Source organism: Thiomicrorhabdus sediminis (genome assembly GCF_005885815.1).
In the GTDB taxonomy this organism is placed as follows: Bacteria; Pseudomonadota; Gammaproteobacteria; order Thiomicrospirales; family Thiomicrospiraceae; genus Thiomicrorhabdus; species Thiomicrorhabdus sediminis.
Map to the genome: position 1 here is coordinate 1,268,774 of NZ_CP040602.1, position 57,671 is coordinate 1,326,444.

Annotated in this window: 51 protein-coding genes (1 of these 51 cut by a window edge); 12 read left to right on the forward strand and 39 right to left on the reverse strand. The window is 45.3% G+C overall.

The window, feature by feature from the left end:
- Positions 1-17 precede the first annotated feature (17 nt).
- From rnhB to rpsB, 14 genes are all read right to left on the reverse strand, one after another.
- On the reverse strand, positions 18-647 hold the full coding sequence (gene rnhB / locus FE785_RS05845) for a ribonuclease HII (protein WP_138564859.1): 630 nt from the start codon (positions 645-647) through the stop codon (positions 18-20).
- A complete protein-coding gene (lpxB, locus tag FE785_RS05850; protein ID WP_238696219.1) occupies positions 644-1,807 on the reverse strand; it encodes a lipid-A-disaccharide synthase in 1,164 nt (387 codons plus the stop codon). Before lpxB ends, rnhB begins: the two co-directional genes overlap by 4 nt.
- Positions 1,791-2,558 carry an acyl-ACP--UDP-N-acetylglucosamine O-acyltransferase gene (gene lpxA / locus FE785_RS05855; protein WP_138564860.1) on the reverse strand — a complete coding sequence of 256 codons (768 nt, stop codon included), beginning with the start codon at positions 2,556-2,558 and terminating at the stop codon, positions 1,791-1,793. Before lpxA ends, lpxB begins: the two co-directional genes overlap by 17 nt.
- 3 nt (positions 2,559-2,561) lie before the next feature.
- Complete coding sequence (gene fabZ, locus FE785_RS05860; protein ID WP_138564861.1) at positions 2,562-2,996, reverse strand: 3-hydroxyacyl-ACP dehydratase FabZ; 435 nt, start codon at positions 2,994-2,996, stop codon at positions 2,562-2,564.
- Between the two features lie 36 nt (positions 2,997-3,032).
- Entirely contained in the window at positions 3,033-4,061 is a 1,029-nt protein-coding gene (gene lpxD / locus FE785_RS05865; RefSeq protein ID WP_138564862.1) for a UDP-3-O-(3-hydroxymyristoyl)glucosamine N-acyltransferase, read from the reverse strand.
- 17 nt (positions 4,062-4,078) lie between these two features.
- A complete protein-coding gene (locus FE785_RS05870; RefSeq protein WP_138564863.1) occupies positions 4,079-4,615 on the reverse strand; it encodes an OmpH/Skp family outer membrane protein in 537 nt (178 codons plus the stop codon).
- Between the two features lie 148 nt (positions 4,616-4,763).
- Positions 4,764-7,046: an outer membrane protein assembly factor BamA gene (bamA, locus tag FE785_RS05875; protein ID WP_238696220.1), complete on the reverse strand. Its 2,283-nt coding sequence runs from the start codon at positions 7,044-7,046 to the stop codon at positions 4,764-4,766.
- A 1-nt stretch (position 7,047) separates the two neighbouring features.
- Positions 7,048-8,460, reverse strand: a complete 1,413-nt coding sequence (gene rseP / locus FE785_RS05880) for an RIP metalloprotease RseP (protein WP_138564865.1) — start codon at positions 8,458-8,460, stop codon at positions 7,048-7,050.
- Between the two features lie 51 nt (positions 8,461-8,511).
- On the reverse strand, positions 8,512-9,318 hold the full coding sequence (locus tag FE785_RS05885; RefSeq protein ID WP_138564866.1) for a phosphatidate cytidylyltransferase: 807 nt from the start codon (positions 9,316-9,318) through the stop codon (positions 8,512-8,514).
- Positions 9,312-10,052 (reverse strand): isoprenyl transferase, encoded by a 741-nt coding sequence (locus FE785_RS05890; protein ID WP_202978284.1) that lies wholly within the window; start codon positions 10,050-10,052, stop codon positions 9,312-9,314. Before FE785_RS05890 ends, FE785_RS05885 begins: the two co-directional genes overlap by 7 nt.
- A gap of 170 nt (positions 10,053-10,222) precedes the next feature.
- Positions 10,223-10,780: a ribosome recycling factor gene (frr, locus tag FE785_RS05895; RefSeq protein ID WP_138564867.1), complete on the reverse strand. Its 558-nt coding sequence runs from the start codon at positions 10,778-10,780 to the stop codon at positions 10,223-10,225.
- A gap of 2 nt (positions 10,781-10,782) precedes the next feature.
- Positions 10,783-11,502 carry a UMP kinase gene (pyrH, locus tag FE785_RS05900; protein WP_138564868.1) on the reverse strand — a complete coding sequence of 240 codons (720 nt, stop codon included), beginning with the start codon at positions 11,500-11,502 and terminating at the stop codon, positions 10,783-10,785.
- 192 nt (positions 11,503-11,694) lie between these two features.
- On the reverse strand, positions 11,695-12,579 hold the full coding sequence (tsf, locus tag FE785_RS05905; protein WP_138564869.1) for a translation elongation factor Ts: 885 nt from the start codon (positions 12,577-12,579) through the stop codon (positions 11,695-11,697).
- A gap of 70 nt (positions 12,580-12,649) precedes the next feature.
- Positions 12,650-13,390, reverse strand: coding sequence for a 30S ribosomal protein S2 (gene rpsB, locus FE785_RS05910; protein ID WP_138564870.1), 741 nt, complete (start codon positions 13,388-13,390; stop codon positions 12,650-12,652).
- 440 nt (positions 13,391-13,830) lie between these two features.
- On the opposite strand from rpsB, the gene map reads away from it, so the two are divergent.
- Positions 13,831-14,619 (forward strand): type I methionyl aminopeptidase, encoded by a 789-nt coding sequence (map, locus tag FE785_RS05915; RefSeq protein WP_138564871.1) that lies wholly within the window; start codon positions 13,831-13,833, stop codon positions 14,617-14,619.
- A 43-nt stretch (positions 14,620-14,662) separates the two neighbouring features.
- Positions 14,663-17,302: a [protein-PII] uridylyltransferase gene (glnD, locus tag FE785_RS05920; RefSeq protein ID WP_138564872.1), complete on the forward strand. Its 2,640-nt coding sequence runs from the start codon at positions 14,663-14,665 to the stop codon at positions 17,300-17,302.
- 46 nt (positions 17,303-17,348) lie between these two features.
- Here the strand turns inward: glnD and FE785_RS05925 are convergent, their stop codons facing one another.
- Both FE785_RS05925 and FE785_RS05930 read right to left on the reverse strand, forming a co-directional pair.
- A complete protein-coding gene (locus FE785_RS05925) occupies positions 17,349-17,726 on the reverse strand; it encodes a VOC family protein (RefSeq protein WP_138564873.1) in 378 nt (125 codons plus the stop codon).
- 120 nt (positions 17,727-17,846) lie between these two features.
- Positions 17,847-18,746, reverse strand: a complete 900-nt coding sequence (locus FE785_RS05930; protein WP_138564874.1) for a DapH/DapD/GlmU-related protein — start codon at positions 18,744-18,746, stop codon at positions 17,847-17,849.
- A gap of 189 nt (positions 18,747-18,935) precedes the next feature.
- Between FE785_RS05930 and FE785_RS05935 the strand changes: the two genes are divergently transcribed.
- The 3 genes from FE785_RS05935 to FE785_RS05945 all read left to right on the forward strand — a co-directional run bounded on the left by FE785_RS05935 (position 18,936) and on the right by FE785_RS05945 (position 20,748).
- Complete coding sequence (locus FE785_RS05935; protein ID WP_138564875.1) at positions 18,936-19,277, forward strand: Spx/MgsR family RNA polymerase-binding regulatory protein; 342 nt, start codon at positions 18,936-18,938, stop codon at positions 19,275-19,277.
- A 69-nt stretch (positions 19,278-19,346) separates the two neighbouring features.
- Positions 19,347-20,477: a succinyl-diaminopimelate desuccinylase gene (gene dapE, locus FE785_RS05940; protein WP_138564876.1), complete on the forward strand. Its 1,131-nt coding sequence runs from the start codon at positions 19,347-19,349 to the stop codon at positions 20,475-20,477.
- 28 nt (positions 20,478-20,505) lie between these two features.
- A complete protein-coding gene (locus FE785_RS05945; protein WP_138564877.1) occupies positions 20,506-20,748 on the forward strand; it encodes a hypothetical protein in 243 nt (80 codons plus the stop codon).
- Positions 20,749-20,960: 212 nt separating this feature from the next.
- Here the strand turns inward: FE785_RS05945 and FE785_RS05950 are convergent, their stop codons facing one another.
- Positions 20,961-22,403 (reverse strand): sodium-dependent transporter, encoded by a 1,443-nt coding sequence (locus tag FE785_RS05950; protein WP_138564878.1) that lies wholly within the window; start codon positions 22,401-22,403, stop codon positions 20,961-20,963.
- A gap of 160 nt (positions 22,404-22,563) precedes the next feature.
- Here FE785_RS05950 and murB point away from each other — a divergent pair, with 160 nt between their 5' ends.
- Positions 22,564-23,586, forward strand: a complete 1,023-nt coding sequence (murB, locus tag FE785_RS05955; RefSeq protein ID WP_138564879.1) for a UDP-N-acetylmuramate dehydrogenase — start codon at positions 22,564-22,566, stop codon at positions 23,584-23,586.
- 34 nt (positions 23,587-23,620) lie between these two features.
- On the forward strand, positions 23,621-24,277 hold the full coding sequence (locus tag FE785_RS05960) for an START domain-containing protein (protein WP_138564880.1): 657 nt from the start codon (positions 23,621-23,623) through the stop codon (positions 24,275-24,277).
- Between the two features lie 2 nt (positions 24,278-24,279).
- On the opposite strand, the gene FE785_RS05965 is transcribed toward FE785_RS05960, so the two are convergent.
- Both FE785_RS05965 and nagZ read right to left on the reverse strand, forming a co-directional pair.
- On the reverse strand, positions 24,280-25,422 hold the full coding sequence (locus tag FE785_RS05965) for a mechanosensitive ion channel family protein (protein WP_138564881.1): 1,143 nt from the start codon (positions 25,420-25,422) through the stop codon (positions 24,280-24,282).
- A gap of 66 nt (positions 25,423-25,488) precedes the next feature.
- A complete protein-coding gene (gene nagZ, locus FE785_RS05970; protein WP_202978285.1) occupies positions 25,489-26,559 on the reverse strand; it encodes a beta-N-acetylhexosaminidase in 1,071 nt (356 codons plus the stop codon).
- A 328-nt stretch (positions 26,560-26,887) separates the two neighbouring features.
- On the opposite strand from nagZ, the gene FE785_RS05975 reads away from it, so the two are divergent.
- A complete protein-coding gene (locus FE785_RS05975; RefSeq protein WP_138564882.1) occupies positions 26,888-27,337 on the forward strand; it encodes an MOSC domain-containing protein in 450 nt (149 codons plus the stop codon).
- 181 nt (positions 27,338-27,518) lie between these two features.
- On the opposite strand, the gene FE785_RS05980 is transcribed toward FE785_RS05975, so the two are convergent.
- From FE785_RS05980 to FE785_RS06015, 8 genes are all read right to left on the reverse strand, one after another.
- Positions 27,519-28,325: an ABC transporter permease gene (locus FE785_RS05980; protein WP_138564883.1), complete on the reverse strand. Its 807-nt coding sequence runs from the start codon at positions 28,323-28,325 to the stop codon at positions 27,519-27,521.
- Positions 28,322-29,245, reverse strand: coding sequence for a nickel ABC transporter permease (nikB, locus tag FE785_RS05985; RefSeq protein ID WP_138564884.1), 924 nt, complete (start codon positions 29,243-29,245; stop codon positions 28,322-28,324). Before nikB ends, FE785_RS05980 begins: the two co-directional genes overlap by 4 nt.
- A 98-nt stretch (positions 29,246-29,343) precedes the next feature.
- Positions 29,344-29,886: a L,D-transpeptidase gene (locus FE785_RS05990; protein WP_275115338.1), complete on the reverse strand. Its 543-nt coding sequence runs from the start codon at positions 29,884-29,886 to the stop codon at positions 29,344-29,346.
- 11 nt (positions 29,887-29,897) lie between these two features.
- Positions 29,898-31,469 (reverse strand): ABC transporter substrate-binding protein, encoded by a 1,572-nt coding sequence (locus FE785_RS05995; protein WP_238696222.1) that lies wholly within the window; start codon positions 31,467-31,469, stop codon positions 29,898-29,900.
- 27 nt (positions 31,470-31,496) lie between these two features.
- On the reverse strand, positions 31,497-32,819 hold the full coding sequence (locus FE785_RS06000) for a TolC family outer membrane protein (protein WP_138564886.1): 1,323 nt from the start codon (positions 32,817-32,819) through the stop codon (positions 31,497-31,499).
- Complete coding sequence (locus tag FE785_RS06005) at positions 32,806-33,330, reverse strand: CYTH domain-containing protein (protein ID WP_138564887.1); 525 nt, start codon at positions 33,328-33,330, stop codon at positions 32,806-32,808. The genes FE785_RS06000 and FE785_RS06005 overlap by 14 nt, the downstream gene beginning before the upstream one ends.
- Before the next feature lie 68 nt (positions 33,331-33,398).
- Positions 33,399-34,298 carry a cysteine synthase CysM gene (cysM, locus tag FE785_RS06010; protein WP_138564888.1) on the reverse strand — a complete coding sequence of 300 codons (900 nt, stop codon included), beginning with the start codon at positions 34,296-34,298 and terminating at the stop codon, positions 33,399-33,401.
- Between the two features lie 93 nt (positions 34,299-34,391).
- A complete protein-coding gene (locus tag FE785_RS06015) occupies positions 34,392-35,288 on the reverse strand; it encodes a prenyltransferase (protein WP_138564889.1) in 897 nt (298 codons plus the stop codon).
- Between the two features lie 341 nt (positions 35,289-35,629).
- Here FE785_RS06015 and FE785_RS06020 point away from each other — a divergent pair, with 341 nt between their 5' ends.
- The gene (locus FE785_RS06020) at positions 35,630-38,326 is read left to right on the forward strand and encodes a methyl-accepting chemotaxis protein (RefSeq protein WP_138564890.1); all 2,697 of its coding nucleotides are present in this window, start codon (positions 35,630-35,632) and stop codon (positions 38,324-38,326) included.
- Between the two features lie 106 nt (positions 38,327-38,432).
- Here FE785_RS06020 and FE785_RS06025 read toward each other — a convergent pair whose 3' ends face one another.
- The 5 genes from FE785_RS06025 to FE785_RS06045 form a co-directional block, all read right to left on the reverse strand.
- Positions 38,433-40,361, reverse strand: coding sequence for an ATP-binding cassette domain-containing protein (locus FE785_RS06025; protein ID WP_138564891.1), 1,929 nt, complete (start codon positions 40,359-40,361; stop codon positions 38,433-38,435).
- A gap of 103 nt (positions 40,362-40,464) precedes the next feature.
- Positions 40,465-41,178 (reverse strand): lipoprotein-releasing ABC transporter ATP-binding protein LolD, encoded by a 714-nt coding sequence (lolD, locus tag FE785_RS06030; RefSeq protein ID WP_238696223.1) that lies wholly within the window; start codon positions 41,176-41,178, stop codon positions 40,465-40,467.
- On the reverse strand, positions 41,171-42,421 hold the full coding sequence (locus FE785_RS06035) for a lipoprotein-releasing ABC transporter permease subunit (protein ID WP_138564892.1): 1,251 nt from the start codon (positions 42,419-42,421) through the stop codon (positions 41,171-41,173). The genes lolD and FE785_RS06035 overlap by 8 nt, the downstream gene beginning before the upstream one ends.
- 39 nt (positions 42,422-42,460) lie before the next feature.
- Positions 42,461-43,165 (reverse strand): trimeric intracellular cation channel family protein, encoded by a 705-nt coding sequence (locus tag FE785_RS06040; protein WP_138564893.1) that lies wholly within the window; start codon positions 43,163-43,165, stop codon positions 42,461-42,463.
- 100 nt (positions 43,166-43,265) lie between these two features.
- Positions 43,266-44,582 carry an NAD(P)/FAD-dependent oxidoreductase gene (locus FE785_RS06045; RefSeq protein WP_138564894.1) on the reverse strand — a complete coding sequence of 439 codons (1,317 nt, stop codon included), beginning with the start codon at positions 44,580-44,582 and terminating at the stop codon, positions 43,266-43,268.
- A 365-nt stretch (positions 44,583-44,947) separates the two neighbouring features.
- Between FE785_RS06045 and mfd the strand changes: the two genes are divergently transcribed.
- Both mfd and FE785_RS06055 read left to right on the forward strand, forming a co-directional pair.
- Positions 44,948-48,436: a transcription-repair coupling factor gene (gene mfd / locus FE785_RS06050; RefSeq protein ID WP_138564895.1), complete on the forward strand. Its 3,489-nt coding sequence runs from the start codon at positions 44,948-44,950 to the stop codon at positions 48,434-48,436.
- Positions 48,437-48,471: 35 nt separating this feature from the next.
- Complete coding sequence (locus tag FE785_RS06055) at positions 48,472-49,170, forward strand: CsiV family protein (protein ID WP_138564896.1); 699 nt, start codon at positions 48,472-48,474, stop codon at positions 49,168-49,170.
- A 20-nt stretch (positions 49,171-49,190) separates the two neighbouring features.
- On the opposite strand, the gene FE785_RS06060 is transcribed toward FE785_RS06055, so the two are convergent.
- Complete coding sequence (locus FE785_RS06060) at positions 49,191-50,102, reverse strand: septum site-determining protein MinC (protein ID WP_138564897.1); 912 nt, start codon at positions 50,100-50,102, stop codon at positions 49,191-49,193.
- A gap of 245 nt (positions 50,103-50,347) precedes the next feature.
- On the opposite strand from FE785_RS06060, the gene FE785_RS06065 reads away from it, so the two are divergent.
- Positions 50,348-50,869, forward strand: coding sequence for a DUF3087 family protein (locus tag FE785_RS06065; RefSeq protein WP_138564898.1), 522 nt, complete (start codon positions 50,348-50,350; stop codon positions 50,867-50,869).
- Here the strand turns inward: FE785_RS06065 and FE785_RS06070 are convergent.
- The 6 genes from FE785_RS06070 to FE785_RS06095 form a co-directional block, all read right to left on the reverse strand.
- The gene (locus tag FE785_RS06070; protein WP_138564899.1) at positions 50,866-52,071 is read right to left on the reverse strand and encodes a sensor domain-containing phosphodiesterase; all 1,206 of its coding nucleotides are present in this window, start codon (positions 52,069-52,071) and stop codon (positions 50,866-50,868) included. The genes FE785_RS06065 and FE785_RS06070 overlap by 4 nt on opposite strands.
- A 318-nt stretch (positions 52,072-52,389) precedes the next feature.
- Positions 52,390-52,989, reverse strand: a complete 600-nt coding sequence (locus FE785_RS06075; protein ID WP_138564900.1) for an ANTAR domain-containing response regulator — start codon at positions 52,987-52,989, stop codon at positions 52,390-52,392.
- A 175-nt stretch (positions 52,990-53,164) separates the two neighbouring features.
- Positions 53,165-54,382 (reverse strand): EAL domain-containing response regulator, encoded by a 1,218-nt coding sequence (locus FE785_RS06080; RefSeq protein WP_138564901.1) that lies wholly within the window; start codon positions 54,380-54,382, stop codon positions 53,165-53,167.
- A gap of 39 nt (positions 54,383-54,421) precedes the next feature.
- The gene (locus tag FE785_RS06085) at positions 54,422-55,672 is read right to left on the reverse strand and encodes an EAL domain-containing response regulator (RefSeq protein WP_138564902.1); all 1,251 of its coding nucleotides are present in this window, start codon (positions 55,670-55,672) and stop codon (positions 54,422-54,424) included.
- A 557-nt stretch (positions 55,673-56,229) separates the two neighbouring features.
- Positions 56,230-56,967 (reverse strand): NTP transferase domain-containing protein, encoded by a 738-nt coding sequence (locus FE785_RS06090; RefSeq protein WP_138564903.1) that lies wholly within the window; start codon positions 56,965-56,967, stop codon positions 56,230-56,232.
- A gap of 3 nt (positions 56,968-56,970) precedes the next feature.
- On the reverse strand, positions 56,971-57,671 hold the 3' portion of the coding sequence (locus FE785_RS06095) for a molybdopterin molybdotransferase MoeA (RefSeq protein WP_138564904.1). Its footprint extends 529 nt past the window's final position; the window shows 701 of its 1,230 coding nt (coding positions 530-1,230); the start codon falls outside the window, past its right edge — the gene reads right to left on this strand; it ends in the stop codon at positions 56,971-56,973.

Here is a 57,671-nt window from a genome sequence, read left to right on the forward strand (position 1 = left end):
AGCGGCTGCATTGACAATTATTGATCATTCAATAACAGCTTGACCGGCTTAAAGGAAGTGCGATAACCCGGAATCAAGCCCAATTCTTGGATTTTCGCCAAATGTTGGGCGGTTGGATAACCTTTATGCTGATCAAAACCGTAGTCTGGATACTGCTGATGCAGATCCTTCATCTGCTGATCTCGATATACCTTGGCTAAAATGGAGGCCGCACTGATTTCAGCCACCTTATCATCGCCCTTGACCACCGATTGGCAGGGTTTCACGGCATCCGGACAGCGGTTACCGTCAACATAGATATGAGTTATCTCACAGCCTTGTTGTTGAAGCGCTTGCACCGCTCTTTGCATGGCAAGCATGCTCGCCTTAAGGATATTAAGAGCATCGATCTCCTCGGGGGTGGCAATCGAAACCGCATAAGCTACCGCCTGCTGTTTGATCAATTGTGCCAATTCATCTCGTTTTGTTTCAGAAAGTTTTTTCGAATCGCGTAAAGGCAAGACACAATTTTTAGGCAAAATCACTGCACTGGCGACCACATCTCCAATCAAAGGACCCCGCCCAACCTCATCGACACCGACCGTAGTCCCGGTAAGGCTATAAAATTCCGGAGCTGCGATATCATCGAACAAACTCTGCTGACTCATGATGACGTCCACTCTTGAATGGCATCGGCAGCAAGCTCGGAGGCATTTTGTTTGAGTTGCTGGTACTGCTCGGTAAAAGCGGTAATTTGCCGCTCGCGCAATTTAGTATCCGAAACCAGCTTAGCTAAATTGAGCGCAATCTTCTGAGCGGTGGCGTTCTCTTGTACCAACTCTTTGACCAACTCCTGTCCTGCGAGGATATTGGGTAAACCAATCCATTGTGTGGTGGCCAAGCGCTTCATAATCCAATATGAGATTGGATGCACCGCTATTGCCAGGACCAGAGGTTTTTTCATTAAAGCGCATTCCAACGTAGCCGTACCCGAGGTCACAATCGCTTGATCACAGGCCTCCAAAGCCAGCCTTGACTGACCGTCCAACAAAATCACTTTCAAGCCTTTAGCATACTCGGCAATCGCTTGCTCAACTCGCTCTTTAGCCTTTTGATGAACACAGGGAATAACAAACTGCATTTGCGGATAAATCGTCGATAATTGCTGGGCTGCCTGAATATAGACGTCCGCCATACGATTAATCTCGCTCATACGAGAGCCGGGTAGAATCGCCGTGAGCTGCGTATCGGCAGCTATGCCTAGCTGTTGCTTAGCCTGGTCAGTATTAGGTTTTTCTGGAAATTGATTGGCAATCGTATGACCGACAAATTTAACCGGAATCTGATAACGATGATAATACTCAGGCTCGAACGGAAACAATACCAATACACCGTCTACCGATTCTCGAACCTTATTCAAGCGCTTCTCGCGCCACGCCCAAACCGATGGGCCGACATAATGGATCGCTTTGATACCCTGATGCTTGAGGCTGCGTTCAACTTTAAAATTAAAATCCGGCGCATCGATACCAATAAAGACATCTGGCTTGAGTGCAAGCAGACGTGCAATTAATTGTCTACGAATCTTCAGCAGCTCAGGCAGATGCTTGAGCACTTCAAAAAACCCCATCACCGAAAGTGATTCCATTGGATACCAGGTTTGAAAACCTTGCGCGATCATTTTAGGACCGCCTATGCCGACAAACTCGGCATCGGGATAACGTTTTTTTAGACTAATGATTAAGTCCGCGCCCAAGGTGTCGCCAGAGGCTTCTCCGGCAACCATAGCAAAGACTTTTTTTGAGGTTGGATTATCTGACAATGCCACGTTCTGAGTTTTTCAAGAAGTGTAATAAAGAATCCAAGGTACCTTGCTCGTCATTCAGCAGATCGATCTCATGGATCGCCTGATCTAAGCGGTTGCCGGTGCGGTACAAGGCACGGTAAGACTTCTTAATGGAGTTTATCTGATTTTTATCATAACCACGGCGCTTCAAGCCTTCCAAGTTGATACCTCTCGGCCCCGCCAGATTACCCGATACGACAACGAAATTCGGCACATCTTGATTGATGACACTGCCCATGCCACAAAAACTATGTTCACCGATACGGCAGAACTGATGCACAAGCGTATAGCCACCCAAAATGGCCCAATCCTCAACAATCACATGACCGGCCAAAGCCGCGGCATTGGCAAAAATACAGTTATTACCGACAATGCAATCATGTGCGATATGTGCACCGGCCATTACCCAATTATTATTGCCTATCACGGTTTTACCGATATCCTGCACAGTACCGCGGTTAATGGTGACGTTTTCACGGAAAGTATTATTATCACCAATAAACACCTTGGTCGGCTCACAGGCATACTTTTTATCTTGCGGCGCGGCAATCGAAACAAACGGGAAGAAATGGTTGTTTTTACCGATGACGACATCACCATCAATAAAGACATGGGCATCTAACTGACAGCCGGAATCAATTTTTACCGCACCCTGAATGACACAAAACGGACCAATTTGCACATCATCCGCAATCTGCGCTAAGGGATCTATAATGGCACTGGAGTGAATCAAAACTTAAACCTTTCTTTCCGCACACATCAAGTCGGCTGAGGCGATGACTTTACCATCCACTTTAGTGGTACATTCAAACTTCCAAATACCGCGTTTATTGCCCAATGCCTTGACCTCAAAATCAAGACGATCACCAGGAATAGCTGGCTGACGAAAGCGAGCGTTATCGACAGCGGCAAGATAATACATTGTTGAGCCATCCGGCTTAACGCCCTGAGAACGAAACGCCAGAATACCAGTACATTGAGCCATGGCTTCAATAATCATTACACCCGGCATAATAGGATTATTAGGGAAGTGCCCGGTAAATTGCGGTTCATTAAAAGTGACATTTTTAAATGCCTTTAAACTCTCACCGGCAACAAAATCGGTAACACGATCTACCAACAAAAACGGATAACGGTGCGGTAGATAATCAAATATTTCTTTTACTTCCATGTTCTATTCCAATAACCCTGATTTTTTATTTCATTATTAATCTGACAGGCTCTCAAGCTGTTTTTGCAGCACTTTGATCTGTTTACTTATTTTATCGATTTGACGCAAACGCACCGTATTTTTTTGCCACTCTTTAGCATCCATCGCCGGGAAGCCAGCATAGGCACCTGCTGACTTAATGTCATTGGTCACACCGGATTTGGCTAAAAAATGGCAATTATCGGCAATATGAATGTGTCCGGCAAACCCAACCTGACCGGCAACAGTACAATTTTTTCCCAGTGACGAGCTGCCGGCAAACCCTGTCAACGCGGCAATCGCCGAACCGCTGCCAATAACGACATTATGCGCTATATGCACCATGTTATCGATAATACAGTTATCCTCGATAACGGTGTCATCAATCGCTCCTCGATCTACCGTTGTGTTATTACCGATGGACACATTACTGCCAATCACAACACGACCAATCTGTGGAATTTTTACCCATTCCCCCTGATTATTTGCCCAACCGAAGCCGTCGCCACCAATCACACAGCCAGCCTCAAGAATCACCGAATCGCCTAACTGACAGTCATTATTAATGGTGACATTGGCTCTCAGAATACAATTATTGCCAATAGAGACATTGTCTTCGAGCACACAATTTGGACCGATAAAACAGCCCTCTCCGATGGTGACATTTTCGCCGATTACGGCATTAGCCGAAATCTCACAGGTTTCGGCCAGCTTGGCGCTATGGGCGATAACCGCAGATTGGTGTATACCGGCTTTGGCTTTTTTCAAGGGATTGAGAATTTGAGCGACCAAGGCATACACATAATAAGGGTTAGCGACCACAATCTGGGTACCAACAAACTCATCATTAGCTTGATTGACTATAACCGCCGAAGCTTTCGAGTCTTTTAAAAAGGTTTGGTATTTTTTATCGCTAAGAAAGGTGATTTGACCCGATACCGCTTTATCAAGCGGGGCAACCTGCTCAACCTCTACCTCAGATGAGCCGACCAGCTCATAAGAAATGGCGTTTTGAGCAAGCTGTTCTAGGATAGAGGCTAGTTGCACAAACACTCTCCGGAAATCTATTTATTGAATTCAGAGCGTTGCTGCTTATTCATCTTAACCAAATGATCCAAGACATCTTTGGTTACATCGATACGATCGTTGGTGTAAGCAATCCCTTCATATAAAATCAGATCGAAATCCTGTTTTTTACCGATGGTTTTAATCGCTTCATTGACAATATTCTGTAACTTTGCCAACTCCTCGTTGCGACGCAGGTTTAGCAATTCCTGAACATCATTGCGGCGACGCTGGATTTCTCGGGTCAGCATTGAGATTTCGCGTTCTTTGGTGATTTTCTGCGCGTCACTCATTACAGTCTTGTTTTTCTGATAGTCCGCCTGCTGTTTTTCAAGCTTAGCAGCTAAACTTTTCAACTCAGCTTGCTGGGGAGAAAACTCCTTTTCCAACGATGAGGTTGCTGACTTTGCCTGTGGCGCCTGTTCTAATAATAAGGCAACATTAACCACCCCAAGCTTAGCGCCTTGTGCCGCAGAGGCAAAGGTAACAAAACTTAAGAATAATGCAGCAAAGCTGAATTTAAAAAATCTCAACATCTAATCCATCCGTATTTAATTTTATGGCTATTTTTTTATTTTAGCAGACCGATTTTACCTTAAAAAAAGCCCGATTGGCTAGCTTTCGCCCGACAAATCTACTGTTTTGAACAATTCCTTTTATCGGACAAAAACCACTAGCCTAAAATTAGAATCCCGCACCTAAAGTAAACTGGAAGTTTTGCAACTGGTCATCTTCCTTGGTGGCAACCGCCCTAGCCAAACTGAATGTCAAAGGACCCACCGGTGTAATCCAAGAAACCCCTAATCCAACCGCTGCACGTAATTCAGCCAAGTCAACCGCATCGAAATCGGTATAAACATTACCAAAATCAAAGAACATGGTAATACGCGCATTGCTTGAATCTTCAATCAAAGGTACTGGTGAAACGATACCGACCGTACCGTTAAACTTAACGGCACCACCGGCAGGACTTGAACTGCCGTCTGTCGCATAATCAAACTGCGGCCCTAATGAGTTCGGTTCAAAGCCGCGCACCGAGCCGATACCACCGGCATAAAAGCGCTCGAAGAACGGTAATTCGGTCAACTCACCGTAACCATCACCGAACGCCAATCCTGTTTTCAACTGTAAGGTAAAGTTTTCACTGATCGGTGTAAACCAGCTTTCACTGGCATAAACCTTATAAAAAGGCGCATCCGTGGTTGCAGGAATCGCCGCCTCTAAAGACAGGCTGGTCTTATGACCTTCTGTCGGGAAGTAAAACGCATTGGTCGAGTTGTGATTCCAACCCATTGTAAACAAGACTGCGCTATTACTCTTGCCGTTTTGGGCGACATAATCATTACAATAGGTAAATGTATTTGCGCAGACCAAATCCTGATTATCGAATTTCAAACCATAGTTCAGAGAATCGGTTTCACTGATCGGATAACCCAATGAGGTGCGTACACCAAGGTTATTGGTGGTGTAGTCGGCCACATCCAATTCTGTCGCATCGATTTCACTGTAATAGAAACCGACCCCTAGACTCACACCATCTTCGGTAAAGTAAGGATTGGTTACGCCGATATCGGCGGTTTTTCTTGCCGCACTACTGGCAACTTTAAAATCAAGCTGGTGACCGCTACCGATAAAGTTACGTTCCGATACACCGACGTTGAAACTGGCTCCATCAACCTGAGAATAACCGATACCGGCGGTAAATGAACCGGTCGGCTGCTCTTCGACCTTAACGATCAAGTCAACTTGATCTTCCGAGACACGCTCGGTCTGAACATCCGATGTCAGGAAGAACCCTAAACGTTGAATTCGCTCTTTAGACTGACGAACCGATTTCAAAGAATATGGCGCGCTTTCCATTTGACGCATTTCACGACGAATAACATGATCACGCGTTCGTGTATTGCCTTCTATTTCGATACGACGAATATAAACACGCTTTTTCGGCTCGACTTTAAAATTCAGGCTAATGGTATTGTTTTCACGGTCAATCAAAGTTTCAGGAGCGACTTCCGCAAAAGCATAGCCCTCTTCACTTAAACGATCACGTATTTTATTCACGGCATCAATAATTTTGCTACGAGAGAAGATATCACCTGCTTTGACATCGACCAATTGCTCGACTTCATCACGACCGATGATTAATTCACCAATATAATCAACCTGATCAATTTTAAACTGAGCACCCTCGGTCATATTGATAGTGGTGAACACCTTGGTCTGGTCGGCGGAAATACTCACTTGAGATGAGCGTACTTTAAAATCGGCATAACCGTTATCCATATAGAAGGATTTAATGGTTTCAATATCGGCTTCCATTTTCGGTTTGGAATATTTATCGTCGCCACCTTCTTCCATCTGCATCTTGGCTTTAAGGCGATCATCGCTGTAAATATTGTTACCTACCAGGTTGATACGACCAATGGTTGCTGGCTCACCTTCATTAATCACTACCTTGATAGCGACACGGTCACGATCCATTTCCGAGGTTTGAATATCGATACTGGCCGCATAGTACCCCTGGTTCTGATAACGTCGTTTCAGATCGACAATAACCTGATCCAGTTGCGCATTGTTATAGACTCGACCTTTTTTCAACCCGATGGTATCCAAGGCGGTTGTTAAGGCTTCGGTTTCTATAAGCTCATTGCCCTCAAAAGTGATCTCGGCAATAGACGGCCGCTCGACAACCTTAACAATCAAGGTGCCATTAGCACCTTCAAAAAGCGCGACGTCCTGGAAAAAACCGGTTTTATACAAACGCTGAATACTATCTTGAATCGCTTGCGCATCAAGATCGGAGCCTTTATTGACATTAAGATAACTGGTGACGGTTTCTTGACCGATTTTTTTAGCACCCTCAACCTTTATCTGATTGACGGTAAAAGCATTTGCGATGGCTGGGGTAAATAAAATTGAAGTGATAGCTGCTGATAAGACTTTATTCTTAAATGTTTGCTGCGACATATTAACCATGAGATATTCTTATAAAATCGTTAAACAAAGCAAGCAATGTGAGTCCAGCAATTAATGCCATCCCAATCATTTGCCCCACAATCATAAAACGTTCACTCACCGGTGAACCTTTTATTATTTCGATGAAGTAATACACTAGGTGCCCTCCATCCAGCATTGGAATCGGCAATAAATTCAAGATCCCAATACTTAAACTCAATAACCCAAGAAGACTTAAAAAAGAGATCAACCCGGACTGTAGAGCTTGTCCTGAAAACTGCGCGATACTGATCGGACCCGATAAGTTATCGGTACTTACCTCACCGATCAACATGCGTTGAATCATGACCAGACTCATTTGCACCAGTTCTACAGAACGCTGATAACCTTTATCCAAGGCATCAAGAAAACCGAAACGTATCACTGTCGAATATTCTTGCAACACCAAGGGGTCAACATAAACCCCTAGGCCAATGACACCAATCCGTTTACCGTCAGGCAGGCTTTTACTGCCAACTATAAGTTTTTTTTCCAGCTCTACCCCGTCACGCAAAACCGAAAGCGTTATCAGTGAATTTGCGGACGACTGCACTACTTTAACAAAATCCTGCCAAGAAGAAACAGGCTTTTCATCAATTGCGAGGATTTTATCGCCGCTTTGAACCCCGGCTTTTGCTGCCGGGCCATCGGATACAACCTGATCTACAACGGCAGGCATATCAGGACGTGCCGGTTTGAAGCCCAATATCGATAGCCAATTTTGCTTAGGTTGATTGATATCCAGCTTTGCTAGAGGTAATTGAAGCGTGATCAACGAATCCGGCAGGTCATTTTGCAAAGTAACCGTAACCGTTTTTTGATTCAAAGCCAAAGCTTGTAATAGCTGCTGCTGAACTTGCTGCCAAGATTGCGTGTCTTGCTGGTTAACGGTCACCAACTGCCAAGGTTGGTTGGCTTGCGCCAATAAGTTGAAACGCTCGATTGAGTAACCTGCATCTGCCACAGAAAGCGCTAAGGGCGTCTGTTCATCCACAGACGCAATTAAAGGTTTAAAGCCACTAACGCCGATCATAAACATGGCGGCAAACACCCACCAAGCAAGCAATAAATTAATGAGAGGACCCGCGGCAACTATGGCAATACGTTTATAGACATTTTGACGATTGAAAGCGCGTGCCAAATCTTCTGCGGCGACAGGCGCTTCTCTTTCATCGGCAAATTTGACGTAACCGCCAAGAGGAATTTGCGCTATAACAAACTCGGTTTCACCTCGCTGCCATGAATAGATAGGTTTACCGAAACCGACCGAAAAGCGTAACACCTTAACATTGAACCAACGTCCAACCTGATAATGCCCCCACTCATGGATGGTAACAATAATCGCCATTACCACCACAAATCCCAATACAGACCAAAATATATCCAATTGAACCTCTTTTAGGACTTAATCAGCAAAATAGACTAGCTGCCGCAGCTATTACAAAAAAGCGAGCCAGGCGAGATAAAATAACGGCACCGCCACCAATAGGCTGTCAATACGATCCAACACACCGCCATGTCCGGGCAAAATTTTGCCACTGTCTTTTAAACCGACCTGACGCTTCAACACACTCTCAAACAGGTCACCGAAAACAGAGTACACCGCAATTAAAGTTAACAACAAGGCAAAAATCAGCAGAGACACAAATCCGTTTGAGACAAACATCAATGCGACCAATAAAGCACCGCCAAAACTCACCAGAGCACCACCATAGACGCCCTGCCAGGTCTTACCAGGACTCACATGGACAGCCAACTTATCCTTACCGAATTTTCGGCCACTGAAATAAGCGCCGCTATCCATCAACCAAATAAGAGCCAACGTTGATAACAATGCCAAACCACCGAATTCAGCGCGGAATTTAGTCATCGTCACAACAAACGGTACTATCAATAATACGCCGACAAACAACAACAAGAGCATCGACTGAATACCCGCTGCACCGTGACTACGTTGGTAACGAGTCACCACTGCGACCACAAAAACAAGCTGTAAGGCCAATGCAAAAAGCAGTATGTCGTCCGCTAATTGCAGGGTCGCAAAATTCGCGATTAAGGTCACAATCATGGCATAGGTAGCACGTAAAGCCTGAGCATCGATGCGAGCAAATCCAGCCCATTCCCAAGCGGCAATAAAACCGACTGCTAATAATAAGCCATGCCACACCGACTGACTGGTAAAAAATAGACCCCAAACCGACAACGCCACCAAAACGATGGCGGTCAATACTCTCTGCTTTAACACTTAGATACCTGCTCGCTGGTCTTACCAAAACGGCGTTCGCGCTTGGCAAATGAGGCGATCGCCTCATCCAGCTGTTTTTCTGAAAAATCCGGCCATAATACGTCGCTGAAATAGAGCTCTGCATAAGCACTCTGCCAGATTAAAAAATTACTGATTCGTTGCTCACCACCGGTACGGATAAGCAAATCGGGAGATGCGATGTCGCTTAAAGCAACATACTGATTGAGCTCCTCTTCACTTAAAGACTCAACACTCTTATTCGGATTGGCTTTCTGCCAGGCCTGTACCGCACGGACAATATCGGCACGACCACCATAATTAGCGGCAATGGTTAATACCAGACCGGTATTATTCTCGGTCAGTTTTTCAGCTTTCGCTATATGTTCTTGAATCGACTCATTAAAAGCGGTTTTGTCACCAATAACACGCAACTGGACATTATTGTCATGCAGCTTGCCTACCTCTTTTTGCAAGGCATTTAAAAACAACTCCATTAGTTTATTGACCTCTTCCGGAGGACGTTTCCAGTTTTCCGTGCTAAAGGCGAATAGCGTCAAAGCTTCAATACCACGTTTGGCGCACCCCATCACAACCTTTCGAACCGCACTAGCCCCTTTTTGATGACCGACAAAACGCGGCATAAAACGGTTTTTCGCCCAACGACCATTGCCATCCATAATAATGGCGATGTGCTTAGGCTGAGATAAAACAGATTGCTGAGATGAACTGGTCAAAACCACTCCGAGGATATACCAATAAAAAAGGCCTTAGAGCAAATTACTCTGAAGGCCCATTATGCATTTAACGATGCTAACAAACCGACTAAATCCGGTTAATTATGCCGCAAATGCGCACAAATATCGACCCAAAATTCGCCTTATCAAGGCTGAGTCGCCAATCAGGCTTAAACTTCCATCAAAGCCTTTTCTTTGGTAGCAAGCATATCATCTACCTGCCCAGTCGCTTCATCTGTGATCTTTTGAATCTGATCTTCCGCACGACGCGCTTCATCTTCAGTGATCTCTTTATCTTTCAGTAGATCCTTAACATCGCCATTAGCATCACGACGCACATTACGAATGGCCACACGCGCCGTTTCCGCTTCGGCACGAGCAACCTTGGTCAAATCGCGGCGACGCTCTTCAGTTAACGGTGGCATAGGAATGCGCATCAAATTACCGACTGTCACCGGGTTAATACCCAAATCCGACATCATAATCGCCTTTTCAACCTTGGCAACCATTGGCTGCTCCCATGGTTGAACCGTCAAAGTACGTGCATCTTCAACGTTGATATTGGCCACCTGACTGATCGGCACTTCAGAACCGTAATACTCAACATAAACCGCATCTAAGATACTTGGGTGAGCTCGGCCGGTACGAATCTTGGCAAAGTTAGACTCTAAATTTTCCACCGATTTCTGCATACGGCTTTTTGCATCTGCTTGAATTTCGTTCAACATTTTTATTCTCCCTCACCCACCAAGGTGCCTTCATCTTCACCTTTAACAATACGGATAACCGCATTATCTTTAAACATATCAAATACACGAATTGGCATCTTATGATCACGACACAAGACAAAAGCCGTCATATCCATAACCTGCAAATTCTTTTGAATTACTTCATCATAAGAAAGCGACTGGTAACGCGTTGCACTGGAATCCTTTACCGGATCCGCGGTATAGATGCCGTCAACCTTAGTCGCCTTCAGAACGATATCTGCACCGATCTCGATACCGCGCAATGCCGCAGCAGTATCCGTAGTGAAAAACGGGCTACCGGTTCCCGCAGCAAATACCAAAACTTCGCCACTGGCCAGCTGTTTTTTCACCACATTGGCATTGAATCCGGTAGACACACCTTCAATCGACATGGCTGATAATACCTGAGACTTCATTCCGTGCGATTCAATCACATCGCGCAATGCCAAGGCATTGATAACGGTTGCCATCATCCCCATATGATCGCCGGTCGTGCGCTGAATACCGGAGTTTTGGATTTGTGCGCCACGGAAAATATTACCACCGCCAACGACGATACCGACTTCAACTCCTAAGTCACGCAATGCCTTAACCTGTGAAACCACACTATTTAACGTGTCTGCATCAAGGCCAAAATCGTTCGGCCCCATCAGAGCCTCACCACTAAACTTTAACAATATACGCTTATACTTAAGAGCCATTCCTATTCCTTAGGTTTTCTTTAACGGGTTTTAGGCCGTATTATAGGCCTTAAAAAAAGTGTTTTGCTAGTTGATTAGCATTTTTCACAAGTTCAACTGGCAAAAAACTCTTATTGAAGAATTTTACATACAAAAAAGCCACGGCTCCCCGCTTTACAACGGAGACACCATGGCTTTCAATCAAACAACAAATTAACCTGTTACAGCTTTAGCCGCTAGCGCAACTTCGTCTGCGAAGTTAGTCTGTTCGATTTCGATACCTTCGCCTACTTCTAGACGAACAAACGATGCAACCGATGCACTGTTTGACTTAAGCAGTTTTTCAACAGTCTGATCAGGATCCTTAACGAAAGACTGACCTAGTAGCGTAATTTCACCAACAAACTTACGCATACGACCCTCAATCATCTTCTCGATGATTTCCATTGGCTTACCAGAAGACTGAGCCTGTTCGATTTGGAACGCACGCTCTTTCTCAACAACCGCAGGATCCAAGTCGTCAGCAGAAACCGCTGTAGGCTTAACCGCTGCAACATGCATAGCAACGTCACGGGCAAGTGCTTCGTCACCACCTGTCATATCGACAACAACACCGATTTTCTCACCGTGCTGGTACTGACCGATTTGACCACTTGTTTCAACAAGCTCAAGACGACGCAACGCCATATTCTCACCGATTTTAGCAATCAATTCACGACGCGTTTCATCAACTGTTTTGCCCGAAGCCATGGTAGCGCCCATGATAGCGTCGATATCTGTAGTGTTGTTTGCCAAAGCGATCGCGGCGATTTCATCTGCAAAGCTCTTGAACTCATCACCTTTGGCAACGAAGTCAGTTTCACAGTTTACTTCAGCGATAACCGCTTTTTTCTTGTCATCAGACACAGCGATAGCGATAACACCTTCTGCCGCAACACGACCAGCTTTCTTATCCGCACCAGCCATACCTTTTTTGCGTAGAAATTCAATCGCCGCATCCATATCACCGTCAGTTTCAGCCAACGCTTTTTTACAATCCATCATACCTGCGCTGGTAATCTCACGCAGTTCTTTAACCATTGCTGCTGTAATAGCCATGTTAATACCCTCTATAGATTCTGTTAGGTTGAAAAAAAAACCGGCCTGTATTCAGGCCGATGTTTTTTAATTACTCAGCGGCTTTGTCTTCCGCTTCAACGAAGTCATCACCTTCTACCGCAGTAGTGATAGTCGCCTTACCTTCGTTAATCGCATCAGCAGCAGCTGATAGGTATAGAGAGATCGCACGGATCGCATCATCGTTACCAGGGATAACATAATCAACATCACGTGGATCGTTGTTTGTATCAACAACACCGATAACTGGAATACCTAGATTCTTCGCTTCTTTGATAGCGATAGACTCGTTACCTGTATCGATTACAAAGATCGCATCCGGCATAGCGCGCATATCTTTGATACCACCAAGAGAAAGTTCTAGCTTATCTTTCTGGCGTGTGTGAGTTAGCGCTTCACGCTTGGTGATCTTTTCAAAAGTACCATCCTGCTCCATCGCTTCAAGCTCTTTAAGACGCTTGATAGACTGCTTGATAGTTTTGAAGTTTGTCAACATACCACCCAACCAACGGTGGTTGATGTAAGGCATACCACAACGCTGCGCTTCTTGAGCAACTAGTTCACGAGCGGCCTTCTTAGTACCAACGAATAGCACCTTACCTTTGTTTGCAGCGATTGAACCCATAAAGTTCAATGCATCGTTAAAAAGAGGCTGAGTCTTTTCTAGGTTAACGATATGAATGTTGTTGCGAGCTCCGAAGATGTACTGAGACATCTTAGGGTTCCAATAACGAGTCTGGTGACCGAAGTGAACACCAGCTTCCAGCATTTGACGCATGGTTACTTTTGCCATGATTTTCTCCAATATTTGGGTTAAGCCTCCGTTCACCCATAATACGAACCTGACAACTCGATAAACTCTCGTTTACAGTGTTTTCAGGCACCCCGTTTTATGTGTCGGTAAACGTGCGGATTTTCTGTTAAAATTCCTCTCATTCGAAAGGCGCGGCATTTATACCACACTTCGGCAAAAGACACAAATTATTCTGTATCTTTTTATGGCCTAACTACGGCTTAACGAAACGTAAATTGCTCAGACAAAGCGCTTTCGTTTTTGCACAAAACGGCATTAACCTGAGCAAAACAGTACAATACCCATTATATAAGTTTTTATTTTAGCGTTATTTAGCATTTAATAAGCCGACAATGGATGTTAGTATGCGGTTAAATTAACGCCCTGAATGCCAAAACACTCAGCCAATTAATATAAAAAACGGATGCAAAAAAGATTTTATGGAAATCAAAATCAAAACTGCCGAAGAAATTGAAAAAATGCGCATTGCAGGCAAGCTTGCCGCAGATGTACTTGAGATGATTGAACCATATGTCAAACCCGGCATCAGCACCGGTGAACTCAACCAGATCATGCATAAATACATCACCGAAGAACAGCAGGCTATTCCAGCCACCCTTAACTACCATGGTTTCCCGGCTTCTAGCTGCATTTCCATTAACCAAGTAGTTTGCCACGGTATCCCGGATGACAATAAAACCTTAAAAAAAGGTGATATTGTCAATATCGATGTAACCGTGATCAAAGACGGTTATCACGGTGACACCAGCCGCATGTTTGAGCTTGAACCGGTTAAACCTTTTGCCAGCCGTTTATGCAATGTTGCTCGTGAATGTCTATGGTTAGGTATTGAACAGGTCAAGCCCAATGCGACACTTTACGATGTCGCAGCGGTGATCCAGCAACATGCCGAAAACAACAACTTTTCCGTTGTACGCGAATACTGTGGTCACGGTATTGGCGCGGAATTCCACGAACCGCCACAAGTATTGCATTACGCTGCCGAAGAATTAAAAGAGATTATTTTAAAACCGGGCATGGTTTTTACCATTGAACCGATGATCAACCAAGGCAAGGCTCCGGTAAAACTGCTTGGCGACAATTGGACGGTGGTCACTAAAGACCGCAAACTGTCTGCACAGTGGGAGCACACCCTAATGGTCACCGAAACCGGTTATGAAATCTTCACCCTAAGAACCGGTGAACAGCCTTTTCTGCCTAAACAATAAGCTACCATAATTTAAACGCACAGATACAGGGCTAGGCAAAAGCATGTCAGAAGCGATCAACATCCCCAGCTTTATTGTCACACTCGATAATAAAGAATCCACTCACGCCGAAAAACTGAGCGCCGGTCGCAATGTGCTAAAGACCTTTACCGACTATCAGTTTCAACGCTACGAGCAAGGGGCTGCGGTTGCCGAACTGCTAAAAGAGCGCTCGACATTTATTGACCAGATCTTAAAGAAGATGTGGCAGTTAATGATTAACAATGAAAACAGCGCCCTGCTTGCCGTTGGTGGTTATGGCCGCGGCGAACTGCACCCCTACTCGGATATTGACCTGCTGATTATCTGCGACAACTGCGAAGAATCTTGTGACGAATTCTCCCAATTCATCACTTTTTTATGGGACCTAGGCTTTGATGTCGGTCATGCCATCCGCAGCTTTGATGAATGCTATGAAACCGGTTTGGAAGACGTCACCATCGCCACCAACCTGCTTGAGGCTCGCTGGATTACCGGCAACTACGAACAGTTTGAGCGCCTTCAGCAACTGTGGAACAAAAGTTCAAACTATTGGCCTAGCCGCGCATTTTTTGAAGCCAAGTTTGACGAGCAGACACGCCGCCACAAGCGCTTTAACGACACCATCTATCAATTAGAGCCAAACATCAAAGAAAGTCCTGGTGGGCTGCGTGACATTCAAAACATCTTCTGGGTAGCAAAACGTCATTTCAACGCCCACTCTATCAATGAGCTGGTACAACGCAACTTCCTCAGTCCGGAGGAGTTTGTCGAGATCGAAGCGGCGAGCAAATACCTCAACCGTATACGATTCGCCCTGCAACACCAGAAAAAACGTCGTGAAGACCGTTTGCAGTTCGATTTACAGCAAAATATCGCGGAAAGCTTCGGCTATGAGGACAATAGCGAAAAGATGGCGGTCGAACAATTTATGAGCGGCTATTATCGCAATGTGCAGACCGTGGTGAAAATGAATGAAATCCTCATGCAGCATTTTCGTGAAATACTGTTTGACGATGAAAGCGGTTTTGAAAAACCGATTAACAGCCACTTTAAAAACGTCAACAACTATCTGGATATCTCGCACCCTCGCGTTTTCGAGAAAAACCCGACCGCCCTGCTGGAAGCCTTTATTATTTTAGAAAGCCTGCCTGAACTGCAGGGCCTGCGCTCCAATGCCATTCGCTCGATTCGCGACCATCTGCATTTGATCAACGACAGCTTCCGCAATGACCCGATCAACAAGGCGTTGTTTTTGGAGATTTTCCGCCAGCCTAGCGGGGTTAATGCCGCAGTCAAACGCATGCATGGCTATGGCGTGCTTGGCGCTTATCTGCCGGTATTTAAGAAAATCACCGGATTGATGCAGTTTAATATCTTCCACGCCTATACCGTTGATGACCATACCATTTTGGTAATACGCAACCTGAGACGTTTTTTTGTCGACGAATTTGCCTATGAATTCCCTACAGCGCACCAGGTTGCCAAAAAACTCTGCAAACCCGAAGTGCTGTTTTTGGCAGGCCTGTTCCACGATATTGCCAAAGGACGCAATGGCGACCATGAAATACTTGGTGCCGTCGATGCATTAGAATTTGCAGAACACCACAATCTATCGAAAAAAGATGCCGATATGATTAGCTGGCTGGTACGTCGCCACTTGGATTTTTCCGGTATCGCACAGAAAAAAGATTTAAGCGACCCAAAAGTCATTCAATACTTTGCCAAACTGGTCGGCGACCAACAGCATCTCGACTATCTGTACCTGCTAACAGTCGCCGATGTTTGTGCAACATCGCCCGATGTTTGGAATGATTGGAAAAACTCGCTATTTCTTGAGCTTTACAATGAAACCACCAAGGTACTGGCACTTAACATCAACTCACCGAAAGACCGAGAAAACAAAGCGCTGCAGACCCAAGAGAAGGCTCGTGAAATACTCGCCAAGCGCGACATCAGCACGGCGCAATTTAATGCGTTATGGTCAAGTTTTAGCGACACCGACTTCTTCAGCCGTCAAACGCCGCCTGAAGTGGCTCGTATGACTAAGCTGCTTTATCAGCTACCACACGACGATAACCATGTCTTTTTACGCGAACAGACCAATCGCGGTGCCTCCGAGTTGATTATCTACATGCCGGATAGAGACTTCCTGTTTGCGCACATCGCCTATGTGCTCGATCGTTTGAATACCGATGTTGTCGAAGCACGTGTTTTCGGAAGTAACGATAAAATGACACTGGTGGTGCTCTACTTCCTTGACCGCGATACCCAGAACTACATTGAAGCACAGCGCCATGAAGAAATTCTACAAAGTGTTAAATACCAGATAGAACAAGATGAAATCGGCGATCTGGAACAGCGCCAGCAAATTGCCAGTCGTCGTATCCGCCACTTTGAAACGCCGACAGAGATTGAATTTGACCAGATCAATGATGGCATTACCGAGCTAAGCATTAGCACCAAAGACATCTCCGGTTTATTGGCCCGTATCGGGTGCGCATTAAAATCGGAAAATATCCGCTTGCACGATGCCAAAATCCACACTGTGGGTGAAAAGGCCGAAGACGTTTTTCTGATTAGCGACACGGACAACCACGCCATAAAAAGCAAGGAGCGCCAGCAGCGCTTAACCGAAAAGCTGTTGGAAATGATCAATAAATAATATTGCAACTTATTGTTTTAAAAACATTTCAATAGATAGCACCGACTCAGACGCTATATTCTAATAACTCTAAGGCGTTATTATCCAAATCTCTGGTAAAAAGCGCCCGCCTACCCGATTTGCTCAAAGTATAGCTATGCTGCATCGCATCAAGCTTGTCTTGAAAAGAGCTCAAGTCATCCACCCTGATGGCAAAATGATAATCACGCCCTCCATGCTCCGGCCTTTTCGTGCCTTCGTTAGGATCGGCTATTTGCATAATATGCAGACTCTGCCCGGCAAAAAAATCAACCCAATAACCGGGAAAACCCAAGTTCGGTCGCGACATCAACTCAACCCCCAACAACGCTTGATAGAATTTGAGTGAAGCCTCGGCGTCCTTAACAATAATACTGATATGATCCAACCCTAAAAGCTTTGCCATAAAACCCTCTAGATAAAACATTTATTGGTTATAAAAAAACCCAAGTGGAAAGCCATCGCTTCACCAACCTGGGTTTTCAATTGATTTTTTGCAGACTATAAAACAGTCCGACCAGATCAATTAGTCGTTATTATGCAGCGTCGAGTTCAAACCACCCCACAAGGTACCATCGGTGACAATCGCTTGCACTTCACCCGTTTGACTGTGACGACGGAACAACAGCTTGGACTGACCGGATAAATCACGCGCCGAGACAATCGAACCATCCGGCATCTTAACCTTGGTTCCTGCCGTTAGATAAAGACCCGACTCGACAATACAGTCATCACCCAACGAGATACCCAGACCGGCATTGGCACCCAATAGGTTGCGCTGTCCCATTTTGATAACCTGCTTACCACCACCAGACAGGGTACCCATGATTGAGGCACCACCGCCGATATCAGAGTTTTCCGCTACCACAACACCCGCACTGATTCGTCCTTCAACCATGGAGTTACCCAAAGTACCGGCGTTAAAGTTAACAAAACCTTCGTGCATAATCGTTGTACCAGGTGCCAAGTGGGCACCTAGACGGACACGGTCAGCATCACCGATACGTACACCTTCAGGAATCACATAATCCGTCATACGAGGGAACTTGTCGATTGAAGTGACATTGAACTGAACCGCTTCACCGGCAATCGCCTCACGTAGATTTTCAACTTCTGATGGCAAGACTGGCCCGGCACTGGTCCAAGCCACATTGTTCAATAGACCGAAAACACCATCAAGATTGATCTCATGCGGCTTATAAGCGCACTCAGAAAGCAGGTGCAGACGTAAATAAGCGTCTTCTGCCGATTGAGGAGCATCATCTACCGAAGCGATCTCTACGGTTACAAAATCACTTTTGATGATACCGGCCTTTAATGCCGGACAGTTACGGGCGATTTCTTTATTTGAACGTGGAAACCATACATCTAGGGTTGCACCGGTTTTAGCATCGCTGTAACGGTGACCGACTCGCTTGATTGTCATAATGCTCTTCTCTTTATATTTTTACTGTAATATCGAAACTCAATAAGCTGTAAATTATACCTTTTCTGGCGCTGGACAACAAAACTTCACAACATATTTTTCTTTACAAAACATGGAAATCGCCCCTAATAAACGGCTTTATCACTTATAATGAGTGTCATTTGAAGCCATTGAAATACAGGTGCCTAAATGATTGTTTATGGGATTGCCAACTGCGACACGGTTCGTAAGGCGCGCAAGTTTTTCGAACAGAACCAATTGGATTACCAATTTGTTGATTTTAAACAGCAGCCACCGAGCCTTGAAATGATCAATAACTGGCTCACACAACTGCCTATCGACCAATTGATCAATAAACGCAGCACCAGCTGGAAGCAGCTTAACGATGAACAAAAACAAAGCTTGCTTGATCAAACCGATTTGAGCATTATTGAACAGATGCCAACCTTGATTAAGCGCCCGTTAATCGAGCTTAATAATGAAGTGCTGGTCGGCTTTAATGAAAAAAACTACCAGCAGAAGATGCTTTAATACCGTTGCATTAAACAACCATTAAAGCCTTGAGCGACTTCACCAATACGACACAAAAGATATAGAGTTATGAGCGAAACCATTACCCTTGCCCAACAATTGATCCAAATTGATTCGATCACCCCTGAAGACAAAGGCTGTCAACATATGATTGCTGACTACCTGAGTGCTTTAGGCTTTAATACCGAGCACATGCGTTTTGCCGATGTTGATAATATCTGGTCGCGCAAGGGACTGGACTCACCATGCTTGGTTTTCGCCGGCCATACCGATGTTGTACCTACCGGCCCGGCTGATGCCTGGACTCACCCGCCGTTTTCAGCCCACATTGATGGCGATATCATGTATGGTCGCGGCACCGCTGATATGAAAAGCTCTATTGCCTGCTTTATGGTGGCGACTAAGCGTTTTGTCAAAGACCATCCTGATCATAAAGGCTCAATCGCCTACCTGATCACCAGTGATGAAGAAGGCCCGGCAATCAACGGAACCGTCAAGGTAGTTGAAGCCTTGGAAAGACGTAACGAAAAATTTGAATACTGCTTAGTAGGCGAACCTTCCAGCTCTCATAAGCTGGCAGATTCGATTAAAAACGGACGTCGCGGCTCCTTAAGCGGGAAACTGACCGTTAAGGGTATTCAAGGGCATATCGCCTACCCGGAATTAGCCGACAATCCGATTCACAACCTAGCACCAGCACTTGAACAACTGGTACAGGTGCAATGGGATCATGGTAACGAATACTTTCCCCCGACTTCATTCCAAGTGTCTAATATCAATGGTGGCACCGGCGCAACCAATGTGATTCCAGGCGATGTTGAAGTACTTTTCAATTTCCGTTTCTCGACGGAACACAGTCCAGAATCCTTACAGGAAAGTGTCCATGCCATCTTGGATCACCATAAATTGGAATATGATTTGCAGTGGAACCTATCCGGCTTGCCGTTTATTACTCCTGCCGATGGCGAATTGATTCAAGCTGTGCAACAGGCATCAGAAAATGTACTCGGTTACAAACCACAACTTTCAACCGGTGGTGGCACATCTGATGGCCGTTTTATCGCACCAACCGGTGCACAGGTCATTGAGTTGGGACCGATTAACGCGACCATCCATAAGATCGATGAACAAGTCAGCGTTGCCGATTTGGAAAAATTAACCGACATCTATTATCAAACACTGGTTAACCTGCTAACCTAACCCCCTATCACCACAAAGGAGATAAGCAGTGCCGACAGAAACCGAATTACCTTGGTACATTGAGTTACTGTTAATAAGCTTACAGCTTATCGCCTTGGCGGTATTTATCTATTTGGTTTGGCCACACTTCAAAAAGGAACATTGGAAAGCCAAGTTTATAGACAACCCTATCGCACGTTCCATTATTATCGTTTTTATTCTGATTCTTTTGCTTGTGTTCGGTTTAGGTGAAATTCTTGACCTCGCCTTTGAAGACCAAGTTCTACACTAAATACTTCACTAAACAGTCTTTCTAACTCGCTATCGAATGGATTATTCACCTGATTGCAGATTGGCTACCCTCAGACTACATTGTGAGAATTGCGCTCGCAGCTTCAATCTCACTAGCCATAAAGCCCTTGTATGGCAAAACCAATGACAAGAATTTGAGTTACAAAAAAAGCCGCTTAAAGCAGCTTTTTTGTTCAAACATCTAAATAGCGATTAATCCGCTAGGCTTTTCTTACGCACCTGAAGGATATAGATCGCGTAGGCCACCAAACAAACGCCAACTAACACCCACATATTAGAAGAATCAACCAGATTAGAAGCGAATACGATAATAACCGCTACCGGTGTAATCCACTTCAATGCAATCATTAAAGCCGCATCAAGCACTGGTGAGAAACCAAGCTGATTTTCACGAACTTCTTTAGATAGCACCCATCCCATAAAGATAGCCATAAATAGACCACCCAATGGCAACATGATACTTGAAGTCAAGAAATCCAGAGAGTCAAAGAATGTCTTACCAGCAAAGAAGTGAACGTCTGACCACTCATTGAATGACAAGATTGTTCCAATACCTAAGAACCATAAGAACCCACCAAGACTCCAGGCGCACTTACCACGTGTCCAGCCCCAGTTTTGCTCTGTATAGGCAACCGCAGGCTCAATCATAGAAATCGCCGAGCTCAATGCCGCCATAACAACCAATGCGAAGAACAAGGTACCGAAGAACCAGCCACCGGTCATATCACCGAAAGCAAGCGGCAATGTCTGGAACAATAAACCTGGACCCGCACCTGGCTCCATGCCGTTAGCGAATACGATAGCGAAGATGATAATACCTGCAAGCAATGCAATGACGGTATCGGCAATCGCAATCCAGATAGCCGCTTTACCGATAGAAACATTGTCCTTCATATAAGAACCGTAAACCATCATTACCCCCATACCGATACTCAAGGTAAAGAAGGCATGACCTAAAGCAACCAGAACCGCGCCCCAGCTAAGCTTAGAGAAGTCCGGCGTAAATAGGAACTCAAGACTCTGTGAAAAACCACCCGTAGTTGTTGCATACCCCAATAACACCAAAAGAATCAATAGCAGACCAGGCACCATAAAGTTGATCGCTTTTTCGATACCGCTCTTGATTCCGTTGGAAACCACATACACCGTGAACAAAACCACAACCGTATGCCAGAACAACAACTGCATCGGACTGGCTAACAAACCGCTAAAATGTTCAGCAACGCCATCAGCATCAATACCGATGAACTTACCTTGCAGACTGTCGGCAAAATAAGCAACCGCCCAACCAGCGATAACGGTATAAAAACAGAAAATCAATGCTGAACCCAAGGCACCGTTAATACCGATAAAAGTCCAGAACTTACTGGCCTTATTGTTTTTGGCGTGATACTGCATAGCCTGAACCGGATTAGCTTTCCCGGCACGACCTAATACCAATTCAGAAAGCAGAACCGGAAGACCAACCAACAAAATACAACCCAAGTACACAAGTACAAAGGCACCACCACCGTTTTCACCGGTGATATAAGGGAATTTCCAAAGATTCCCCAGGCCAACCGCAGAACCTACAGCCGCCATAATAAAAACAAATTGTGATGTCCACAAATGTTTTGAAAGATTATTTTGACTCATCTATATTCCTTTATAATAATAGGATGAAGTTTAAAATTTAACCGCGCGTATTATACCTACAGCCTATTTTGACTTCGACTCAAAAACACTTATAAACACATACAAAAACCTGTAAAAACCGGTGTAAAAAGGTAATTTTAGGTAAACATAGAATAGAGCTATGCACATCCAGGCAAACTACTCACTCAAACCATATAACACCTTCAAGCTTGAAGTCAAAACACAGTATTACATCGAAATCACCAAGCAAAGTGATGTGTTAACCCTTCGCAGCGACTTAAAACTCGCCTCACTACCATGGCGAGTAATCGGTGATGGCAGCAATATTCTATTTACCCACGATATTGAAGGCGTTACCGTACGTTGCACTTACGACAAACTCAAAATCGTCAAGGAAGACGACGAAAACGTCTGGATATCGGTAGGTGCCGGCATGAAATGGCATGACCTGGTTGAGTACACCGTAAAACATGATTGGTGGGGGCTGGAAAACCTTGCCCTGATCCCGGGTACTGTCGGAGCCGCCCCCGTACAGAATATCGGTGCCTACGGTTCTGAAGCGCAAGACACCATCACCCGCGTACAAACCCTTAATTTGTATGACGGGCAGCGCAATGAATATCGCAATGCCGATTGCCAATTCGGTTACAGAACCAGTATTTTCAAACAAGAATTTGTCAATAAACTGCTGATCCACCGTGTGACCTTCCGCTTACGCAAACTGAGAAACGGTCAGGCAAACCTGGTATATGAACCACTTAAAAATGCTTTAAGCGATATCAAAAAAGAAGACATTACCCCGCAAATGGTCTTTGATGCGGTAGTGGCTATTCGTAAACACCGCTTACCGGATCCAAATCATCAAGGTAATGCAGGCAGTTTTTTCAAAAACCCGGTGATTGACCAGAGTTATTTTGAGAAGCTTCTCGAACAATACCCGGAAATGCCCAATCATCGCATGCTTGATGGTAGCTATAAAATCCCGGCGGCTTGGCTGATTGAACAAACCGGCTGGAAAGGACGCTCGCACGGACGCTCAGGCGTATCAAGTAAACATGCTTTGGTATTGGTCAATCTGGGAGGTGCGCAAGGAACGGATATCGAAGAACTCTACCATCTGGTACAGGATGATGTAATCCATAAATTCGGCATTCACCTTGAACCCGAGGTCATTATTCTTTAGACAGCACCACTCAAAAGGAGTCAAAACAGTGATAATGTTATCTAGCCTGGCTCCGCAAGCTACCGCCAAAACCTCAAAATCTCCAGCAAGACTTACTGTTTATCTGCTCCTTGTTTATGCGATTTTTTGCTGCACTCAGGCTCGTGCCTGGCAACTGGAGATAGCAGAACCGAACCTCAAGGTTTGGACCCAAGCCGTAAGCCATTCCGAATTCAAATCCTTTAAGGGGACTGTATTGATCAAAGCCCCTATTACCGAGGTTATGGCTTTTATTAAAGACACGCCTAATATGGTTAACTGGTATCACAATACGATTGAAGCCAGACGCCTGCAAAAAATCGGCGAGAAAACCTGGCTTAGCTATAGCGTAACCCAAGCGCCTTGGCCGGTAACCGACCGGGACTCGGTCACTATTGTCGAGCAACAAGATTTAGCACAAGGTTACCGTTTAACAATGCAAGCCGCACCTGAGCGCTACCCCTTGCAAGCCAATCGCATTCGCATCCCGAAGCTGGATGGCTTTTGGTTGATCGAAAAACTGGATGCCAACCTCACCCAGGTGACCCTGCAAATCAGTGCCGAACCCGGGGGCGAGATACCGAGCTGGTTGGCCAACGCCTTAGTGATTGATATGCCCTATTACAGCCTGAGTGCGCTGAAAACCCAAATTGAGAAGAATAATGATGAATAAGCCTATTTAGCTTGATTCATCTCAGCAAGTTGCTGTTCAATCTTAGCGTCCACTTCCCCCTCGTCTTTTGCCCAATGCAGGGTACGAGTCGGGAACGCAATCTGCGCCCCATGAGATTCGATAATCTCATTGATCGACAACAACACATCCTGCTTGACGTTATGATAACGAATCCAGTTGGTTGTTCTGGTATAAGCGTAAACAAAGAAGTCCAGTGATGAAGACGAAAACTGATTGAAATTGACAATAATGGTCTGTTCTATATCAATCTCTTCATGGTTTTCCAGCAAATGACGCACATCATTCACAATTGCAGACATCCTGCTTGCATCCTCATACCGAATCCCTACCGTTTCATAGATACGGCGATGACTCATACGCGACGGGTTTTCGATGGCAATATTGGAAAAAATGCCATTGGGGATATACAGCGGTCGTTTATCAAATCTGCGCACAGTTGTCATGCGCCAACCGATTTTCTCGACAATCCCCTCAATATCCTTATCTGGTGAACGAATCCATTCGCCCACGGTAAATGGCTTATCCATATAAAGCATCATGCCACCAAAAACATTACCAAGCAGGTCTTTTGCCGCGAAACCGATGGCAATACCACCCACACCACCAAAGGCCAGTAATCCGGTCAGACTGACACCAAAAGCACTTAAGAAGAATAGACCGGTTAAAACAAATGCCAACAACTTGATAATTTTGGCGAAGGCCTCAACCGTGACTTCATCGAGACGCTCATCTTCACGTGCCAGATCTTTAAGATGGAACTCCAAGCGCTGGACAAGACGGATAACAAACCAACCGACCGATAGCGTCAGGATCGTCTGTTTGAATGCCAAGATATAAGGAATCAATTCAACATAGATCTGAAACTGGCCGATGGTCGTGGTCAGGGCCAGAATCAAACCGGTCACCCAGATAAAAAACGAGATCGGTGCCCGCGCCGCATCAACAAAACTGTCTACCCACACATGCTCGGTAATCAATAAGCGATAGTGCACGATACGCAGCACATAGCGCTGAACGACATCAATAATGGTTGTCGCGGTCAAAATGGTTAATAACAGCAGTAACCAGACTTGTCCGCCGAACATAAATACCAATTCAGTCCAAAGTTGAGTGATCCACTCCATTATCCAATCCTATCGCTTTTTGGTTTCTGTCTATCTTTAGCTAAACTCATCGATATAAAAAATGATCTATAGCAACGCTTGTTGATCCTGCTGTTGCGTCAGTTTATTAATTACCGTCACTGCTGCTTGCCATTGAGGATCGTAATGCAATTTATCATAGTGATAACGACCATGCGCATGCAAACGAATCAATCGAGCATGAGAAAGCGCATTCGGTTGCCACCTGACATGCGCAAGCACCTCATCGGCAGCGACCGAATCATTACACACCAGCACCAGATCACAACCTGCCTGCAACGCCTTTTGGACACGCTCGCTAGGTGAACCATAAGCCGTTGCCGCCTGCATGCTCATATCATCACTGATCACCGCGCCTTCAAAGTGACACTGCTGACGCAATACTTTTTGCAACCAGAATTCGGAAAAACCGGCCGGGGCTTTATCAACCTGCGAATAGATAACATGTGCCGGCATGACCGCATCCAAACCGTTTTCCATTAAACGCAGAAACGGCTGCATATCGTGTTGCTGAATATCGTTGAAACTGCGTTTATCTTCAGCTACTTCATAATGGGTATCGGCTTCGATAAAACCATGACCCGGAAAATGTTTGGCCACCGAGGCCATCCCCGCCGAATGCATCCCTTTCATAACATGGCTTGCCAATAACCCTACCGCAACCGGATCACTATGAAAAGCCCTGTCACCAATCACTTTCGAACCACCATAGTCCAAATCGACTACCGGCGCAAAACTGAAATCAACCCCTACCGCCAAAAGCTCGGCGGCTAATAGCCAACCGAGTTTTTCGGCCACTTGGAAACTGTGATTCACGTCCTGCTTATACAGCTCGCCTAAACTGCGCATATCCGGCAATTTGGTAAAACCTTGTCGGAAACGCTGCACTCGCCCACCTTCATGATCAACCGCTATCAGCAGCTTAGGGTGACGTAAATTGTGTATGGATTGCGTCAATTTCTGTAACTGTTCAACCGATTCAAAGTTGCGGCTAAATAAAATCACCCCGGCAACCAATGGATCCATTAAACGTTCTATGTCGACATCGGTTAATTCAGTACCGGCAATATCAATCATTACCGATCCTAAAGACATTGCTTGTCCTGCAATATGCTTCATCTTATCTATAATCCAATTTCATTAATAAAAGGCTGATTCAATTATGCGAATATATCAACGCAAAGCGTTCAATTTCATACTTGGCGTAACATAGCATAAACACCCCCTCTTGCCTAATCTATCAGCCAATACCGGTCCATATCGCCCAATGATCACGCTTAAGGTTCACTATCGACAAGTACGCAGAGCTCTATCAATTTTCCAAGCCAACATGACTTTCATCTGTCTGTCATCTAAGCGACACAAAAACTTCAACAGAATCCGCTAACGCTTAAATCTTGACTGGATTACAATTAATGCTCAACTTTTATCTCAAAATGAGGCGACTATGGCAAAACTAATGGGCATTGCCACCCATACCCAAGCAAAAGGTGAAATCACCACTCATGACCATATCGAAGTCAGCACCGAACACGGGCTGAATAATGATTATCAAGGCTCCAGAAATAAACAGACACAAGTCACCTTACTGTCTTTAAAGAGCTGGCAGCAAGCATGCGCTGAATGTGGCGCCGAGCTCGACTGGACTGAAAGACGAGCAAACCTGCTGGTTGACGACTTTGAATTTAACCCATCAATGATTGGTGAGCAAATACAAGTCGGTGATGTATTACTGCAAATCAGTTGCGAAACCGATCCCTGTTCATTAATGGATAAACTGCACTCCGGTCTAAAACACGCTTTAACACCAAATTGGCGTGGCGGCGCTCGCTGTAAAGTACTGCGAGGCGGAACCATCAAACATGGTGACAAAATCAGTCATTTAAAGCGTTTCTAAGCACAATATTTCAAACTTCTCTTGCCACCAGTTTTGCGACAATACCGACTTGTTTGCACTTCGGTTAAACTTAAACTTAGCACCACGCTAACCTATAAACTAATCGATAAGCCAATCAACAAACCAATTTACAACCCTATCTCAACGCATTCATCTCAATCGGCGTGAATCGAATAACCGTCTAATTACGCTGATTTCTCGCTCTGACATCGAGATGGTCACGCCACTGATCGCCAATCAGGTTGACCGCTAACACCACCAGCATCAAAGCGATTCCTGGCGCTAAAACCAGATGCGGTGCCACCAATAGATAACGGGTTCCCTCTTTGATCATCGAGCCCCAAGAAGCTTCCGGAGGTTGAACCCCCAAGCCCAAAAACGATAACCCGGCTTCGGAAATCACCGCTCCGGCGATACCAAAGGTTGCTTCAACTCCTAAAGGCGCCAAAATCAACGGCAATACATGGCGATAAAGCATAACCGGCGTAGCAACGCCTAAAACACGCGCCGCCTGAATATGCTCACGATGACGCAGACTCAAGGTTTGCGCTCTTGCCAAGCGCGCATAACCTACCCAGCCAACCACCACCAGGGCAAATACCACATTCTCGATACCCGGCCCCAGAATCGCCGCCAAGGCAATCGCCAATAACAAGCCCGGAAAGGCAAGAAACACATCGATAATCTTAGTCACGACTCGATCCAGCCAACCACCGGTATATCCACTGATAATGCCAATACTGGTACCGATAATCGCCGAAAAAAACACCACGCCGAGGGCAACCAGAAGCGATGTCTGAGCGCCTTCAACCAAGCGTTGCAAAATAGGACGGCCTAACTCATCCGCTCCTAATAACTGCTGTGTATCTGGCGGCATTAAAAAACGTTGCAGATTGACAATATCGGCGCTTTCATCGATAAAGAAAGCGGCAATCGCCATAAACAACCAAACCAAAACTATGGCATAACTGACAAACCGTAATATCATTGCGCCATCCTGATTCTTGGGTCAAGCCAAGCATAAGCCAACTCGGTAAGGCCGTTAATGGAAATATAGGCGACGCTGATAATCAGAATACAGGCTTGCACCACCGGATAATCACGGCGCTGAATCGACTCCACCAACAACTGGCCCAATCCCGGCCAGTCAAACACCACTTCGGTAATCACCGCTCCACCGAGCAGAGTACCTAGCTGCAAACCTAATATGGTCACCACCGGCAATAAGGCATTAAGCAAAGCGTGCTTGCCATAAACCATCATTGACGACAATCCTTTGGCTTGTGCAGTACGAATATAATCTTCATGCATCACCTCAAGCAAAGATGCTCTCAGCATTCTTGCCAGAATCGCCGCCAAGGCCGTACCCAGTGTGACTGCCGGCAACACCCAGGCAAACGGTTGTTCGGCACCACTTACCGGCAGCCACGCCAAGGCGATGGAAAACAGCAGGATTAACATAGGCCCTAACCAGAAATTGGGAATGGAAACGCCAATTAATGAGATTGTCATCGATAGATTATCCGGCCACTTGCCGGCACGTAATGCCGCCCACAACCCCAAGGGAAAAGCGATCAACACGGCCACCAGCATCGCCATAATAGCCAACTGCAAGGTCATCGGAAAACGCTCGGCCACCAGCTCGGCCACCGGTTGTTGGAAAAACAAAGATTGCCCCAAATCAAATTGCAGCAGCGCCAATAGATAAGAAATATACTGCTCGAATATCGGCTTATCCAAGCCAAGTTGAGCGCGCAATGCACTTTCATCGGCAGGACTGGCCCAATCGCCAAGCATTACTGCGACCGGATCACCTGGAACGAGATGGATGAGAAAAAACACCATGGTGCCTACAATCCAAGACACGAAAATGACCGATGCTAATAACCGAACAATAAAACCGCTCATAATCGACCACTACCCGGTTGTGCGCTATGGGCTCCAACCCGCCCTATCGAGCAACGACAAGTCACACCTGAAACTGTTTCGCAAATATACAACACTAACTACCCTTCTTTGTTGCCGCTGACAATATTGACTTCGGTGGCGATTTCCACCCAGTCAAATAACTCGACAATGTCGCTATTGCGCATACGAATACAGCCATGCGATAACGGTTTGCCCACCGGCTCGCTATCTGGCGTACCGTGTATATAAATATAGCGCTGCATGGTATCGACATCACCTAAACGATTGATCCCCGCTTCACAGCCGGACAACCAGAGAATTCTGCTTAGGATCCAATCGCGATCGGGATGCTGTTGCTTTAAGGCTTCAGAAAAAACCTCTCCGGTCGGGCGCCTGCCGATAAATACCGTATTTAGGGGACAATCTGCGCCGATTTTGGCACGAATTACATGTTTTCCCAAAGGCGTTTTTCCGGAATTTTTTTGCCCGCCGATACCGTTTAAGGCACTGCTAATCAAATAGCGTTTAATCTCGTTGCTACCTTGGTAAACCACCAGACACTGCTTGGCAATATCGATAAGAATGCGCTTTTCATTCTGCTTGTCATCATATCCTCGATGATTTAAAACGTTTTCGTTCACAGCAACTCCCATCAGTTTTTCTGCACCCTTAAAAGGCCATCCAAGCGTCCATCGGCATAAAGTTGATAACCACTGATATTGTTTCGACTCACCGCATATTGGTCTTCATACCAGAGTGGCATCGCCGCCAGCGTTGCTTGCAGTCTTTTTTGTAACCGTTTATAAAGCTTAGCCTGCTCTGCCAAATCTTCGGTTTGAGAGGCTTGTGCGATTAAATCATCGGCCAATTGATCACGGTAACGCCCTCTATTGGCACCTTGTGGTGGAATCGCGTTTGAGGCAAACACATACTGGAAGATATCCGGGCTCTTGACCCCTACCCAAGCCAGACTATAGAGCTGAAAACGCCCTTGCTTGATGTCGTTATAAAAGGTACCCCAATCATAACTTTGGATCTTTAAATGAATACCCAAGGGCTTTAGCTGAGACTGATAAATCGTTGCCAAACGAATGCGCGTCGGATCGTTAGACGTTTTATAACTTAGCTCGATAACCTCTTGCCCCGACTGGCTTTTCTTGATTAGCCCAGCCAGCTCAGGCCGTATTTCGCTGCGCTTTTTGATTTGCTCTATAACTTGCTTGATCAATTGTCGAGCCAGGCTTGGGTTATAGTCATATTGCGGCATATCCTCAACGCCACACCAATGCTTGGGCACTAACAGACCGCCGGCTAATCGTGCTCTACCGGAAAACACCGCATCAATCACCGCTTGACGATCAATACCGTGGGCAATCGCCTGACGCAATGCCAGCTGTGATAGCAAAGGATCCTCAAAGTTAAAACCGATATAACCAAACCCGGTGCCGTAATGATAGTCAACTTGCAGTTGCGGCTGCTTGGCAGCATATTGCACCAGTTCCGGTGACAGGTCGTTCTGGATAATATCCAGCTCTCCTTTTTTCAGCTTAAGCACCCGAACCGTCGCATCCTTGACCGGAATAAAAGCCAGTTCGACACCATCAGACCGTCGTTTCAACTGTAACTTCTGTTCTGACATAGCAATAAACTCACAAGCACCGGAACCGATCGGCAATGCTTGAAATTGATGGTTTTGTGCAATCATTTTCGCCGGTAAGATGCCGATTACCAGGCGTCCGACAAATAAAGCGTCTTCATGACTGAGATAAAAATCCAGCTGCTTATCATTAATCACTTCGATGGCACGGATATGTTTGAGAGAACCTCTATGTGCCGAGCCTAAACCCTTATCCAGCACACTGCGATAGGTGGCGGCAACATCCTCGGCATTAAGCTGCTCGCCATCAGGAAAAAAACTCTCGTCAATCAAGCTAAAACGGTAATGCTTGGCCGATAATTGCTGCCACTCGGCCAAATCGGGAATCGGTTGGAAACGGCTATCAAAATCAATCAACTGACGATAGAGCAACCGATTGATACGGCTGGATAAGGCGTCCGTCGCCTTACGTGGATCCAACATGCGGGCACGGCCATTGATACCAACCAGTATCTGTCGTGAGTTGGATGGCTTTTGACAACCACTGATAAGCGCTGTTGAAGCCAGCGCGGAGGTTAGCGAAAACGCTGAAACCTGCTTGATTAATGTTCGGCGATTAAATGCCACCCAATATCCTTAAGAATTAAATGAAGGTTACTCTTGCAATAAGGCTTCGTATTGCTGCAGATCCTGTAGATCCAAATCACCAATAGCCGCTTCTAATTGCAGGTGTGCCAAACTCTGGTTATGGATCGCCTCAATCAAATTCTTTCTCGCACTGGTTTGATTGGCCGTCGCAGTCAAGACTTCAAGCATACTTTTCAAGCCGACCTTATAGCCTTCTTTTGCCGATTCGACAAAAGCATCATTCGATTTTACCGCCTCACGTAATGCGGCGATCAACTTCAAGCCTTGCTGCCAATTACGCCATTGTGTTTTGGCTTGCAAAACAGCCTGTTGTCGCGCATTTCGCAAACCTTGCTGTGCGGCAATCGCCTTTTGCGAGGCGGAACGCACTTGCGAACTGGTACCGCCGCCTGAATATAGTGGCACATTCAAATTCAAAGCGATGCTATTGGATCGCGAATCCATAAAACTGCTGCCAGCCTGATAATCACTGTATTGGTTGTCGCTAAAAGTCGCTTTCAAATCGACCGTCGGATAATGCCCGGCTTTTTTAACATCGATTTCTTTTTGTGCGATCTGATACTGGATTTGTGCGCTATTGACCGATAAGTTCGCCGATCCGGCAAGGGCTTCAAGCTGTTTATCGGCATAGTTCAAATCGATCCCCTTGCCAATCTGAGTCAGTTCTTTCAAACCTTGTGCTTGCAGCTGAGATAAATCAATACCGCTGATTTGCGACAACGCTTCCTGAGTGTTTTCCAAGGCGTTTTGCGCCTGGATAATCGCCGATTTCGCCAAATCGAGGCTGGAGCGCGCTTCAAGTACATCTACTCGACTCATCAAACCCAATTCGGCTGATGCCTGCGCGGTTTCAAACTGCAGGGTTTTAGCTTCTAGATCGGAAGCACTCAAGGCCAAATTTTGCTCGGCGAGCAATACATCGAAATAGGCTTTGGCAACATTTAAAATCAAATCCTGATGCGCCTGCTGCAAAGCGATCGATGCCGCTTTTTCAATCAACTGTGCTTGATCGTAAAGCGCCCAACTGCTTTGACCGTAAAGCGCCTGATCAATTGTCAGACTCAAACTCTGACTGGTGACATCCTGACTATCAATCGAACTGTCATTCACCGCATAACTGCCGCTGGCTTTAACCTGGGGCAACAATACCGATTCGGCCAAATTAACATTTTCGGCATCGGCTTGATATTGCGCTTGCGCTTGCGCCAGAGATGGCGCATGCTGCAAGGCTTGCTGATAGACATCGGTCAATCCAAGCGGTAATGCTTGCGCCGAAGCACTGGCGAATAAACCTATAAAAGCGACGGGGAAAGCCTTAAGCTTTTTCATCTTCACTCCAAACCTTAAAAGGACGTTGACTCAGGCTGATATTATAATATCGCACCTCTTCTGTCACCTCTCTTGCAAGCCAGTTTGGCAGTTCAATGCTTTCATCCTCGGACTGCATTTCCACCTCGGCAACCACCAACCCCTGATTATCACCCAAAAATTCATCGATTTCCCAAGTGTGCTCAGCGAACTTTACCAGATAACGGTATTTCTCAATTACCGGGCCCACCGCCAGTGTTTTTAGCATTTTTTCCGCATCGGCCAAAGGTATCGGGTATTCATATTCGTCTCGACTCAACCCGATTTCCAGGCTTTTGATATTCATATTGGCCTGTTCACCCTCGATACGAACTCTTACCGAACTTTTCGCACAGATTCTATTGTCATCATTATTACCGATCGCATCGCTGATATCGTTAAGGTAACCCTGAGCAAAATGGGTTTTCTGGTGGGCTAAGGCCTTCCAATCATCATTTTTTAATAAAAACTTGCGCTCAATCTCTCTGGCCATGAATATCTCAGTATCTTTATATTTTGCTTTATCGGACGTTATGAGTAACTTATTTCGCGATTCACCGTTTAACCGGCCGGGTTATAGACGCCGGTCGACAGATAGCGGTCCCCTCTATCGCAAACAATGGTGACAATCACCGCATTTTCAACTTCGTTGGCAATTTGTAATGCCGCTGCCAAAGCGCCACCTGATGATACCCCGCCAAAAATCCCTTCTGCTGTCGCCAGCTCCCGCATGGTCTGCTCGGCAAGGTTTTGTGACATATCGATAATGCGATCGACACGGGTGGCTTCATAAATTTTAGGCATGTATTCTTTTGGCCAGCGGCGAATTCCTGGAATGGAGGCGGTATCATCAGGCTGAACACCGACAATCTGAACAGCGGGATTCTGTTCTTTTAAAAACATTGAGGTGCCCATAATCGTACCGGTTGTCCCCATGGCACTGACGAAATGGGTGACTTTACCATCGGTATCTCGCCATATTTCCGGTCCGGTACTGTGATAATGAGCCAGTGGATTATCCGGATTGGAAAACTGATCAAGCACTATGCCTTGGCCCTGCTGTTGCATTTGCAGAGCCAGATCACGGGCGCCTTCCATTCCCTCTTCTTGTGAAACCTCGATTAATTCGGCTCCATAAGCGGCCATAGAAGCTTTACGCTCCATACTCATATGATTGGGCATAATCAGCTTCATTTTGTAACCCATTAGCGCCGAGGCCATGGCTAGAGCAATGCCGGTATTGCCACTGGTCGCTTCAATCAAGGTGTCACCCGGTTTAATCTCACCACGCAGTTCGGCTTGCTTGATCATATTGATTGCCGGTCTATCCTTAACCGACCCGGCCGGGTTATTGCCTTCAAGTTTTGCTAACACGACGCTATTGGTATGCGGATTGACCATGCGCTGAAGTTTCACAAGCGGCGTATTGCCGACAAAATCCATTAAAGTACTAAAGCTCATATTTTCTTTAAAACCGTCTTGATATAACCCGCTTTTCCCGCTCTCTTTATAACCTGAAAAGCCGATTTTTATTGATATTGCGCCTATTCTAACCTAAGCCGCGAGCCAGAACCCAGCAATCAATAAAATCGGCAATAAATGATTTAACACCACATTGGCTGCCAAGGCAGGCATCAACTGGGAAATCTGCATCTCCGCCTTATAGGCTCGCATTACAGAAAAAAGTGCCAGCGGTAATGCCAGCAAGGTCAACCAAAGCATAGCAGGCAATTGATAATACTCAATCGCAAATACCAAAACGATAAAACCCATTAGAGAAAATAGCGTAAATATCCGCAAGGCCCCCTTTTGCCCCAAACGCATCCAAATATTAAAACGCCCCACGGTTCTATCCGCTTTGATATCCGGAGCCTGATTCAATAACAAAAGGTTATTAACGAGAAAAAACACCGCCATAGACAGAACCAAGACAACGCCTGAGAACCTTCCCGTCAACACATAATCCGCTCCCATCATGATCAAAGGCCCAAACGCCAACCCCGGGGCGATCAAGCAGAGCCAAGGCATATGCGTGATATAACGGGTATAGGCGATAATCAAGAGCATGCCGATAACACCGATTAACAAAATCGGCCAACCTCTGTACCAGACCATAAGCATGCCAATCAAACAAAGCAATGCCATCACCACTAAAAACCCTTTATAGACCGCCTGAGTCATCTGTGGCGCATCAACCAAGGCACCACTGCCTCCACTGAAAGGGGTTTTCGGAGTAATTTTATCCAGACCTGATTGGAAGTCCTGAATTTCATTTAGCATATTCACCGAGATATGCGCAAACAGCGCACCGACAACGATTAATGCCAACCATCCATAATCTACAGCATGCCCCTGGTACCATTCAATCGAGACAACTAAAGCGATAACAACAGGAGCCAAGGTTAAAAAATTAGGCCGCATTGTTTGTAAAACCACTGTGAACTTGTCCAACACTTACTCCTTTAGCCTATGCGTCACAAAAAATATAACCATTTATTTATCTATTCAATAAATTTTATATCTCAACATTATAATCAGCTTATAAGTACTTGGAAATACGTATTTTACTTGCCCATTTTTTCCTTTTTTTTCTGGCTAAAAAATATTTTTTCCTTTTTTGTCATTTTTATCAGGAATAGACTTGAACCTTGGTATCCGTCGTCATAATATGGCTGTTAGCGCTTAAATTAGAGATAAAAACAAACAAAGTTTCGATTTTCGATGACAACTAAACATAACGAAAATTTGAAAATAAAAACAACGGCGTTAAATAAACTTTAGAGGAAGTTTCCATGTTTCGAAATGCTTCATTACGAGCCAAAGTAATTTTTTCAACAGCTCTCACCGGGCTGATTACTGCTACCATTCTCGGGATTGTTATATACAACACATCCATTGTGCCTATCAAGCAAATTGAACGTGATCGTGTCATCGATCAAATGAGCGACTACATTAACGCGCAAATCAATTTAAAAGTACAAGGCGGCATTCTTGGTTCAACCGCCTTGAGCACCGAGCCAGTAGTCGTTTCTTCACTTGAAGTGGAAGAACGTGAAGTCGTCATCCCAACTTTAGCAAAGCTGAAAGAGCAATTCGCCAATCAAACAGGTTACAAAAGCATTCGTTCTCACCTAATCACAATGGATGGGCGATCGCTGGTACGTTCATGGGATATTAACAACTACGGTCAAGATGTCACCAATAACCCTATCGTCAAAAAAGTCATGAAAGAAAAACAAGCCTATGGTGCCTTAGCTGTCGGCGGTGTGGGTGTCGCCGTGATGGCAATATCACCAGTTATGGCAGACGGTGAATTCATGGGTATGGTGAGCTTCCTTCAGGGCTTGGCCTCCGTTCGTAAAGCCTTCACCGCTGATATGGAAGGCCAATGGATTATGCTCGTCGATAAAGAACAGCTAACCAAGCAGTATGGCGACCTTGAAGTCGTCAGCAAAAACATGCCTATTAATAATAAATACATTCTCTCCAACAACCGATGGTTTGATAAAGATGCCGTTGAGTTTCTGAAGCGAGCCTTCCAGCCTATCGATGGAGAAGAAAGACAGGTTTATAGCTTTGAGGATAAAACCCTGATCGACATTCCTGCTTATGATGCAGACAACCAGATCTTCGGGCGTCATATCTTTATTATCGATAAAAACAAATATGAAGCGCCAATCAATGCCGCCATGGAATCCGCGCAGATTTCTTTGGCCGGTATTATCTTGGTTATTATTCTCTTGACCGCGATTATTGTTGTCTTGGTTAACCGCATGATTATCTGCCCGCTACAGAAAGTGCAGGCGAATACGGCTAAAATTCTAGAAACCGGTGACTTTTCTTTACGTAATGAAGTCATGTCCAAAGATGAAGTCGGACAAACCTCTGAAGCGATCAACAATCTGCTAGAGCAAATCTCCTCCGCACTGGATGAGGCTAACAGTACGGTCTATGCAATTTCTCAAGGTAATTTCGACTCTCGCATTCAGGGCGATTACCATGGTGACCTGCAGAAACTGAAAGACGGTATTAATGACAGTACAGAAACCATTGAAGAAGTTATGAACAGTCTTTCTTCTGCAATGCAGGCAATGCGTGAAGGTAATTACAGCACAACCATCAGCTCGGCAAATACCGCCGGTCGTTATAAAGACATGCTGGAAAATGCCAAACAGGCTTTCTCGGAAACCAACCAGGTTATCCAGGAAATCAATAATGTAATGCAGTCCATGCAACAAGGTAATTACAGCAAACGTGTCGAGATTATTGCCCAGGGTGACTTGAAAACATTGAAATACAGCATCAATGATTCGATGGAAAGCTTGAACTCGGCAATTAACGATATTGTCAGTGCCGTGACCTCGCTAAGCGAAGGTGATTTAACTAAAACCATTACCAACGAATACCATGGCGACCTACTCACCTTGAAAGAGGCGATTAATCAATCCATTACCAACTTGGCTGATATCGTATCTAAAGTGGTTGAAGCCGGAGTTATCGTAAACAACGAATCGTCGAACGTTTCCGGCGGTGCGAATGATGTTCGTCAAAAAATCCAGCAGCAGGCTGCCGCGATTGAGCAAACCTCTGCAACCATGGAAGAGATGAATGCTGCGGTACAGAACAATACCGAAAATGCGATGCAGGCATCTGAAGTGGTTGAACAGGTACAAGGTGAATCTGGCAAGGCTCAGGATGTTATGACTCGCACGATTGAGGCAATGGACAGCATCCAGGCTTCAAGTAGTGAGATCGCCGAGATTGTCACTCTTATCGACAGTATCGCATTCCAAACCAACCTGTTGGCATTGAACGCGGCGGTTGAAGCGGCACGTGCCGGCGAACACGGTCGCGGTTTCGCGGTCGTTGCCGGAGAAGTACGCTCATTGGCGCAAAAATCTGCGGATGCCGCGAAAGACATCAAGAATCTTATCGATTCAAGTGTCCAACGCATCTCACAAGGTACCGAGCTGGCGCGTGCTTCCGGTGAAGTGCAAAAAGAGATCATGGTATCGATTAACAATGTCGCCGAAATGATTCACCAAATCAATGCGGCATCACAAGAACAGGCCGAAGGGGTTTCTCAGGTGCATCAAGCCATCAGTGAAATCGATTCAGCGACTCAGGCGAATGCCGCTTTGGTAGAGAGCACCTCAAGCTCTGCGGACAATATGTCTAGTCAGGCTGCCAGCTTGAATGAATATATGTCGTTCTTTAAAACCGGCAAGTCAGTTACTCAAGCCAAACCTTTGGCGGCACCTCAAAAACCTGTCGCGCCGGCAGCTGAAAAGCCCAAAGCCGCTGATAAGGTTGAAACGCCTAAATTGACAACCAAACCGGTGGTCAACGCAGCAACAGACAAGGCGACCGCAGCCAAACCTGCTGAAAGCAAAACGCAGGCGAAGCCGTCAACAGCCAAACCTGATGGCCTGCAAACACCGGCACCGACCCAACCGACCGGTAATGATGATGAGTGGGCAGAATTCTAACCGCCCTCTTTTCAGGAAAATAAAAAGCCCCGCTTAGCAAATGTTAAGCGGGGCTTTTTTATAATTTCTGCAAACTCGATTAACGAGTCAAATCGATAAGCTTTAGTCAACCCTGATTGGCGCGACTAAACTCATCTTTAATCGCCTCGATCTGCTCACTTAATTCCAACCACTCCATTTCCAGCTCATCCAAAGACTGAGTGACTTGCGCTTCCTGCTTTAAGCAGTTTGCCAAACGCTCTTTATTATCGGCTTCATAAAGCGTTTCATCTTCCATCAACTGGTGTAATTGGCTTTGCTCAGACTGATATTTATCAATCTGCTTTTCCACCTGCTGTAAACGCTTTTGCTGTGGTCTGATTTGTACCTCAAGCTGCTTACGAAGCTGCGCACTTTGTTGACGCAGCTCTTTTTTGGATGCGCTTTTATTTGCCGCTCCATCACCTTCTGATTGCTGCATCGCTTTGACGGCTTTTAACTGCGCCTGCAGATAATCGTCCAAATCACCGTGATAGAGCGTGACTTGGCCTTGGTGTACCCACCAGAATTGATCAGCAATGCTTGCTAAAAGGTGTTTATCATGGCTGACCAGAATAATCGCACCGCTAAACTCTTGAATCGCCATATCCAATGCATCACGAGTTTCCATGTCCAGGTGATTGGTCGGCTCATCAAGAATAATCAGGTTTGGCTTTTGATAAACAATCAATGCCAGAGCCAGCCTCGCCTTTTCACCACCGGAAAACGCTTTGATCGACTCCAAACACTGGTTATTGGAAAAACCAAAGGCGCCAAGAAAATTGCGCCCCTCCTGATCGGTCGGTGGGTTTTCCAATGCCAATAAATGACCAAGTGGGCTCTGCTCGAAATTCAAAGATTCGATTTGATGCTGGGCGAAATAACCGATTTTCACCCCTTTACTGATCATTACCTTACCGCTATCGGGTTTAAGCTCTCCAACCAGCTGTTTTAACAAGGTAGTTTTACCCGAACCGTTAATCCCTACCAGTCCGATACGGTCACCGGCTCTTAAGGTCAAATCGACACTCTGTAAAATGACATGCTCGCCAAAGGCAAAATTGAGTTTCTCAATCTGCATCATCGGATCAGGCTGATGATCGGGCGATAAAAACTTGAATTCGAAAGGGTTGCTTGCCTGGACCGCCGCGACCTGTTCCATGCGCTGCAAAGCCTTGACGCGGCTCTGCGCCTGCTTGGCCTTGCTGGCCTTGGCCTTGAAACGTTCGATAAAGGTTTTAAGCTGCTGCATCTGCTGTTTCTGTTTGTCGTGCAAGGCCTGTTGCTGCATTAACTGCTCATTGCGCTGACGCTCGAAAGCGGCAAAATTCCCGGCATAGAAATGAATTTTCTGCTCATCGATATGGGCAATACCTTGCACGACCTGATCGAGGAAATCACGATCATGAGAGATAATCAGCACAGCACCGGGATAACTCTGCAGCCACTGCTCCAGCCAGGACACCGCCTCGATATCCAAGTGATTGGTCGGCTCATCCAGCAATAACAAGTCAGCGCGCTGCATTAAAGCACGTGCCAATTTCAGACGTACCTGCCAACCACCGGAAAACTCACCGATATTTTTCTCGAAATCGCTGTCCTTGAAACCTAAACCGTACAGCAGTTGCTTGGCCTTGATCGGCACCTGATAACCGGCGATTTTATCCATCTGATCATAGGCTTTGACCATGGCATTATCGTCATTGGTTTGACAGGCTTGCTCGATCTGCTGCTGATACTCTGCATAGAGGCTGTCGCCAAAAGTGACATATTGCAATGCGTTGACAGAGGCATCGGCGATATCCTGTTCAACACAACCAATCAACCAATTGGCGGGGATAGCCACCTGACCACTGTCAATCGACACCTCGTTTAAGATCGTACGGAACAATGTGGTTTTACCAACCCCGTTTTGACCAATTAAACCGATTTTTTGACCGTCATGCACCGTTAAATTGGCATTTTCCAATAAGGGTTTGGTTCCGGCACGAATTGAGAGACTTTGTAAATTTAACACTTTGGTATATTTCTAGAGAAGGACAATTTTGTGCGGTTATTTATCTATTTCTATAACCGCATATTGTCGCTGAAAATTGGTGGGATTGCAGACAACTGTTCGTTTAAGCCAAACGGCCATCAAGCATGGTGACCTGACGATCCATACGATTAGCCAACTCACGGTCATGAGTGACAATCAATAAGGCCGTACCCAAGTCCTGGTTAAGCTTTAACAGCAGCTCAAACACCTGCTCGGCAGAAGCGTGATCGAGATTCCCGGTCGGCTCATCAGCAAGCAAGCAAGCCGGCTCGGTAATCAAGGCTCGGGCAATAGCAACGCGCTGGCGCTCACCACCGGAAAGCTCGCTCGGTTTATGTGACGCACGATGCTCAAGCCCCACTTTATGCAATAGTTGCAAGGCTTTTTGCTTGGCAACTTGCGGCGATTCACGACGGATTTGCAAGGGCATCATGACATTTTCCAACGCATTCAATTCGGCAAACAAGTGGTGGAACTGATAGACAAAGCCCATATATCGGTTACGCAACTTGCCTCTTTTGACATCACTTTGAGTGGAAAACGCCTGTTCGTGTAAACTTACCTCACCTTGGCTAGGCGTATCCAAACCGGCCAACAGATGCAACAAAGTACTTTTACCGGAACCGGAGGCACCGACAATAGCGACCTTCTCGCCTTGAGCCAACTCAAAGTTGATATCACTAAACACTTCAGTGGTGATTTCACCCTCCTGATAGGTTTTGGCTAAACCGCACGCGCGTAACACCAATGCATTGGATTCTTGCTCAACACTTGCAGCATTCATTGAACTACTCATAACGTAATGCCTCCGCCGGATTTACTTTTGCCGCTTTTCGTGCCGGGTAAATGGTCGCCAATAGCGTCAAGATAAATGACACTCCGGCAATATAGAACACATCCGACCAGATAAGTTTAGACGGCACAGTACTGATGTAATAGACATCGGGTGGGAAGAACTGGATCCCTAATAGGTTCTCGATAAACGGCACGATGACATCGATATTCAAAGCCAGACTGAGCCCGCCTATCAAGCCTAGAATAACGCCCAATAAACCGATAACCAGCCCTTGAATAATAAATATCATCTGTATGCTCAGCGGAGTCGCGCCAATGGTGCGTAATACGGCGATATCACTTTGTTTGTCGGTTACCACCATCACCATTGTGGAGACGATATTAAACGCCGCCACCATAATAATCAGTGTTAGAACGATAAACATCATGCGTTTTTCCATTTCAATGGCACGGAAAAAATTGCTGTGCTGCTGACGCCAATCCCGTATATAAACGGTGTTTTCAATAACCGATGCCAAATCGTGCTTGACCTTGCCGACCAAAAACATGTCATCCAGTTTAAGCTGCAAAGCACTGACCGAATCCTGATACTTAAAGACTTTCTGCGCATCCTGAATATGGATTAAGGCCAAACCGCTATCGTATTCATGCATACCGGCTTCAAAAATACCGGCTACGGTAAAACGCTTGATTCGCGGTACTATACCGACAGGCGAAATGGTGCCTTGCGGAGCAATCAGGGTGATTTTATCGCCGATAGAAACCCCTAAAGACAATGCCAACTCACTGCCCAAGATAATACGATAGGATCTCGGCTCCAAGCTCGACAAAGTTCCGAACTGAATTTGACTGGCAATATCCGCAACCTGGTTTTCATACTCAGGCAAGATACCGCGAATAGCGACTCCTTTGACACGCTTGCCATTGGTCAGCATACCCTGCTCCATGATATTGGGAGCCGCGCCGATAATATGAGGTTGCCCCTGGACACGCTGATAAAGCGATTGCCAGTCCGCTAGGCGATCATTCTGCTCATTGACCGTCATATGAGCCGTCATCCCCAGAATACGGTCACGCAATTCTTCCTGAAAACCGTTCATAATCGATAACACGGTAATCAGCGCGGTAATCCCCAGCGCGATACCGATCATTGATGACAGGGAAATAAAAGAGATAAACCCGTTGCGACGTTTGGCACGGGTATAACGTAACCCCAGTAAGAGTTCAAAAGGCGCTTTTATCATAAATTGGGTAGCCTTGGTTTTTTCTCGTTGCTATAAACTTTAATGGTTGGATATATCATCTGTTTGTTCTGTATCGTTTTGAACCGTGGTATCTTGCTTTTTTGACTTGATTGTCTTAATCAATTCCGGCTTATAGGAGATAAACACCGGCAATTCGATATGAAACACAATCGCCCAGACCCGTGCGCTCAACACCAGCAACATTGCCATCCAGGTGGCGACATAAAGCTCGACCCCGGCATGTTCCAGCAATAAAAACACACTTGCCCCGATAAATGAAGCGGTGGCGTAGATCTCCTTACGAAATACCAATGGAATCTCACCCACCAAGACATCACGGATAATACCGCCGACAACTCCGGTCATGATCCCGGTCATAATCGCAATCGGGTCTGAAAAACCGAGCAGCATCGCTTTTTGCGTGCCGATAATGGTAAAAACCGCCAATCCCAACGCATCCAAAAACAGCAGTAACTTAACAGGTAAACGTTTGTAACGCGCCAGAAAAAACAACAATAACGCGGCTACAACCACGACATAGATATAGATATCCTGTTGCGTCCAGAAGACCGGCACACCGATAATCAAATCTCGCAAGGTGCCTCCGCCAATCGCGGTGACCATGGCTATGACTATGGCGCCAAACAGGTCGAGCTGTTTGCGACGTGCAGCCAAAAGCCCGGTAATGGCAAATACCGCAGTACCTAACAAGTCGAGAAAATAGATAGAGGTCTCAAAAATCATGAGCCCTATTATAGGGGAGATTATTCGTCAATTTACGAAAAAAACCCTCATAACGAGGGCTTAATTGAATTTATAAAGGTTTACTTAGTCGATTAAGAGTTCAATCCTCGGACTTAAGGCGATTGATGCCTAGCATCTTCATAATATATTTTTGGTAAACCGGCTCAGAATTACCAGACTTCATATTACGAATAAAATACTTCTCGAAGGCGATCTTGGCTAAATGCACCCACTTGCCTTTTTTTGCCCATGTCAGATTACGTGGCGGAATTTGCGGCAAGGCAACGAACGCCGCGCCATTATCACCCATGTCCGCCAGACACACCGTATTCCATGTAGGTTCCTCATGCGGTTCTTTTCCAGCGATATTAGCTTCGATATTATGACAAATCGCGGTTACCATCGATTCAATCATCAAACCGGTTTTCGGCGTACCGCAGGGCACCGGACATGTGCTATCGACCGGTGGAATCGCAATCCCCACACCCAATGCATAAATATTATGGTAGGTCGGGTTACGGCTGAACTGGTCAACCTTAACGAAGCCTCGCGGATTGACCAAGGGGCCGCCCATTTTTTCAGGGTCGGCATCAACCATTTCCTGCAGGAACTTGGTACCTTTGAATGCCGGCAACATCATCGAATAACTAAAGGGCAATTCATGCTGTTTGATAACCTCACCTTGAGCATTATACTCATCGACAAACATCATGCCCTGTTCAATCTTGCTCACTTTGGCATTACAGATCCAATTAATATGACGCTGACGCATCTCCGATTCCATCAAACCTTTGGAATCACCGACACCGCCCAACCCCAAATGACCGATATAAGGCTCGGCGGTCACAAAGGTCATCGGTACCTTGTTACGGATTTTGCGCTTACGCAGCTCGGTTTCCATAATCATGGCAAACTCATAGGCTGGCCCGAAACAGGATGCTCCTTGTACCGCACCGACCACAATCGGCCCCGGGTTAGCACAAAACTCTTCCCATTGTTCAAAAGCCTCCACGGCATGAGGCGTGGTACAGACCGAAACCGTATGGCCACCGGAATGCTTTGGTCCAAGCCCCGGCACTTCATCAAACGCCAATGCAGGCCCGGTTGCCAATACCAGATAGTCGTAATCCATAACACTGCCGTCGTTAAGCGTGATCTGATTATTATCCGGATCCATTGCCGTGACTGTATTGTGATAAAACTCGATACCTTTTCTGGTCAATCTAGGTTCAAGCTTAAAGCTGATGTCTTCAGGCTTACGCCAACCAACCGCAACCCAAGGATTTGACGGTACAAAGGTAAAATCCTCTACCGCACTAACCACTTTCACTGTATGCCCTTTATCCAAGTGTTTACGAATATCGTAAGACATAGGTAAACCACCGGTACTCGCTCCAACCACAACCACTGTTGCCATCTGAACTCCCCTTTGAAAACAATAGAAAACGCTAAATAAACAAAAAATACCATAACTAAAAGTTATGCAAAAAGGCGCAATAAAACCTTAAACAGCAATAACTTATCGATAATACACAAACTAACATTTTTACCGCTTCAAGGAATAATAAAAATTACTTATAACATTAAAATATCGTCACAAAACAGAACAAAACTTAATCCAAATCAATATTGCCTTGTCAACATACATATGAGAGCCAAAAAACCTTATCTCGATAAACTTTTTCGAGTTCTCAGCCATTTACTGATTTTTGATCACGGTCTGGTTTAAAATACAGGCTATTTGCAAAATTCAATTAATAGATTCACAACCACAACAATCTCATGAAAGCTCTAAGCAACCTATTCCAAACCGCCTCCATCACTCTTAAAGGTCATCGATCCTACTGGGCACCATTAAATGCTGCCGAAAGCGCTCTGGCCATTGCCAACAAGGTCAAATCCAGTGACTCTCTTAACGTGGTATTGACCGCCAACTCTCAACAAGCCAGCCAACTACAGGAGAATCTGGGCTTTTTTCTTGGCAGTGAGATTGAAATTCTCAATTTTCCGGAATGGGAAACCTTGCCTTATGATCGCTTCTCACCGCATCAGGACATTATCTCCGAGCGTTTAAAAACCTTGTATCGCCTGCCACAGCTACATAAAGGCGTATTGATTGTGCCGCTAGCGAACATGATGCAGAAAGTGGTGCCGCACGATTTCTTGCAAAAATTCAGTTTCTTGCTCAACAGTGGTGACACTTTAGATACCGAGGTTTTCTGCCAACAGTTAGAATCCGGCGGCTATCAGCGTGTCGGCCAAGTCTATGAACATGGCGAGTTTGCTTTGCGTGGTGCGATTATCGATCTATTCCCGATGGGCAGCAAAACCCCTTACCGGATTGATCTGTTTGATGATGAAGTCGAATCGATCCGCAGTTTTGACCCGCAAAGCCAGCGCTCCATCGAACAGATTGCCAATATTGAGTTATTACCGGCCAAAGAGTACAACTTGAATAAAGACGGCATTGACCTGTTCAAACAGCAGTTCAAAACCTACTTTGGCGAAGACGCAAGTCGTGCGCAACTCTATGAGAGCGTCAGCCAAGCTCAGAACATCGGCGGTCTGGAGTACTATCTACCGTTGTTTCATGACCAGCTCAACACTCTATTCGATTATTTGCCCAAAGACAGTCTGTTTTTCGACTTTACCTTGCAGCAGCAAACTCAAAGCAATGAAGACAATCAATTGAACGATCTATTGCAATCGGTGTTTAAAGACTACGATGAGCGTTATCAGATCGGTCAGCACAACCCGGATTTTCCACTGATCAAACCTCAGGATCTATTACTTTGTGCAGACGATTTTTTAATCCAGCTCAAAGCCTATCACCGCATTGTATTGCAGCCGGTCTGCTCGGCCAAAACCAGCAGCACTTTTGACTGCAAGCCTTTACCGGACCTGACGGTACAATCGCAAAGCGAATATCCGCTGGCCAAACTAAATGCGTTTATCGACCGTTATCAAAAACCGATTGTTTTCTGCGCTGAGACCACCGGGCGTCGAGAAAGCCTGTTAAGCCTGCTGAGCAAGCATAAAATCCGTCCGGCAGTGCTCGATAACTGGAATCAGGCCAGTGAGCAATTAAACGATACGAAAAAACAGATCAGCATTATTGTCGGCCCCTTAGAGCAGTCGATTCACTGCGACCGCTTCAGTGTGATTTCCGAAACCCAGATCCTTGGGCAGACCGTTGTTCAAAAACGCCGTCGCAAACGCACTAAGCACAACGACTTTGACACCGCCGTCAGCAATTTGGTGGAGCTTGAAGAAGGTCACCCTATTGTTCATATCGACCACGGTGTAGGACGTTATCAAGGTTTGCAAACCATCGAAATACAAGGTGAGGCCAAAGAGTTCCTAATGATTGAATATGCCGGTGAGGCCAAACTCTATGTACCGGTCAGCTCATTGCATTTGGTCAGCCGCTACACCGGCACCACACCGGAAACCGCACCACTGCACAAGTTGGGTAGCGATAAATGGGAAAAAGCGAAGAAAAAAGCCGCCGAAAAGGTACGCGATGTTGCCGCAGAATTGTTAGATGTCTATGCACAGCGCGCCGCACGTCCGGGTTACGAGTTCCAAACGCCTGAGGAGGCTTATCAACGTTTTGCCGCCAGCTTTCCATTTGAAGAAACCCCAGACCAGCAACAAGCGATTGAGGCCGTGCTGAATGATATGCATTCACCTCGACCGATGGATCGTCTTGTATGCGGCGATGTCGGCTTCGGTAAAACGGAAGTCGCCATGCGCGCTGCATTTGTCGCGGCCTATGATGGTAAACAGGTGGCGATGCTGGTACCGACCACCCTGCTTGCTCATCAACACTGGGAGAACTTCTCCAGCCGTTTTGCCGATTGGCCGATTCGCGTTGAGGTGTTGTCGCGTTTTCAAACCGCAAAACAACAAAAGCAGACTCTGGAAGCCCTCAAGGAAGGCAAGATCGATATCATTATCGGCACCCATAAACTCATACAGAAAAGCGTCGATTATCAGCACCTCGGTTTGATTATCATCGATGAAGAACACCGCTTTGGCGTGCGCCAGAAAGAACAGCTGAAAAAGATGCGTACCGAAGTCGATGTCTTGACCATGACGGCGACCCCGATTCCTAGAACGCTGAATATGGCAATGAACGATTTGCGCGATCTATCGGTAATCGCCACACCACCGGCGAAACGTCTAGCGGTACAAACCTTCGTCCAGCAATGGAATGATGACGTAGTGCGCGAAGCCAGCTTACGTGAGATCCGTCGTGGTGGTCAGGTCTATATCCTGTTTAATCAGGTCGATCGCATTGAACAGATGGTCGAGCATATTGAACAACTCCTGCCCGAAGCCAAAGTCACCTACGCTCATGGCCAGATGCATGAACGTGAATTGGAATCGGTCATGGAGAACTTCTACCACCGTCGTTTCAACATTCTGGTTTGCACCACCATTATTGAAACCGGTATCGATATCCCTACCGCCAACACCATTCTGATTCATCGCGCGGATAAGTTCGGACTGGCGCAACTGCATCAATTGCGTGGTCGTGTCGGCCGCTCACACCACAAGGCTTATGCCTATATGTTCACCGGAGACAAGGCCAGCGTCACCAAGGATGCCGAAAAAAGACTTACAGCGATCGCCAAGCATGACACGCTGGGTGCCGGATTTATGCTTGCCAGCCACGACTTGGAAATCCGCGGTGCCGGTGAACTGTTAGGCGACGGTCAGTCGGGACAGATCCAGGAAATCGGTTTTGGTCTATACAGCGAACTGCTGGAACGAGCGGTCAAGGCATTGAAATCGGGTAAACAACCGGAATTGAACGCCAGTTTACATAGCACTACCGAAGTCGACTTGGGCGCCCCTGCTTTGATTCCTGAAGACTACCTTCCCGATGTACACAGTCGTCTGGTTTTCTACAAGCGTATTGCCAGTGCTGAAACAAAATCCGACCTGCGTGAATTAGAAGTTGAGATGATTGATCGTTTCGGCCTGCTTCCGGATCAAGTGAAAACCTTATTCGCCGCCACTCAAGTCAAGCTTGTGGTCGAACCGGTAGGAATTATCAAACTTGATGCCAACGACAGTTCGATTCGTATTCAGTTTAATCAACAGCCTGACATTGACCCAATGAAACTGATTCAACTGATACAATCTCAACCTAAGCACTATCAATTAAAAGGCCAAACGGAGCTGGTATTTTTCGATACAATGCCAACAATTGAACAACGTATTGCAGCGCTTGAATTGATTTTACGTTCAATTAAAAATTAGGCTTGCCAATTCAATATCCAACGGAATTAAATTTAATGCTTTACCAACAATTTCAAAACATTAAGATCAATACTAAAAGCAAAATCAAACTTTTAGCTCACGCAGTTAGCTATGCTTTTTTAATGCTGTTTGCAAGCCATGCAGCACAAGCAAATTCCGAACAAGCCAGTTATAAAATTGAAGTGATTGTTTTTGAAAGCCTGGCTTTAAAAGGTTGGACCGAAGAATACTGGCCTGAAGAAATAGAGCACCCAATTATTGAAAACAGCACACCATTATCCAGCAAAGACAAGCCGCCTTTATGGTTAAGCCTGCAAGATCGGGACATGAATGACAATGCGGCAAAACTAAGCAAACGCGGCTACCGCGTACTGTTTCACCAGGCCTGGTCACAACTGGCGCCAAGCAACTCCAACGCCCCTACCGTGATGATCGAAAACGAATCGCAATATGGCACAACCATGCTCGGTACGGTCCGCCTGTATAAAACACGCTTTGCTCATGTCGATTTCGATTTGGAATTTGACCGTCGCATTCCGGACAAGATCCTCAACCAGTTTCTCGAAAAGCAAAACCTCGCTAACACGATAGTGAGTAACAATATGGACAGTAGCAACGTACCACAGAACTGGGCGTTTCATTTAAGCGATTCACGAAAAATCAAACCGGGCGAGCTGCACTATATCGACCACCCGCTATTTGGCATTCTGGTGCAAATCAGCACACTGAATTAAATCAGAGCAGCAATCTGTTATTAGCTCAATTGATAAGCAAAGGATTCATTTTGCCAGGTAATGGCTACAGATAGACCGCTGTATTTTGCAGGAATATCTTCCTGTAACTGATAAAAGCCGGCAATACTGATCAGTTCCGGCTCGAAACTATAGGCCTTGATACAGACTTCCGCATCAGCCTTTTCTTCATTATTGGCGGCATAGGCTTTACCCATCAAGGCGCCGCCGATATGAATGCTTCCATCCGCAATCACCTCGGCTCCGGCTTCAACATCACCGAGAATCACCAAATCTCGTCCTTGTGCATAAACCTGCTCACCGGCAACAACGCTTTTGTAGTGAATCAGAGGAGATCTGCTATCAATCGATTCGACAGTGGCCAAGCCTTCGACCTCAGCTGATTCTATCGTCTTGCTAAGGTTTTGTTGCGAATTTAACTGCTCAAGCAGTAGCGCATTTAACGCTTGCGGAGACTCTTCAGCGGGATCGGACTGCTGCGCATGACAGTGCTCAGAAAACAGTGCCAGCCCGGCATAAGCCGCTTGCTCGGCAAGTCCAAGGTTATGACTTTGCAGACCAATCGGAAGAAAATTATATTGCCTTGATAACTCAACGAGCTGAGCCAGAAACATCGGCTCGATATTTTCATCCTGTAAATCAAGTACACAAGGCACAAAATACAGCGGCTCCTCACTTGTTGGTTCCGCTTCATCAGGCATAATCGGCAACCCCATGCCTCTGCCGTTTTGACTAACCGACTGCTCACTTACCGCCTGGGCAATCTTGGCACTGAGCCTTTGCTGGTCGGCACTGTTCCGGTAGGCATCCAATTGCTCTGCAATCGATTTAAGGTCTTTACCTACAACCTGAATAATCGCCAGAGAAAAGTGGGCTCTATCAATACTAACTTGAACTGAAATGTTATCGGTCACCTGATGCCTGATCCATAATAAACAAGAGATTTTGCAGTCTACAAGAGCCCTTCTAATCCGTCAATATCAAGCTTTAAGCGATCGCGTTTTATTTATATTTTCATTTTTTACCACGATCTCACAAAGACAATATAAAACAGCTAGATAGCTGACAAGGCGCTGCCAACAGGTTAAAATCATCGCCAGTTTTTCAATCGCAAGCACTCTCCAAAGAGAAAGCCAAACAAAACAAATAGGGTCGTTTCATGTTTCAACTAGAAAATATTGATGCCGTTGAATATCGTAAGAAAACACGCCAGGCAACCATTAAAATCATGGCACTGTTTATCGTTATCGGTTTTATTACCGCAACCCTAGCGGTTGAATGGTTTGGCGCATACTCCAATAACAAATTGGTATTGAACTTTATCGGCGCCTTTATCGGTTTGATGATTACCGCAATGATTGTCAAAACGTTTTTTGCCGATAAGGCATGGATGAAAGAAGCCATCTATTCTTGGCGACTAAAACGCCATTTGATGATGATCACCAATAAAATCAGACCGATTCAAGAAGCCGCTCAACACAACGACAGTAATGCATTGAAAGTGATGCGTTTTTATCATCTCGGGTTACAGCAGATGCATAAGCTTGAAGACAACAATGCCGCCTTGCTGGATATCAAAGCTGAAATAAAAGAGCTGGAAGACAAAATCAATGAACTGGGCTTAGAGGCGAATCAAGACCACTTCGATCCTAGCTGGATTGAATCCTATCACAATCACTAAACGGAGATCTGCACCGTTTGTGTGGATTTATCGTGATAGTAGACATCGTAGCAGGCAACATAGCGCTTGCTGTCAGTGGTTTCAATAACTCGCGTAACGGTCAGGCAAAGCTCGACATCAATTAACGAACGGTAAGGGCTTGAAACCCAGATCCTACTTGTATTTTCCATCGCCTTGACAAAGTAGCGACGATTTTTCCAACATAACCCCTTACCCTGCTTTAATACCGTATTTTCCACATCGGCGTTATCAAGCGCATACTCTTCACTGACCTGATAACCTTCTTCATCCAGAATGAAAAAGCGTTTTACAAACGACATATTGGAGATCTGCAACATCTCTTGTTCTAAATGAGCTTCATTACTTAATTGGTAAAGCGGCTCAAACAGCGCCTCATAACCTTTGCGCTGAATAGTTTCGACAAATTGGCGCTCATCCAGATAAGCTGGATAATGATTGGTGATATCGACCAAGCGGCGTTCACCCTGAGTGACATGTTCAAAACTGAACTCCGGCTTGGCAAAATAAAAACCTTGCACCAGATCTACCCCGACATCCATCGCTAACAGCGCTTGCTCTTTTGTTTCAATGCCTTCTAGCAAGGCGATACTGCCTGATTGCTGTATCAATCGCGTTAAATTTCTCAAAATACTTTGGCTGCGCACACTTTTGCTGGCTTCAAGCAATACCTGACGATCCAGCTTTACGATATCCGGCTGCGCCTTCCAGATCCGGTCAACATTGGAGTGACCGGCACCGAAATCGTCTAGTGCAATCATACAACCCATTTTACGAATACGATAAATAAGCTCTTCAAATAGCTTTTCGTCCTTAATCTCGTTTTCTACGACTTCAACAACAATATGACGACCATTTACCTTGAGTTTTTTAACAATCGTATCAAGACACAGGTCTTCCATCTTATCGACCGAATCGAAATCGAGGTTAATAAAAATCCAGATATCATCGGTTTTTAGATCATTCCAGTTCTGCAGATGAAGCGAGTTGATAGCACGGATAAATTCGGTTTTACTGAGCCCTTCAGGAGCCTGAAGACAGTCATAGACATTAAGCGGTTCTTGAGTACTTTTATTGACACCACGAATCAGAGCTTCTACACCGATACAAGCCTGATTGGGAAAACTGTATATTGGTTGAAAAGCTGAAAACAGCTGCTTATCACCAAATTCGACAATATTCATAAACTCCTCAAATTCACTCAATTTATGGTTGCCAAGCCAGACACTTGACACCGATTACATCAAACAAGTAAATAAACTTACCACCCAGCAAGACAGCAAAAAAAACGCTCATAGTTATCACAATGTATTTTTGTGAACCCTATGAGCGCAACACTCCATTAACCAGCAATTTTCACAAACTATTTAACCATTAAAATACCAACTTATTTTTTATATTTAATTTCAACTAGTTAATCAATTAAAGATAAATAAAATAAACTTTAAAAAGATTACACTAACCACAAAGGTGCGAATAATGCACCAATAAATTTAACAAACTTACTCCACCCCACCTTGTGCCAACCCGGTCAAAACTCCGCACACCTCATGAGAAACCATAGAGATACGCTTACCCTGATCCATCGCCATTTTCCGCAAAGTCTTATAAGCATCATCTTCAGTCATTGATTTTTGCTGCATCAATAACCCCTTGGCCTTTTCGATAACCGCCCTCTCGGAGAGCTTATCCTTAACAAGCGCCAACTCCTTTTTTACCGCCAAGCACTCTTTAAAACGCAGCATGGCAACATCGACAATCGGCTTAATACGTTCCGGAGACTTACCATCGACAATATAGGCTGTGACACCTGCCTTGACGGATTTTTCAATTAATCGAGAATCCGGGTCCGCACTGAAACAGACTACCGGCTTTGGACAGTAATCACGTACTAGAGAAATCTGCTCAAAAAGCTCAAAGGAAGGTTTAGCGACATCAAGAACAATCAAATCGGATTGCTCTCTATCAAGCTGTTGCAGAAAGTTGCTTGCCACATCACAACTACTGATTGAAGAAGCGCCGGATTGCTTTAACCCATTTTCAAAAATAGCGCTATTAGATAAATCATCACTGATTAACAAAACAGAAAAAGGCCGTTTCATCGTTTTTTCACCCTTGAAATAGAACAACTTCAAGCAATTAACGAATTCTAGGCCATCAACACAATTTTATTAATTAACAATAATTTAGATAAAAAAGTCGTTTTCAACAAACGTAAATCAATACACCTTAGCACCAATAAGGACTCTATTCGTACAAAATTAGGGCAACACTAGCTTAAGGCAATTTTTTGCTGATATCCGCAAGATGAGACTGATACCAACTCACCACTTCTGACTCAGCCAAAGGCTGACTGACCAAATAGCCTTGACAAATATCGCAACCCAATTCTGCAAGATAACTCCAATCTCGGAAGCTCTCAACCCCTTCAGCAACGACTCTGACCCCAATCTTGCGACACATTCCTATTGTGCTTTCAACGGCTGCTTGCAGGTATGGATGATTGGAAACACCTTTCACTAAAGATTGATCAAGTTTCAGTTCGCTAAATGGAATTTGCGTGAGACGGTTTAAAGAAGACTCGCCAATTCCATAATCATCTAAAGACAACTGAAAACCTGCCAATTTCATATTATTCAAAACCGCCAATGCTTTGGAAATATCCTGAATCACCTCGGTCTCGGTGACTTCAAAAGTAATTTGCTTGGCCGTGGCGTTATAGATAGCCATACGTTGTTGAAGTTTTTTAAAGAAATCAACATCATTAAAGCTTTTAGAAGATAAATTGATGGCGACCTTAGTCTTCAAACCTTGTTCTCGCCATTGTGCCACCAGCCTAGAGGCTTGCTCAACCATATCCAAAGTGACTTCATCGATCAAATCGTGATATATCAGCGAAGGTACAAAATCGCCCGGGAAAATTTCACCATATTCGGGGTGCTGCCATCGCAACAACGCCTCAAAACCGACCAAGCTGTAATCGGAAAAACGGATTTTGGGTTGAAAGGATAGATGAAACTCGCAATGTTCCAAAGCTGCTTGCAGCTCACCCCTTGTGATACGGCTTTTTTTTAAATGATGTCCGCTACGGATAACATGAATATCTTTACGCTGAAATCGGTGCAAGACATCAAGCAATTCGCTTTCACCGAAAGGTTTGGTAAACGCACCCAAGGTGTAAAAACCAGAACTTTCGGCCATCAACTCCACACCTTTAATTAGGCTCAGTTCTCGACCGCTGATGATCACCAAGCCAAATTCACGTTTGTCTTCTGCGACCGCATTAATAAAGTCGATACCATTCATCACCGGCAACTCAAGGTCGCATAAAACCAAATCGATGATTTGATGGGTATTAACGGCCTGCAAAGCCTGCATGCCATCTTCGGCAGATAAAATCCGTGGAATGCCAACATGACGACACAACTCCTCAAGCATTAATCGTTGTGACTTGCTGTCTTCTACAATTAGTACGGTTTGTACGTCATTTATCATGCTTTAATTCCATTGCTGTAAAGCAAAAAACGGTGCTGTTTAGGCTACGGTACTCTGCTCCACTTTTTTTAGCATCGTGCTGGCATTAGCGATATTGGTCATGTGAGATTGATGCCATTCAAGCACGGCCTCCTCAGGCATCGGTCGACCGACCAAGAAGCCTTGACAGATATCACAACCGTAAGCACACAACCAAGACCAGTCGCGGAACTCCTCAACACCTTCAGCGACAACCTTTATCGACATTTTACGACACATACTGATCATGCTTTCGACAGCGGCCTGCAATGACGGTTGCTTGGCGATACCATTGATCAATGAGCGGTCGAGTTTCAGTTCGCTAAACGGGATTTGAGTTAAACGGTTTAGTGACGATTCACCGGTGCCAAAATCATCCAACGCCAAATCAAAACCGGATAACTTCAAGTTATTCAAAATGGACAATGCCATTGTCATATCCTTAATGACCTCGGTTTCTGTGACCTCAAATGACACCTGATTACTCAAAATTCCATATTTATCAATACCTTCACAGATCTTCTTGGCGAAACTGGCGTCGTGGAAACTCCGCGATGACAGATTAATGGCGACGTTTGTTTGCAAACCGACTTGATTCCATTTTGCTAAGGATTTTGCCACCGCTTCGACAATCCATAAGGTTACTTCATCGATCAAATCAAAACGTACCAGCGCTGGCACGAAATCCGCCGGTGAAACCATTCCCCAAACAGGATGATTCCAACGAAGCAGGGCTTCAAAACCGACTAACTTATAGTCATCAAAACGAATTTTCGGTTGAAAATGTAAACAAAACTCATCTTTGGCGATAGCTTTTTGCAAGTCGCTTTCACTCAAACAATCTTGCTTTGAATTCCTAGCGCCTGGCTGGATCTTGATGGCACCCGGCTTGAAATCGGCAATCACCGTATCCAGATTCTCTTTTACAAACGGCTTGGCAAAAGCGCCTAAAGTGCTAATTCCGGCACTTTGAGCCATCAATTCAACGCCTTTGATCAAGTTCAGCTCTCGGCTGCTCATTACCACTAAACCAAATGAGCGTTTATGCTCTGGAATGGCATTAATGAAATCGATACCATTCATGACAGGCATTTCCAGATCGCACAAAACGATATCTATATTGTTATGCTGCTCAATCAATTCAAGGGCGTGCTCACCATGCTCGGCACACAATATTTTGCTTACACCCGATTCAAGACAAATCATCTCTAAAAAGTCTCGTTGACTTTTACTGTCCTCGATAATAAGGATACAAGAAACTTCGTTGCTCACAGATACCCCTGTTGTTCTAATGGGTTCGTACTCTTAGCCACTTAATTCACCTGCTAAAATTCCATTCTTAGCGTCATTCTTAACTGTCTGACCGATTCACTTTTGATAAAACCTATATTATACGTACTTTAACCCACCTTGTATCAATTCATTTAATTCAGCTAAATCAATCAACAAAACCTATCGAAATAAAGTAACAACATTTGATCACGGTTTTAAATCAAAATAATTAATCCCAATAGATCAGACATTAGTATACAAAGCATGAATCACATAGCTCACGACAAGCCCATTAAAACTCCAAAGAGCATGGTAAGAATTTGAGATCGATTATAAAAAACGATTACTTTCAACCTGTTGAAAGCACGGATAACAATAATAAAAAAACCGGCCTAATAGACCCAAAAACCATCTATACCTGCCTTTTTTCTTGTTTTCTAATAAAAAATAACTCGCTCAGCTCCCAAAAGGGTTGTCCTTTACCATGAATAATTGATGGCGACTGAATTGATGATTTCCTTAATGAGGTAAATTTTTGTGAGAATTTGGGGCAACAACTAAGCTTTGATAGCAAGATCTGCTTGATAATTAAGGTTTACAAAAGAATTAATGGCATTACTATCTTTTGCAGAACGATTATTATTAGTGCTTTGGCCAACCGCCTGCAAAGCACATTCACTCGATTCCAACCAACCTCTAATTGAACGATGACCTTGCTGTAGGTAATCTCTTAGAGAGCCTACAGCTGTATGCGCCATAGACAGGTTAGCATAATGATCTCTGGCACCAGCATGCCACACGCCAATTTGTTCAGGTGTTAGCGCAAGCATGGTTTGCAAATAATTTTCCGGCACCAGAGGAGAGTCGACCGGATAAGTAATCCATCTTGTGATTTTATTGTGATGAGAACCCAACCAACCTTGTTGATAGGCATTAATCACTGAATCAATACCCGCTAAAGGCCCACAAAAATCGTTATAGATATCGGAAATGACCGGCTGACCTAACTGCTCATAGAACCCAATGTTTCGGTTCGCGCTAATGAAAATAGGCAAAACATCCGGAGCGAATCGACCCCCGTTTTTTTTCTGTTTAGAGTCTGTTCGTCTTAACTGTCTATATTGCTTGCTTAATTGCGCTAACACCTGTTCGATCAAAGTGGTTTGCTGATAGATGCACAAGCCTTTATCGACACCACCCATTCTTGATCCTTGTCCGCCGGAAAGAATAATAATACCGACTTCGGTTATGTTTGCTGGCATGGCTGCTGTTGCAGTATCGACATAACAAGGCATGAGTTAATATTCCCAATACTCGATGATGTCACCTGCTTGATAAACACAGCCAGGCTTTAAGCGAATAAAACCGCTGGCTTGGGACAATATCTGCATACGGCTGGACGAGGTTTGCATAATCGGTTTAATTCCATGTTCGGTTTTAATCGCCTGCAACCAGATGGTTTTATCTGTAGCTTGATTTGGCTGCGCGATATCCACCTGTAACTTTTCAGGCCGAGATTTTTGACGCCAGGCTGTTTTACCGCTCATTTTCAGCAGGCTTTCGACAACAAACAACTTAAAACTCATAAAGGCGGCCAACGGGTTCCCGGGCAAGGCAAATAATAAGGTCTGTTGTTGCCTTGCAAACGAAAACGGTTTGGCCGGTTTCATTGCCAATTTCCAGGACCAAGCGTCTTGCAACTCGGCAAACACTTGCTTGATACAGTCTTTATGCCCCATTGAAGCACCACCTAGCGTCAAAATCACATCCGCTTGCGCCATCCAACGCTTTAAGCTCTGGCGTATCGCCGACAAATCATCCGTTAAACGTACTATCGCAAGCACCTCAACCGGAAGCTCCTGGCACAGCGCGGCGATTTGATAACTATTGGAATCATAGGTCATGCCCTGTTTAGCGACCTCACCGACTTGCAACAACTCATTACCGGAAGCCAAGATCACCAGTCCGATTTTTTTCACCACGACGGCGCTATCAACCC

What these genes read in the sequence shown, in the direction of transcription:
- FE785_RS06055 (WP_138564896.1), top strand. Translation starts at nt 48,472, where the DNA reads ATGCTTTACCAACAATTTCAAAACATTAAGATCAATACTAAAAGCAAA.
- rnhB (WP_138564859.1), bottom strand. Translation starts at nt 647, where the DNA reads ATGAGTCAGCAGAGTTTGTTCGATGATATCGCAGCTCCGGAATTTTAT.
- frr (WP_138564867.1), bottom strand. Translation starts at nt 10,780, where the DNA reads ATGTTGAACGAAATTCAAGCAGATGCAAAAAGCCGTATGCAGAAATCG.
- rpsB (WP_138564870.1), bottom strand. Translation starts at nt 13,390, where the DNA reads ATGGCAAAAGTAACCATGCGTCAAATGCTGGAAGCTGGTGTTCACTTC.
- FE785_RS06040 (WP_138564893.1), bottom strand. Translation starts at nt 43,165, where the DNA reads ATGATTTTTGAGACCTCTATCTATTTTCTCGACTTGTTAGGTACTGCG.
- FE785_RS05950 (WP_138564878.1), bottom strand. Translation starts at nt 22,403, where the DNA reads ATGAGTCAAAATAATCTTTCAAAACATTTGTGGACATCACAATTTGTT.
- FE785_RS06075 (WP_138564900.1), bottom strand. Translation starts at nt 52,989, where the DNA reads ATGAAACGGCCTTTTTCTGTTTTGTTAATCAGTGATGATTTATCTAAT.
- FE785_RS06070 (WP_138564899.1), bottom strand. Translation starts at nt 52,071, where the DNA reads ATGAATATTGTCGAATTTGGTGATAAGCAGCTGTTTTCAGCTTTTCAA.
- nikB (WP_138564884.1), bottom strand. Translation starts at nt 29,245, where the DNA reads ATGAGCGGTTTTATTGTTCGGTTATTAGCATCGGTCATTTTCGTGTCT.
- FE785_RS05925 (WP_138564873.1), bottom strand. Translation starts at nt 17,726, where the DNA reads ATGGCAAAGCTTTTAGGGTTGGATCATATCAGTATTATTGTTAAGGAC.
- FE785_RS06080 (WP_138564901.1), bottom strand. Translation starts at nt 54,382, where the DNA reads ATGATAAATGACGTACAAACCGTACTAATTGTAGAAGACAGCAAGTCA.
- cysM (WP_138564888.1), bottom strand. Translation starts at nt 34,298, where the DNA reads ATGAGCTTTAGTACTTTAATGGATTTTGTCGGCAATACGCCGCTTGTG.
- bamA (WP_238696220.1), bottom strand. Translation starts at nt 7,046, where the DNA reads ATGTCGCAGCAAACATTTAAGAATAAAGTCTTATCAGCAGCTATCACT.
- FE785_RS05980 (WP_138564883.1), bottom strand. Translation starts at nt 28,325, where the DNA reads ATGATATTACGGTTTGTCAGTTATGCCATAGTTTTGGTTTGGTTGTTT.
- mfd (WP_138564895.1), top strand. Translation starts at nt 44,948, where the DNA reads ATGAAAGCTCTAAGCAACCTATTCCAAACCGCCTCCATCACTCTTAAA.
- FE785_RS05930 (WP_138564874.1), bottom strand. Translation starts at nt 18,746, where the DNA reads ATGACAATCAAGCGAGTCGGTCACCGTTACAGCGATGCTAAAACCGGT.
- FE785_RS06000 (WP_138564886.1), bottom strand. Translation starts at nt 32,819, where the DNA reads ATGAAAAAGCTTAAGGCTTTCCCCGTCGCTTTTATAGGTTTATTCGCC.
- FE785_RS05870 (WP_138564863.1), bottom strand. Translation starts at nt 4,615, where the DNA reads ATGTTGAGATTTTTTAAATTCAGCTTTGCTGCATTATTCTTAAGTTTT.
- FE785_RS06020 (WP_138564890.1), top strand. Translation starts at nt 35,630, where the DNA reads ATGTTTCGAAATGCTTCATTACGAGCCAAAGTAATTTTTTCAACAGCT.
- nagZ (WP_202978285.1), bottom strand. Translation starts at nt 26,559, where the DNA reads ATGAAGCATATTGCAGGACAAGCAATGTCTTTAGGATCGGTAATGATT.
- FE785_RS06035 (WP_138564892.1), bottom strand. Translation starts at nt 42,421, where the DNA reads ATGATAAAAGCGCCTTTTGAACTCTTACTGGGGTTACGTTATACCCGT.
- map (WP_138564871.1), top strand. Translation starts at nt 13,831, where the DNA reads ATGGAAATCAAAATCAAAACTGCCGAAGAAATTGAAAAAATGCGCATT.
- FE785_RS05935 (WP_138564875.1), top strand. Translation starts at nt 18,936, where the DNA reads ATGATTGTTTATGGGATTGCCAACTGCGACACGGTTCGTAAGGCGCGC.
- lolD (WP_238696223.1), bottom strand. Translation starts at nt 41,178, where the DNA reads ATGAGTAGTTCAATGAATGCTGCAAGTGTTGAGCAAGAATCCAATGCA.
- FE785_RS06090 (WP_138564903.1), bottom strand. Translation starts at nt 56,967, where the DNA reads ATGCCTTGTTATGTCGATACTGCAACAGCAGCCATGCCAGCAAACATA.
- FE785_RS05975 (WP_138564882.1), top strand. Translation starts at nt 26,888, where the DNA reads ATGGCAAAACTAATGGGCATTGCCACCCATACCCAAGCAAAAGGTGAA.
- FE785_RS05960 (WP_138564880.1), top strand. Translation starts at nt 23,621, where the DNA reads ATGTTATCTAGCCTGGCTCCGCAAGCTACCGCCAAAACCTCAAAATCT.
- FE785_RS05965 (WP_138564881.1), bottom strand. Translation starts at nt 25,422, where the DNA reads ATGGAGTGGATCACTCAACTTTGGACTGAATTGGTATTTATGTTCGGC.
- murB (WP_138564879.1), top strand. Translation starts at nt 22,564, where the DNA reads ATGCACATCCAGGCAAACTACTCACTCAAACCATATAACACCTTCAAG.
- glnD (WP_138564872.1), top strand. Translation starts at nt 14,663, where the DNA reads ATGTCAGAAGCGATCAACATCCCCAGCTTTATTGTCACACTCGATAAT.
- FE785_RS06005 (WP_138564887.1), bottom strand. Translation starts at nt 33,330, where the DNA reads ATGGCCAGAGAGATTGAGCGCAAGTTTTTATTAAAAAATGATGATTGG.
- FE785_RS06045 (WP_138564894.1), bottom strand. Translation starts at nt 44,582, where the DNA reads ATGGCAACAGTGGTTGTGGTTGGAGCGAGTACCGGTGGTTTACCTATG.
- dapE (WP_138564876.1), top strand. Translation starts at nt 19,347, where the DNA reads ATGAGCGAAACCATTACCCTTGCCCAACAATTGATCCAAATTGATTCG.
- FE785_RS06065 (WP_138564898.1), top strand. Translation starts at nt 50,348, where the DNA reads ATGTTTCAACTAGAAAATATTGATGCCGTTGAATATCGTAAGAAAACA.
- tsf (WP_138564869.1), bottom strand. Translation starts at nt 12,579, where the DNA reads ATGGCTATTACAGCAGCAATGGTTAAAGAACTGCGTGAGATTACCAGC.
- fabZ (WP_138564861.1), bottom strand. Translation starts at nt 2,996, where the DNA reads ATGGAAGTAAAAGAAATATTTGATTATCTACCGCACCGTTATCCGTTT.
- pyrH (WP_138564868.1), bottom strand. Translation starts at nt 11,502, where the DNA reads ATGGCTCTTAAGTATAAGCGTATATTGTTAAAGTTTAGTGGTGAGGCT.